Below are 56946 nucleotides of genomic sequence, written 5' to 3' on the forward strand. Positions count from 1 at the left end.
TTTGCATCCGTAGCTCAGCTGGATAGAGTACTCGGCTACGAACCGAGCGGTCGGAGGTTCGAATCCTCCCGGATGCACCATATTCTCCGAGATAACAGCTAAACTGTTGTTTCAAGGTCTGCGAGATAATCGCCAGCACCAGGGAGGATAGCGTTGCTTTAGCAACGACCCGCAGGGCGAGGCGCAGCCGAGTAATCCTCCCGGATGCACCATTCTTTGTTTTGCACGATACTTAGCTTTTCCGATGCATCCGTAGCTCAGCTGGATAGAGTACTCGGCTACGAACCGAGCGGTCGGAGGTTCGAATCCTCCCGGATGCACCATCTCATCGAAGTCGCCTACCTTTTTTTATTTTCCCCGAATTAGTCTTTTTAACTAAAAAATCTTCTTCACACTTTTCCCATTGGCAACTCATTCTTTCCTCTATAATTTATCCTTGTATACACCCTTATTCTGGTGACATGACTGCAAGGAGAGAAATCCATGAAATGGTTCAAAGCAACGTCTGCGTTTTGCGCTGCGCTTCTGATGGCTATCTCGCTGTCCGGCTGTGCTGGCTCGTCAACGAAAGAGAGCACCGGTGGTTACATTGACGATACTGTCATTACCACCAAGGTGAAAACGGCGCTGTTTAGCGACAAAGATATTAAGTCCAGCGAGATTAACGTGCAGACCTTTAAAGGCCGCGTGCAGTTGAGCGGCTTTGTGTCGTCGTCCGCTGATGCTAAGCGTGCCGTCGAGGTAACCCGTAAGGTGCAGGGCGTGCGCGTCGTTGAAAACGATATGCAAATAAAATAATCCGTGGCATGCGAATCATGATAAGGCGCTGAAAGGCGCCTTTGTTGTCTCTGCGGCTAACAGCGACAATCATCCCCATTTACGATAAAGTAACGTCACATTATCCGATGGGTGAGAAGACGATGTACGAACGCTACGCTGGATTGATTTTTGATATGGATGGCACCATCCTTGATACGGAACCGACGCACCGTAAGGCGTGGCGTGAGGTTTTGGGTCGCTACGGTATGCGTTTCGATGAACAGGCAATGGTGGCGCTTAACGGTTCGCCCACTTGGCGTATTGCGCAGGCGATCATTGAAAGTCATCAGGCCGATCTGGATCCCCATCTTCTGGCGCGTGAAAAAACCGATGCGGTGAAATCAATGCTGCTGGATTCGGTTACGCCGCTGCCGCTGATTGACGTCGTGAAAGAATGGCATGGCCGTCGACCGATGGCCGTCGGCACCGGTAGCGAAAGCGCGGTGGCCGAGGCGTTGCTCGCACATCTGGGCCTGCGCCACTATTTTGCGGTCGTTGTCGCCGCCGATCACGTTAAACTGCATAAACCCGCACCGGACACCTTCTTACTGTGCGCGGAGCGTATGGGCGTGGCGGCGGAACGTTGCGTGGTGTTTGAAGATGCCGATTTTGGCCTTCAGGCAGCCGCCGCTGCGGGAATGGATGCTGTCGACGTTCGACTGCTGTGAATGAACTTCTGGCGTTGGGGTCGCTGTTTGCGAGCAGCTTTCTCAGCGCAACGCTGCTGCCAGGCAACTCCGAAGCCGTGCTGATTGGCCTGCTGCTAGCGGGCGCAAGTAAGCCCTGGCTTCTGGTAGTAATAGCAACAATGGGTAATAGCCTTGGCGGGGCTACAAACGTTATTCTTGGTCGTTTTTTTCCATTACGCAAAACATCGCGTTGGCAGGAAAAAGCGGTGGGCTGGTTGCGGCGTTATGGCGCGGCCACGCTGCTGCTGAGCTGGATGCCCGTTATCGGTGATTTGCTGTGCCTGCTCGCAGGCTGGATGCGCATTTCCTGGGGACCGGTACTCTTTTTTTTATGCCTGGGTAAAGCGCTGCGCTATATCGCAGTCGCGGCGCTGACGCTGCAAGGCATGACGTGGTGGCACTAATTGGATGGCTTGTGGAAGAGTCCTCATCTCCACGATGACAATTATGCTTAATAAAATGAATTCGACAGGCGGGAGGTCAATTTGATCCCGGACGTATCACAGGCGCTGTCCTGGCTGGAAAAACACCCTCAGGCTCTTGAAGGGATCCAGCGCGGTCTTGAGCGCGAAACCCTACGCGTTAATGCAGATGGTTCTCTGGCAACAACCGGTCATCCGGAGGCGCTGGGCGCCACGCTGACCCATAAATGGATCACTACCGATTTCGCCGAAGCGCTGCTGGAGTTTATTACTCCGGTCGACGGCGACATCAACCATATGCTGACGTTTCTGCGCGATGTGCACCGTCACACTGCGCGTCAGCTCGGCGACGAGCGTATGTGGCCGCTGAGCATGCCATGCTACATCGCGCCGGGTCAGGATATTGAGCTGGCGCAGTATGGCACGTCGAACATTGGCCGCTTGAAAACGCTGTACCGTGAAGGGCTGAAAAACCGCTACGGCGCGCTGATGCAGACCATCTCCGGCGTTCACTACAACTTCTCTTTGCCGATGGCTTTCTGGCAGGCGAAGTGCGGTACAGAGGATAAAGAAGCGATTTCAGCCGGTTATTTCCGCCTGATTCGTAACTATTATCGCTTTGGCTGGGTGATTCCGTATCTGTTCGGCGCTTCGCCGGCGATCTGTTCTTCCTTCCTGCAGGGCAAACCGACGACGCTGCCGTTTGAGAAAACCGAATGCGGCATGTACTACCTGCCGTACGCCACCTCGCTGCGTCTGAGCGATCTGGGTTATACCAATAAATCGCAAAGCAATCTCGGAATTACGTTTAACGAATTGCACGAGTATGTGGCAGGATTGAAGCGCGCGATCAAAACGCCGTCGGAAGAGTATGCCCGCATTGGCCTGGAGAAAGATGGCAAGTATCTGCAGATCAATAGCAACATTCTGCAGATCGAAAACGAGCTGTATGCGCCGATTCGCCCTAAACGTGTGACCCGCGACGGCGAAACGCCGTCCGATGCGCTGCTGCGTGGCGGTATTGAATATATCGAAGTGCGCTCGCTGGACATCAACCCGTTCTCGCCAATTGGCGTCGATGAGCAACAGATTCGCTTCCTCGATCTGTTTATGGTCTGGTGCGTATTGGCCGATGCGCCGGAGATGAGCAGCGATGAGCTTCTGTGCACCCGTACTAACTGGAACCGCGTCATTCTGGAAGGGCGTAAGCCGGGGCTGACGCTGGGCATTGGCTGTGAAACCGCGCAGTTCCCGCTGACTAAAGTGGGCAAAGATTTGTTCCACGATCTGAAACGTGTGGCGCAGACGATGGATAGCATGAATGGCGATACCGCCTACCAGACGGTTTGCGATGAACTGGTGGCCAGCTTCGATAATCCGGAGTTAACCTTCTCCGCACGCATTCTGCGTTCTATGCTTGATCAGGGGATTGGCGGAACCGGCAAGGCCCTGGCGGAACAGTATCGGACAATGCTGCGTGAAGAGCCGCTGGAGATTCTCAGCGAAGAGGATTTTGCGAAGGAGCGGGATGCTTCCAGAGCGCGTCAGCGTCAGATTGAAGAGGCGGATAACGAATCGTTTGAAGCGCTGCTGGCGAGACACGCCTGATACAAAAGAAAAAGGCCACATCACTGTGGCCAAAATATACATCTCTGAATCAGGGATGATGATAACAAATGCGCGTCTTTCATATAGTAAGACTGGCATGGGAACAAAGAGTTCAGTTTATTTTTAAAAAAATCACATTATCCTGAAGCAGAACGTGGTGGGTTGCATAAAACATAGTTTATTCAATAAGTTAAATGTTTTTATCTTAATGAAAAAAATGCAGCGCCCGGGAGCAAGAAGGTGATATCGGAGGTTACGAAATGCCGTTGTTAGATAGCTTCACAGTCGATCATACCCGTATGGAAGCCCCAGCCGTTCGCGTGGCGAAGAAAATGAACACCCCGCACGGCGACGCGATCACGGTTTTTGACCTGCGTTTTTGCGTACCGAACAAAGAAGTGATGCCGGAAAGAGGGATCCACACTCTTGAGCACCTGTTTGCGGGCTTCATGCGAGATCATCTGAACGGTAATGGCGTTGAGATTATCGACATTTCCCCGATGGGCTGCCGTACCGGCTTCTACATGAGCCTGATTGGTACACCGGACGAGCAGCGCGTAGCGGATGCCTGGAAAGCGGCGATGGCCGACGTGCTGAAAGTGCAGGATCAAAACCAGATCCCGGAACTGAACGTGTACCAGTGTGGCACCTACGAGATGCATTCTCTGAGTGAAGCGCAGGAGATTGCGCGCCATATTATTGAACGTGATGTGCGCATCAACAGCAATGATGAACTGGCGCTGCCGAAAGAAAAACTGCAGGAACTGCACATCTAGTTGATAGGTGGATGTGGCGATAAATAAAACCCTGGGGCTAGCCTCGGGGTTTTTTATTTTCTTTCGCGGGTTGTAATGATTTGTTATTTGAATGAGTGAAAGTAATACATATCTTAAATAAACATTTCTGTTTTTATTTTGTGAGCTGTTAAACAAAATGATTTTGGATGCCGGCATTAACCCGTTTGTCGATCACATAAAATGAAAAACGTAATCGAATAGTCGAAAAACATAATGGAATCCCGCCCCGTAACTGTCAAAAATACCTCCAAAGAAACCGGTTTCATTACCAAAAATTAAAACGGGAGTGTATATGTCTACAGGGGATAGAATTTCTATTCGGGAGAAGATTGGCTATAGCCTTGGGGATGCCGCCAGTCATATTGTTTTTGACTCGTCAGTGGCTATTCTGGCCTATTTTTACACCGATATTTACGGCCTGCCGCCTGCGGTAATGGGCACTATGTTCCTGCTGGTCCGGCTGCTGGATGCTATAACCGATCCGATTATGGGGGCCATCGCCGATGCGACTTCTACGCGCTGGGGCCGCTTCCGTCCATGGCTGCTGGCGATTTGTGTGCCGTTTGCGGTCAGTTGCGTGCTGGTCTATTCCATCCCGTCTTTTTCGGATACCGGCAAAGTGGTTTACGCGGTCGCGGCGTATATCTTTATGACGCTGATGTACACCGCGATTAACATCCCTTACTGCTCGCTGGGCGCGGCGCTCACCTCCGACCCGCGCGAAAGCCTGTCTTTGCAGTCCTGGCGCTTTGCTATTACGCCGATTGGCGGCGCGCTGGGCACCGCGCTTATTCTTCCGCTGGCCGATTTCCTCTATCCGGGCGATCGGGCGACTGGGATCCAGGTTTCTATGGCTCTGTTTGGGGTGATTGGCTGCCTGATGTTTATCACCTGTTTCTTCACCACCAAAGAACGCGTTCAGCCGATCAAAGAAGAGAATCTCAATATTGCGCGCGACGTTAAAATTCTCTTCAAAAACGACCAGTGGCTGATTCTCTCCGTCTATAACTTCATGATGCTGGTTGCCGTGGTGCTGCGTGGCGGTGCGGTGGTGTATTACATCAATACGGTACTGAATAAAGGCGCTGATATTATTTCTCTGTTTATGCTTGGCGGGATGTTTGCTTCCATGGCGGGGTCCGTGCTGGCAAAACCGTTTGGTACCCGTTTTTGCAAGGTGAAGCTGTCATTCTGGATTAACCTGCTCACCGCCGCATTTGGCGTTATTTGTTTCTTCGTTCCTCCGCAGGCATGGATAGCGATATTTGTCATTCACATTATTATTTCTATTATTCAGGGCGGAAACGGTGCATTGCAGTGGTCGATGATCACCGATACAAATAATTACGGCGAATGGAAAACGCAGCGTCGCATTACCGGTATGAATGTTGCGGCCAATATATTCATTATTAAGCTGGGGGTTGCCGTCGGTGGCGCCATTTTAGGTTGGGTATTGGCTTATTTCCATTATGAATCTGGCGTGGCGGTGCAGTCTGCTTCAGCGGCGCAGGGCGTCATGCTGTTATTTACGATTGTTCCGGCGGTTTTTTATATTCTCACGGCGTTTGCCATTAAGTTCTACGGCTTAAACGAAGGTCGTATGAATAACGTGGTTGCGGATCTGAAAAACGGTACGTTCGCGAATACGTCGGCTCAGTAGTTCTGGGTAAAAAAAAGCCAGCTCGCTTGAGCTGGCTTTTTAACTAGTGAGCGCCTCCGCCCCCGCTGCCTGCGCCAAATGGCGGTCTGGCGAACCACACCAGCCCCAGCAGCACCAGGAAGATCCCCGCCGAAATCCAGAAGATTTCATTGGCTGAGACAATCAGCCCCTGGTTGGTAATCTGCTGGGCTATCCAGCCGGAAGCCTGCTGCTGCGTCATCCCCATGCCTTGCAGCTGATCGTACATCTGCTGGGCATTGGGGTTGAACGGCGTCACCGACTCGGTGAGCTGCGCGTGGTGCATCGCTTCACGGTTAGTCCACAGCGTGGTGGTAATCGACGTCCCGATGGAGCCTGCCAGCGTACGGGTAAAGTTCGACAGACTCGATGCGGCCGCCAGACGCTCAGGCGGTAGCCCGGAAAGCGTGATGGTGGTCAACGGCATGAAGAAGCACGCGACGGCGAAGCCCTGAATAAACTGCGGCCACGCCGAGGCGCCGAAGTCCATTCCCGGTTCGAAGGTGTAGGCGCGCCAGTAGAAGCACACGGCATACATAATAAAGCTGAAGGTCACCAGACGGCGCATATCCAGCTTATGGGCAAAGCGGCCGATAATCGGCGACAGCAGCACCGGAATGACGCCCACCGGCGCTGAAGCCAGACCGGCCCAGGTTGCGGTATAACCGTAGACCTCCTGCAATAGCTGCGGCAGCAAAACAATCGCGCCGAAGTAGAGCATATAGGCCAGGCTGATACACAGACAGCCGATGGTAAAGTTTCGCGACTTAAACAACGATAGATCGACTATCGGGTTATCGTCGGTCAACTCCCAGACGATCAGGAAGCTCAAGGACACCACCGCCACGATGGTCAGCACGATAATTTCCGTGGAGTTAAACCAGTCGAGCTCTTTCCCCTGGTCGAGCATCACCTGCAGGCTACCAATCCCCAGCACCAGCAGCGCCAGGCCAATGCCGTCGATACGCCTTTGCTCGGTACGGGTCTCACGCCCGCGCAGGGTCTGGAGGCTTAACAGCACCACTATCGCGCCAATCGGCACGTTGATAAAGAAGATCCAGCCCCAGTGGTAGTTATCGCTGATGTAGCCGCCGAGGATTGGCCCGCAGATTGGGGCCACGATCACCGTCATCGACCACAGCGCCAGCGCGATTGAGCGTTTGGCGGGAGGATAGTTGCTGAGCAGCAGACTCTGCGACAGCGGGATCAACGGCCCGGCAACGATCCCCTGAATTACGCGGAAGAAGATCAGCATGCTCAGGCTGTTGGACATCCCGCACGCCCAGGACGCAATGACAAAGGCGACGGTCGACCACAGGAACAGCTTCACCTCACCGACGCGCTTCGCCAGCCAGCCGGTAATCGGAATGGAGATGGCGTTCGCGACCCCGAATGAGGTGATAACCCACGTCCCCTGGCTCAGCGATGAGCCAAGGTTACCGGCGATGGTGGGGATAGCCACGTTCGCGATGGTGGAGTCCAGCACCTGCATAAAGGTGGCCAGCGACAGCGCAATGGTCATAATGACCAGCTGCGCGCCTTCCAGCGGTTTTTGCTGTTGCATTACGCGCACCCCAGCATTAGTTGGCGTTGGCCTGGACGATGTCGTTAATCAGCTTGTTCACCGGATCGAGGCTGATTTCACGCGCATTGCTCTCGTAAACCGGGCTGGTACGAATCTGGTTAGCCAGCATCTGACCGTCGCGGTTGGAGGTATCAACCTTCACCAACGTAGAGAGACCGATACGCAGCGGGTGTTTCGCCAGCTGATCGGCATCCAGTTCAATACGCACCGGCAGACGCTGCACGACTTTGATCCAGTTACCGGTGGCGTTCTGTGCCGGCAGCAGCGAGAAGGCGCTGCCGGTACCCATATCGAGACCGACTACTTTCCCGGTGTACTTGACGTCGTCGCCGTAGATATCACTGATGACCGTCACCGGCTGGCCGATACGCATGTGCGCCAGCTGCGTCTCTTTAAAGTTCGCGTCTACCCACAGGTTGCTGGCCGGTACTACGGCCATCAGCGGGGTGGTTGGGCTAATCTGCGCGCCCGGCTGGACGGAACGGCGGGAAACATAGCCGCTCATCGGACTGACAATTTTGGTACGTTGCAGGGCAAGCCAGGCGTTACGAACGTCGGTTGCGGCCTGGCGAACCGTTGGCTGATCTTCCAGTTTGGTACCCAGAATCATCGCCTGGTTAGCGTTGTACTGCTGTACCGCCACATCGAGAGCCGCCTGAGCGCTGGTCACCGCATCTTTCGCGTGCTGCAGCTCTTCACGGCCAATCAGATTAGCGCTGCCCAGCGGAATACGACGGTTGAGGTCGGTTTGCGCCTGAGCCAGCGTGGTTTTGCGAATATCGATATTCGCCTGCAGCTGCTTGTTGTTGATCATCAACTGGCGCATCTGACGCACGCTGGAGGCCAGCTGGGTCTGCGCTTTTTCAAACGCCTGCTGGGCGTCGGTCTGGTCAAGCGTGACCAGCACGTCACCCTGCTGGATGTAGTCGGTGTTGTCGGCCCAGACTTTCGTCACGCTGCCGGACACCTGCGCCATGATTTGTACCTGGTTCCCTGCCACGTAAGCGTCATCGGTTTCTTCGAAGTGACGCAGAACCAAAAACCAGTAGGCCCCATAGGCCACGGCAATAATAACAAAGAGCAAGGTCAACAAGATGAGGGCGCGTTTACGTTTGCCTTTCTTGTTGGCGGGTTGCTGCGGGGTTTGAGTCTCCGCATTTGCGCTCATGTGATTCTCCACATTTCTTATTATTGATATCGGCAACGCCGACCTGTTTACCAGAAAGGCCAGCAGGGGTTATCTGCTGGCCTGTTTGTTTTCCTTGCGATCGCGGTAGTATCAGCGCAGGGCGTCGAGTACTGAGCCATCCTCTTCCATCTGATCCAGACGGGTAAGAAGTTTGCGGGTGATATGCTCAAGCTGATCTTTCTCAGCCGCGCTGAGAGACGACCAGAGCTGATGCAGGCAGTGATGCTGCGGAGGCAGAACCTCGTTCAGGAATTCGCGACCTTTGTCGGTGAGCTGCAGATGCAGGCAGCGGCGGTCATTGTCGCTTTCACGACGTTCAATCCAGCCGCGTTTTTCCAGTTCATCGGCGATGCGGGTGGCGTTGGTACGCGATGACCCGAGCGCGCAGCTGAGTTCGGAGGGCTGAATGCTGTGATTTTCTTGAGACTCCAGCGTGATTAGCGCCATAAACAACGTCTCGTTAATCCCTTGAGCTTTCAGCATTTTATTGCGGTTATCCAGCAGCTTACCCTGCATGTGCATGCACAGGCGAGTCAGGAGAATTTCCTGGAAAGGGAACTCTTCGCAGCGGCTGGCGCGAAATTTCAGCATTTGTTCAATGGGCGTAAACGAACTATCCATCTGGGCATTACCTCATTAGTTACAGCCGATATAGTAACGACAGTGACAAATAAAGTAAATGAATTATTGCCAGTAATTTATGTGATTGGTCTATGGCATAGGGGTGATGAATACGTATGCTCATCACCCCCTGGTCACTACTCGGCTGCCTGCCGATGGTAGCCCCACCACCAGACCAACAGGTTGGCGACGGATATCGCCGCGCCAGCCGCACAGACACCGAGCCAGCCGGCATGCTGCCAGGCCCAGGCCGACAACAGCGACCCTGCCGCACCACCGATAAAGTAGCTGGTCATGTAGCCTGCGGTGAGTCGGTTACGGGCGTCCGGCTGCACGCGATAAATCACCGTCTGATTGGTGATATGCACGCCCTGAACCGTCAGATCGAGCACCAGAATACCGATAATCAGCGCAATGGCGGAGGTCTGGCCGTACCCAATCGCCACCCAGGAAAGCAGCAGCAACACCAGGCCCCAGGTGGTTGTCAGGTGCGCTTTGCCTTTATCCGCCAGCCCGCCGACAGGACGTGCGCCCAGCGCGCCTGCCGCGCCCGCCAGACCAAACAGGCCGATCGTGCCTTCCGAGTAGTTGAACGGTGCGCCCGAGAGCAGAAACGCCATTGAGGTCCACAGAATGCTAAAGTTGGCAAACGTCAGGCAACCGAGCAGCGCGCGGGTGCGCAGCAGCTTATCGTGCGCAAAGAGGCTAAAGATGGAGCCGAGCAGCTGTGGGTAGTTGAGGTGCGTCTCCTGCTTGAGTTTCGGTAGGCCACGCCACAGGGCGAAGGCCAGTACCAACATCAGCACGCTGGCGACCCAGTAAACGGTACGCCAGCCGCCGAGGCTTGCCAGCAGTCCGGCGACGGTTCGCGCCAGCAGAATACCCAACAGCAATCCGCTCATCACGGTTCCGACCACCTTGCCGCGCTTTTCCGGTGAGGCGAGGGTGGCCGCCATCGGCACCAGAAGCTGCGCGACGACGGAGAAGAGTCCCGTAAGGGCGGTACCGAGGATCATCATGCCCAGCGAACTGCTGCTGGCGGTGATCAACATGCCTCCCGCGGCGAGCAGCGTCATGGTGACAATCAGCGCGCGACGTTCAAACATATCGCCCAGCGGTACGAGAAACAGCAGCCCGGCGGCGTAGCCTAACTGGGCGGCGGTAACGATAAAGCCCGCCTGTCCGGCGCTCAGTGAGAAATTACGGGCGATGGTCTCCAGCAGTGGCTGCGCATAGTAGTTACTGGCAACGGCGAGACCAGTGGCGATGGACATTAAGGCGATTAACGCTGGGCTAAGCCCGTGAGCAGGTTTAGTCATGGTATTAAGAATGTGAGGAAGAATAGGGACGATAATAACGAAAGGCAGGGAGATGCGGGAACATGTCGCGTAGCGGAACGTGCTTTTTGATGGCGGGCTGGCCTCGTACAGGCCGGATAAGACAAAGCCGCCATCCGGCGAACGGTGGCGGCTTTGTCCGATACAGCTACGCTTATCAGGCCTTATTCTGCGCGGCCAGCGCTTCTTTTACCCAGCCGTCAAATACCTGCTGGTGGGCTTTAATCCAGCCATCCACCTGGCCCTGAACGTCGGCTTCGGATGCCTTACCGGCATGCATCATGGAGTTCTGCGCGTTAATGTCAGACAGCGGCAGTTTCATAATGGCGAACAGTTTCGCGGCCGCCGGGTTTTTCTCAGCCCAGGCTTTGTTGGCGACGATGTGGATGGTGCTTACCGGGAAGCCGTAGTTAGCGCCGTTAGGCAGCTTGGTGTCGGCATCTTTCGGTACGCCCGGCAGGGAAGAGAACGGCACCTGCAGCCACACCACGTCTTTACCCGGTTTCAGCACATCGCTCACCCAGTACGGCGTCCAGGTGTAGTAGAAGATTGGTTTGCCTTCTTTAAAACGGGTAATGGTGTCGGCCATCATCGCCGCGTAGTTACCCTGATTATGATCGACGGTTTTGTTCAGGTCGTAAGCGTCCAGCTGGTGATTGATGGCCGCTTCACAGCCCCAGCCTGGCGTACAGCCAGTCAGGTCGGCTTTGCCGTTACCGTTGGTGTCGAACAGTTTGGCGATCTTTGGATCTTTCAGCTGAGCAATATTAGTGATGTGGTATTGATCGGCGGTTTTCTTATCGATCAAATAACCCTGTGCCGCGCCGCCAACCAGCGTCCCTTCACGATAGAACTTCTTATCCCCGCCCGCCGCGGCGTACATGTCGTTATGCAGCGGGATCCAGTTGACGGCAGTGAACGTCGCATCGCCGGCGGCGATCGAGGTGTAGCCGACGTTGTAATCGACTTCGTTCGGTTTACTGACGGTGTAGCCCAGTTTTTCCAGCGCGCGGCTCACCAGCAGCGTCTGGAAGGTCTCTTCTGACAGGGTGCTCTGCACCGGCTGAACGGTAATGCCTTTCCCTGGAAGGTCGGCAGCAAACGCGCTGGTGGAGACCAGCGTGGTAAAAGCAGTGGCTAAGACAAATGAGTGTCGCATCGTTGTTCCTTTAATAGTGATAGTCGTGGAGCGTTGGCCCGGCAGCGCGGGCCAACACGATGGTTACTTAGTGAAAGGGCGAAGCAGCAGACCCAACGGACCGGTGCTGTACCAGCGGCGGTTGCCACGGCTGCGGGAATCCCGGCCTACGGCCTGCGTCAGGCGGTCGAGGATAATGGCGAGGATAACGATCCCCACGCCGCCAACCGTCGCCAGGCCCATATCGAGACGGCCAATACCGCGCAGCACCATCTGGCCCAGACCGCCGACGGCGATCATCGAGGCGATAACCACCATCGACAGGGCCAGCATCAGCGTCTGGTTCACGCCCGCCATAATGGTCGGCATGGCCAGCGGCAGCTGTACTTTGAACAGCATCTGACGCGGGCTGGCGCCGAAGGAGCGCGAAGCTTCAATCAGGTCCGCCGGTACCTGGTTAATCCCCAGAATGGTCAGACGCACAATCGGCGGCAGGGCGAAGATAATGGTTACCACCACGCCTGGCACGTTACCGATACCGAACAGCATGACGATCGGCACCAGGTAGACAAACGCCGGAGTTGTCTGCATCGCATCAAGCAGTGGGCGAATAATCTTTGCCGCCCGCGGGCTACGCGCCAGCCAGATCCCTAGCGGCAGGCCTATCACCACGCAGAACAGCAGGGCGGTGAGCACCAGCGCCAGAGTGATCATCGCCTGCGACCAGGCACCGATAGCGCCGATGGCGATCAGCGAAATAAAGGTCGCGATGCCCATCCCAACGCTGGAAATCTGCCAGGCAATCAGGGCGAACAGCACGATCGCCACCGGCGCAGGCATCCCCAGCAGCAGCTGCTGGAAGGCGCTCAGGATGTAATCGACAGGAACGCGAATGCCCTGGAACAGCGGACGGAAGTGCGTAACCACCCAGTCGATACCGTGCGTCACCCAGCTATCGAGCGGGATCAGCGTCTTATGGAACGGGTCCATAATGTCGAAGTGTTCAGGCTGCGGCGCGGGCGCGCTGTGCAGCCAGTCGGCGTTGCCGCCGGACGGTGCCGAAGCCGGTGAACCCCAGGCATCGGCGGAGTTAGCCGCGCTATCGGCGGCCGGAGTGGTATCCCACGGGTTAGATTGATCAGCCATTGTTGTTTGCCCCCTCGCGATCTAATGCCTGTAGCAGCATTCTTTTTGAAATAACGCCGACGTACTGCTGCTCTTCTCCAACAACCGGTACGGCGCAGGGGGCATGGCCCACATGAGAGAGCAATTCGCTGAGTGGCGTTTGCGCATCGACGGCCAGTGGCTCATCAAGAAGCGCCGCGTCAATTCCCTGGTTGGCTTTTAACGCCTCTTTCAGGGAATCAATGGAGACAATACCGACAAACTTATTCCCGCGTTCGATGACGTAGCCGTATTCACGGTCATCATCCTGCAGTAATTTGAGGGCTGAGCGCGGACCAAAGCCCGGAGTTTTACGGATCAGACCATCCGGATTACGGCGCGCAATATCCTTGGCGCTAAATACCTGGCTAATATCCACACCGCGGAAGAAGGTGCGGACATAATCATTTGCCGGATTATTCAGAATTTCATCCGGGGTACCGATCTGCACCACTTCGCCATTTTGCATAATGGCAATGCGATCGCCAATTCGCATAGCTTCATCAAGGTCGTGGGAAATAAATACCACGGTCCGCTGATGTTTGGCCTGTAATTTGACTAACTCATCCTGCATCTCGGTACGAATTAACGGATCGAGCGCCGAGAAGGCTTCATCCATTAACAGGATATCAGGGTTAATGGCCAGCGCGCGGGCTAAACCGACGCGTTGACGCATCCCGCCGGAGAGTTCGTCAGGATAAGCGTGCGCATAGTTTTCAAGGCCCACCTGGCGTAGCGCGTCCAACGCTTTCTCCTGGCGCTCTTTCACCGGCACACCGGCCAGATCCATGCCAAACGCGGTGTTATCCAGTACGCTCATGTGCGGCATGAGGGCGAATGACTGGAAGACCATTGCAATTTTTTTACGGCGGACATCGCGAAGCTCGGCGTCGGATATTTTGGCAATATCCACGCCGTCAATCAGCACCTGTCCACGAGTCGGTTCAATCAGACGATTGAGAAGGCGTACCATGGTGGATTTGCCGGAGCCGGATAACCCCATGATGACAAATATCTCGCCTTCTTCAATGGCCAGACTGGCATCTTTGACGCCAAGCGATAACCCTGTTTTCTCCAGAATTTGCTCTTTGCTGAAACCTTTGTCGATATATTTAAATGCTCGCTGTGGATGCTCGCCGAATATTTTATAAAGATTCTTAATTTCTAATTTAACTGCCATGCAATATGAAATTTCCTGTTTTTAGTTTATGTCGATATGCTACCTGATGAAAATAATGACCTGTATATACCCTAGCATACTGAGACGATGTGACAACCCTCAATCTGTTTTCATCCGAAATAGCCGGTAGGGTGATATCGCTCTCATTTCCCATGATATAAGGGCTGAGCGCAAATTCGCGGTAGTTGATTTTTTTATAATTTAAGTCAGGAAATTTGGTCGAGATCTAAAAAATGCACTGAATATTTTCTGAAAAAATGGCGGCGATTATTTGTATGATGATGACGTTCTTTTAGGAAATATCCGGGTGGAAAATAAGGACGTGTTTTGCTGAATTAACGCGAAATATTCGAGGTAAAATAATGCCCGTGCATGGCGATGATTCACGGGCACTTCAGGACTACATCCGCATACCAACGGCCAGGCGGTTAAAGGCATTCATCAGGCTGATGGCAAAGGTCATGTCGCTGATCTGCTCGGCGCTGAAGTAGGCCAGTAGGGGTTGATAGACGCTGTCTTCAGCGTGCGTTTCGGCGACGTACGTCAGATCTTCGGCCCAGGCCAGGGCGGCGCACTCCGCGTCGCTGAAGTGATTACTCACTCTCCATCCAGCCAGCGCATCTAATTTGGCTTGTTCAACACCAGATTTACGCAGCGCTTTGCTGTGCATTTCCAGGCAGAACGCGCAGCCGTTGATTTGCGATACGCGTAAATACAGCAGTTCCAGCAGCGTACGCTCCAGCGAGCTTTTTTCCAGCGCGATACTGGCCTGTACCAGCCCGGCATAGACGTTGGGGCTGAGTTCACTATAGGGTTGGCGTAATGCAGTCATTGTCTTTCTCCTCGTTCAAGATGCGACAAAAATAGCACTATAATGGTCTTAGAAAGATGACCATATTAAGAGTAAAAAATAAGACCATGAAGCAGAAGAGCGAACCGCGTTACCGGCAAATAGCTCGCCAGCTGAAGACGGCGATTGAACAAGGAGAGCTGGCGGCAGGCAGGCGTCTGCCATCGAGCCGTCTCTATGCTCAGGAGCTTGGCGTTTCAAGGGTGACGGTGGAGAACGCCTACGGCGAACTGGTGGCACAAGGGTGGCTTGAGCGACGCGGACAGGCCGGTACGTATGTAAGCGATCACTTAACATTGGAGGCCGCGCCAGTCGAGCCACTTGGTTTTGGTGGCGAACAGTTTCAGCCGCAACCGTTTCAACTGGGACTACCCGCGCTGGATCTCTTTCCACGTGGAATATGGTCCCGTGTGATGGGGCGTCGGCTGCGTACGCAAACGCGTTTTGATTTAGCGCTTGGCGACGTTTGTGGCGAAATGGCGTTACGCCAGGCAATTGTTGAATACCTGCGATTGTCGCGAAGTATTGAATGTGAAGCTGAGCAGGTGTTTATCACCTCGGGCTATGCGACCGCGATGAGCCTGACCTTACAAGCTCTGTCGGGGCGTGGTGAGGGGATGTGGGTTGAGGACCCTGGTTTTCCGCTGATTCGCCCCATCATCGAGCAGGAAGGCGTGACGCTGCATCCTGTGCCGGTCGATGGCGAAGGGATGGACGTTGACTGGGCGCTCAAACATGCCGCCAATGCGCGTTTTGCGCTGCTGACACCCGCGCATCAAAGCCCGACGGGCGTGGCGCTATCGTTGCCGCGGCGACGGCAACTGCTCGACTGGGCAGCTCATCACCAGGCGTGGGTGATTGAAGACGATTACGACAGCGAGTTTCGCTATCACGGCAAGCCGCTGCCGCCGCTGAAAAGCCTGGATGCACCGCAGCGGGTTATTTACATCGGTACATTCAGCAAAGCGCTATTTCCGGCGTTGCGTACCGCTTGGCTGGTGGTGCCGATGCCGCTGGTGGCGGCGTTCCGCCGCCAGGCCCAACGCGTGGCCTGCCCGGTACCGCTGCTCTGGCAGCAAACGCTGGCGGACTTCCTGCGCGAAGGTCACTTCTGGCGGCATCTGAAGAAAATGCGTCTTCACTACGCTCAGCGTCGGCGCTGGCTTGAAACGGCCCTTGTGGCGCATGGTTTTCAGGTGGTGGAACAGCTGGGGGGCATCCAGTTGGTGGTATCGGTCGACGGGGATGATCGAATGATGGCTCGCCGGGCGCGAGAGGCGGGCCTGGCGGTGCAGGCGATAACCGACTGGCGCATGGCTCATCCTGGAGATGCCGGGTTGATTATGAGTTTTACTAATATAGTCTCGCCGGTAATGGCAAATGAACAGGTCGCGGCGCTGAGGCGAGCGATAAAATAAAAACCCCGGAGCATCAAAGATACTCCGGGGTAGACGCGTTTTTATTATCAACATCGTTATGGTTATATTATCGGCGCGATCCCAATAATACGCCAATAAAAATCCCCACTGCCGCGGCAGCGCTCACACTTTGCCACGGTTTATCGCGAACATAGCTGTCTGCGGTGTCGGCAACATCGCAGGCGCTCTGTTGTAAACGGCTGCGACCATGAATACGAGCGCGGGTTTCACTCAGCAACGCTTTGGCCTTGCGTCGTGCAGTTTCCACTTCATCTTTATTCTCGCTGGCCCAGCTCTTGAGAATATCCTCCAGGCTATCGGCTAATTGGCTGACATCGTTATGAATATCCTGAGCTTCATCTTCTGCTTCATTGCGGTTAAATAATTTGGGCATAACGTCCTCCACGAAATTTGCTGGAGCGTTAAGTGTAGGTCATCCGCTATAAATTGCCGTGATTTAACGTGTTTATGGATTTATCTGAAAGCGAGGCGAATACTGATTCATGTAAGGTGGCGATGCAGTAAAAGATGACGAGGAAAAAATATGTATCTACGACCTGATGAGGTGGCGCGCGTTCTTGAAAAAGCGGGCTTTACCATGGATGCGGTAACCGCCAAAGCCTACGGCTATCGCCGGGGGGAAAATTATGTTTACGTCAACCGCGAAGCGCGGATGGGGCGTACGGCGCTGATCATTCACCCGGCGCTCAAAGACCGTAGCTTTAAATTTGCCGAACCGGCATCTGATATTAAAGCGTGCGATCACTACGAACAGTTTCCGTTGTACCTTGGCGGCGATGTTGAGCAGCATTACGGTATTCCGCACGGCTTTAGTTCAAGAATGGCTTTAGAACGTTTCTTAGATGGGCTTTTTGGCGAGAATATCTAAATAAGAGACTGGCATGGCCAGTCTCTTATTACCCTGCTATCAGGCTTTCGCTTGGGTGTATTGCTCGACGCGGAACAAGCGACGGCAGAAATCGAGGAAGTAGCCGTAAGCGGCACCCATCACCAGCGATATCACCGCGTTTGAGCTAACCGCAGCGATAATCTGATGCCAATCGGCACCCACGCTCAGCAGAATTAAGACGTATACCGGCGACTGGAAGGTCACGTACGCTAGCGGATCTGCCACTCTTTTCATCCAGCCAGCCGGGCTGATTCGCGCGGCCTGGCGCATGATGAAGTCACGGTAGATACCGTATGGCCATGCAATAATAATGTTCACCGGAATCGCCACCAGTCGAGACGAAAGTGACTGCTCGAAGGTCATTCCCGAGAGAAAAATTTCAATCATCATGTTCACGACGGAACAGTAGACCACCATGGCGAAAGTGTCTGCTGCCGCATGACGCAGGCGTGACTGCGCAGAGAACATCGGTATGCTCCTCGAAAATAAACATTAAAACTGAGAGAAAACGTGTTTTTTGGCGTTTTGGGTTGGTTTGTTCAACGCGTATAGGTTATCCATCTACAATAAAACAAACAACTAGTGAAATATTTTTATTTAATGCGTTTTTATCAATAAAATACTCTGTTTTTGGTTGTTTTTTAATCTGCGCGCTATTTTTGTTTTCTATTCTAATTTTTATCTTAAAAATCATTCAATTAAGCTTTGTTATCGAACGGTTAATTGTATTGGGAGCGCAGGTCTTTTTTGCTGTCAGCGTGCTAATGCTGATTTTATTGTGATTGTCGTCACTAATGGTGTTTTTATCTGACTGGAAGGTGTTTTTTTAGCATTAAACGCTGATGTTGTGTGTGGGGGGATATGCGTGATTTATGGGTAAACATTCAGTTTCGTGAGAAGGGGCGGTGAGGCTGGCTCACCGCGGTGGGGGTCTTAGCAAACGCCAAAGTCGCCTTCTTCACGATACGGGGCGACGTCATCGTTTTTCAGCGTGTATTGCTTACCGTGCTCATCGCTGGCCTGGACGGCCACGATGCTGTCTTCGTGTGCTTCAATAACCTTTAATTTCGGTCCGCCCATTTTCGGCTGAACCAGATCGCCAGGTGCAAACATCAACGTGCTCCTTTGTTATCTCTTGTCTTCATTAACGTTGCCGCAGCAGCGATAGCGCTTATCGCCTGTTCCACGGCATCACGGCTAGCAGGCGCGCCATACCGCAAAATCCGGTCATCCCGGCCAGGGTTAAGCCTGCGCCCACAAATGCACTCAGCAAGAAGAAGGCGCTGGATACGCTATAACCCAGTACGACGCCCAGTAAAATTAGCACGCCCGCGGCGATCTGTACCTGGCGCATAAGGGGTAGCGGCTGTGTTTTATCCTCGACCATCGGCAGACCCGCCTTTCGCCAGGCGTCGATCCCTCCGTCAACGATTTTGACTTCTGCTGGCGCGGCTGCGGCAACCAGTCGCGCCTCGTTGTTACGCGTGCGGTTGCCGGACTGGCAGTGAAAAATCACGACGCCACCGTCGGAAGAGGGTAGCGTTTGCCCTTTTTCGATAGCGCTGAGCGGGAAGGGGCGGGCCATGGGAATGTGTTCACGCACATACTCATCGGCATCGCGTATGTCGATGAGGGTGGCACCCTGCTCAATGAGCGTAAGCGCGGCTTGTGGGGAAAGATATTCAACGGTCATGTTCAGGTGTTCCTCAAGGGCAGAAAAGCGTTTTTAAGGTAGCGACGATCTGCCTCACCGCGTCGTTTTTAATCGAGTAGTGGATGCGTTGGGCAGCGCGCTGGCTGTCAATCAGCCCCTCCTCGCGCATGCGAGCGAGATGTTGAGACGTGGCTGACGGGCTTAAGCCGGTGACTCGCGCGAGCTCGCCGGCACTAGTTCCGGGGGCATCGCACAGCATGCAAAGGATCAGTAGCCTGTGGGGGTTGCTCATCGCTTTCAGTAGCGTGGCAGCTTCACCGGCACGAGCCTGCAAAAAATCGATTTCGTTCATATCTTACTTTAGTGTTTTCTTAATTAAGAGAATGCTAAATCAAAGTTGTTCCAATGACAAGTCCTGTTGTTCGAAGATGCTCTTAATGCTTAGCGTGATTATTATCAGAATTTAAAAAGTTCAGAGGGTTATGGTGTTCGGATTATTCTTACTTTGATTCATGTTCAGCATTTTTTGTTACGCAGATAATCTGATGTCATGCCTTGTGGTGTTAATTTCGTTAAATTTTAAAAGGTGGTGTTAATAATTGTTGGCCGTGCATTTGACACCGACACGTTGATAATCCTTTGTGGATAACATTTAGTGATAATTATCTATTTCTGCGAGTAAATAGAAGGTTCTTTTACGATATTTTTACGTAATTCTTTGTTGCAATGGTTTTTAATGTGGATATGATTAATGTCGTATTTCTAATGCACTTAATGAATTAGTGGTTAGTCTTAACTTAAAAATAAAAATACTCTCCGTCTTTATAAAGGCGCGGAGTGCGATTACTTGTTTAATACCCTGTGGATGGAATCGAAGATTAATAATCATGGAGGGCTTTACGGCGAGGCGCGGATAAATCGTTTTTACCCGGCAACCGTCAGCATCAATGTATATCAATCAGAGATGAAGAATGAAAACACAATTTCGTATTATGGCAAGTGTCATCGGCTTAGTGGTATCGGGTGCGGTAGCCGCTGCTGGTGTGACCACTAACCCTGGTTCAACAGCGGGGACGCAGGGTACAGGCGGGCAGGTTGAATTCACCGGCTCCATTACGGATGTTTCCTGTAACGTCACCAGCAAAAGCGCCAATCAGCAGGTCGATCTTGGCAAATGGGCAAAATCCTATTTCACCGGGAGCGGCATTGAGACGACCAAAACTGCCTTCCATATTAATGTCGAAGATTGCCCAAGTTCGGTAACTCAGGTTGCCGTACTGTTTGATGGTAATAAAGACAAAACCGACTCGTCTCTGCTTGCAATTAACACGGGTACCGGTAACGCCACGGGTATCGGCATCAAGCTGTATGAAGAAAATCAAAGTAAACAGGTGGCTTTAGGAGCGGTAACGGATAAGCATCCGGTTACTGCGGGGACATCTGGCACCGGCTCTGCCGATCTCACCTTCTACGCCGACTATAAGTCTACGGGCACTGCCGTCACTACCGGGAATGCAAACGGTGTCGCTGACTTTAACATGGTTTACAACTAATTAAAGCTCTGAGCAGAAGGTGCCTTCTGCTCAATCTCTCTGTTATTTTCTAACTCTGGTTTTCCAATGAATCGTTTTATCGCGAGCCTGGCTATTTCTTTATTCATAATCTCATCTGGCGCTCAGGCGGGGATCGTTATGGGCGGTACCCGCGTTATTTATGAAGAAGGTAAGCGTGAGGCATCTATTTCAGTGACGAATGCCGATAGCGCTACACCTTATTTGGTCCAGTCGTGGGTGGAAAATTATCTGACTACGGATAAGGGGCAGCCACCGTTTATTGTGACTCCTCCGCTCTTTCGTCTGGAGCCTGAGCAGAAAAATGTGCTGCGAATTAATTACACCGGCGCGCAATTACCTGCTGACCGTGAGTCCGTGTTCTGGTTGAACGTAAAAAGTATTGCCCCGACGCAAAAAGACGATGCCAATAAACTGCAGGTCAATATTAAATCGAAGTTTAAGATCTTTTATCGACCGAAAAATTTAGCCGGTGAGGCGGAAAGCGCCTGGCAGGCGCTAACATTCCGTTCGACCGGGAGCCGTCTGGTTGCTCATAACCCCACAGCCTATTTTGTCTCCTTCTTTTCACTGTCCGTTGGCGGGCAAGAACTGGAGTCGCCAGGCATGATTGCTCCCTTCAGCGATCAATCGTGGCCGGTTAATCGTTCAGGCGTCGTGAAGTGGCGAGCGATTAACGACTTTGGCGGTATTACCGACTACGCGCAGCAGTAACCTGACTGGCTCTCATTGTGAAAAAGTTAACCTCCGACAACGTGTTTGATGAGGCTAGCGTTGGCCGTCATCCGCTGATGGCCTGCGTACCAGCGGCGCTGTTGCTGCTGTGCTACCAAAATACCACGCGGGCAGAGGACTATTTTGACCCTTCGGCGTTAGAGCTTTCCGACCCACAACAGAAAATGGCCGACTTGCACTATTTCGCGAAACCGGGTGGCCAGCAACCGGGGCGTTATCCGGTGGATGTGTGGGTCAATAACCAGCAGATGGGCCATGAAACCATTGAATTTGTCGATGTTAATGGCAGGCTGCAGCCACTTTTAACGCCAGCGCAGCTGGCCGAGTATGGCGTAAACGTTAGCGCCTTTTCGGCATTTGACTCGCTGCATGAAGGGGAAACTTTCAGCCTGATTGGCAAGTTCATTCCCGATGCTTCCAGCACGTTTGATTTCACCGAACAGCGACTCAAACTGAGCATTCCGCAGGCGGCGATGAATCTGCAAAGCCATGGTTATGTCGACCCTTCCCGCTGGGATGATGGCATTCCCGCCGCATTTGTCGACTATAACCTGACCGGTGCGCAGACGCAGCAAAGTGGCGGTGACTTTCGCTCCAGCTATTTAAACTTGCGCAGCGGTATTAACCTGGGCGGCTGGCGGTTGCGCAATATTGCCGCCATGCAGTACGACAAGACTCGCCGCTGGCGCTCGCAAAGCACCTATCTACAACATGACGTGCGCGCTTTACAGAGTCAGCTGCGCATGGGCGACACCTATACCAGCGGTGATATTTTCGACAGCGTGCAGTTTCGTGGCATTCAACTGATGTCCAACGAAGAGATGCTTCCGGACAGCCTGCGCGGCTTTGCGCCGACAATTCGCGGCATGGCTCACAGTAACGCCAAAGTGACGGTCTCTCAGCATGGCTATGTCATCTACGAAACCTTTGTCGCGCCGGGCGCATTTGTCATTAACGATCTGTACCCGACTTCGCAGAGCGGCGATCTGGACGTGACGGTCAAAGAGAGCGATGGCTCAGAGCGTCAATTTACCCAACCGTTTTCAGCGGTGCCGTTTATGCTGCGTCAGGGGCGCATAAAATACAGCGTCAGTGCGGGACGTTTTTATTCGGCGCAGGCGCAGACACGCCGTCCGCAGTTTATGCAATCCACTTTGTTCTACGGTCTACCTGCTGGCGTGACGCTCTACGGCGGCGCGCAGATTGCGGAGGATTACCAATCCTGGTCGGCCGGCGCGGGGCGCGGATTTGGCGTACTGGGCTCGCTGGGCGCTGATTACACCAGCGCGGTCACCCGCACGCCGTCAAAACAGCGCTATAACGGGCATTCGGCGCGGCTACAGTATCAAAAAGACTTCGTGACTACCGGCACGACATTGAGCCTGGCGAGCTACCGCTACTCTTCCAGCGGTTACTACGATTTTAGCGAGGCCAACGCCCTCGAGGGGCGCTATGGCGAAACGGACAACAAGCGGAATCGTGAAGAGATCTCACTGTCGCAAACCTTAGGGAGCGCAGGTAGCCTGTCCGCTTCTGCCTGGACGCAAACGTACTGGCATTCCCCGCGCCACGATCAGACCGTTCATGTGGGATTCTATAGCGCATGGCACAGCGTTTCCTGGGGTGTGGGCTATTACTATACGCAGTCGTCGCAAAGCAATAAAAACGATCGTTCGCTCTCTTTCAACCTCAATATTCCGTTAGGCCCGGTACTGCCGGGTGCCTCCGTTAGCTACAGCACCAGCTCCGATAACAACGGTTATACCTCACAGCAGGCTTCGCTGTATGGCTCAGCGCTGGAGAAGAATAATCTCTATTACACCGTGCAGCAGGGCTATGGCAATAATGGCCAGGGTAGCAACAGCGGTGTATCGCTGGACTATCGCGGCGGCTATGGCGAAGCGCAGCTTGGCTACCAGCGCGATAAAACCTCCCGCCAGATTAACTGGGGAGCGTCTGGCTCCATAGTGGCGCATCCTCACGGCATTACCTTCGGCCAGTATACCGGCGACAGTTTTGCCATCGTTCGCGCTCCTGGCGCGGACAATGTGGCGATTCAAAATGGCACCGATCTGCACACCGACTGGCGCGGCTATGCCATCGTGCCGACGCTCACGGCGTATCGTAAAAACGATATTAGCCTGGATACCGAATCCATGGCGGATGACACCGAGGTTGAACTGGAAGGCCAAACGGTGATCCCCGGCGGCGGCGCGATCGTAGAGGCTGATTATCAGACACATATTGGTCAGCGCGTCTTGTTTACGCTTCGAGGCAAAAACGGCCCGCTGCCGTTTGGTGCTAGCGCAACGCTTTCTGGCGTGGACGGCGCGGCATCGGGGATCGTGGCAGAGCAAGGCCAGGTGTATCTTAGCGGCGTTCCGGATGACGGCACCCTGGCTGTGCGCTGGGATGTCGGCCATGTCTCGCAAAGCTGCGCGGTCCATTTCCATCTTCCCAACAACCAACAGCGTAATCCGGTTAAAACGGTTAACGCGGTCTGTTTATAAAAAGGCTTGAGTATGTACATCGGGTTACGGCGTATTTGCGTTTTTATACTGTTCATCGCGGGGCTGAATAGCTCGCAAGCCTGGGCGGAAAACTGCAGTAATACCATCGGCGATATGACGGTGAATACGCAGAACATCAAATACCTGCCTTCGCTGCCGATCAATTCGCAGATGTCCGGTTCAATGGCCGATAATAGTAGCGGTATACGCTTTACCTGCGACTTAACGGTTCCCGCCGCGGGTTGGAAGCGCGTGGTATATCAGCAGATGGATACCCAGGGGGCGGCGATCGCCGTGAATGGCGTGCATATTTTTGCCAGCAAGCTAAACGGTCTGGGTTACTCGCTTGGGTTCCAGTGCAATGGCGGTCCGGTGCATTATATTGACGGGAGCTCGTCTCCGGCGGGGAGCGAGTCGGCGACCATTTGCGATAGCGCCGATATGCCTACGCTGCTTGGCATGAAAGAGGTGATCATTAAGGTGTATATCACTTTCTACAAAACCGGCGAGGTGAACCTCTCCGGGGGCAATCATACCAACGTTGATGCGCAGCCGCAGGTGGGGAAGCTGTTTATGGAACTGCAGCCGGCATCGGGGCAAACCATGACCAGTACGTCGCCAACTTTCCTCGGGCTGTCGGCGCTTAACGTCGATATCGGCGCCAGCGGTAGCTGCCAGGTCACCACGTCCACGATTCATGTGGCGTTAGGCTCCGTCAATAAATCTGAATTTAAAGGCATTGGGACGACCGGTGGGCGTGCCCAGACGTTTGCTATTCCCGTTTACTGCTCGCAGCCGACGGAGGTACGGATGGGGTTCTTTGGCGTGGAGGATACGTCCGGGCAGCCGAATATTCTGGCGCTCACAAAGACCAGCGCGGCGGCTAGCGGCGTTGGTGTGGCGCTGAACTATGGTAACAACGGCGCATCAGCGCCTGCAGAAGGAACGGCGGTGAGTATTAATGAAGCCACGAACCTTCCGGTACTTAAGACGATTACGGCAAGCAATGCCGCCAGCGCCGAGCGGATTAATTTCTCTGCCCATTACGTGCAGACTGGCGCGGTGGTCAACGCCGGGACGGCGAACAGTATGGCGACGTTTACGCTGGTTTATAATTAATGGGGAAGGGCGAGATACTTGAATTGATCTGCCGTCTTAAAAGGGGCCTGACCGATGTAAAAAAAGCCGCTGATGCGGCTTTTTTGTATGAACGTCAGGTTACTCGCTGACTTTTTTCTCAAGTTCTGCGGCGCCGTCTTTGGTTTTATCCCAGCCTTCCTGAGCGCCTTTTTTGGTGGCGTCCCAGCCTTTCTGGCTGACTTGCTTGGTTTTATCCCAGCCTTTCTGCGCGCCTTCTTTGGTGGCATCCCACCCTTTTTCCGTTCCTTCCTTGGTTTTATGCCAGGTTTTCTGGGCACCCTCGCTAACCTGGCTGCCGACGCTGTCACTTTTCCCTTCGGCGGCATGTTTCGATTTCAGCTTCAGCTCTTCACCCTGATTCTGCGCCTGATGCAGCTTTTCCTTCGCTGTGTTGGCGTTTTCCTGTGCTGCGGCTACGGTGTCGTCAGTTGCGTGAGTCGTTGCGGCAAAAACCGGTGATGCCAGCATAAGTACTGATAATGCAATCATTGTCTTTTTCATAATATCCTCATCTAACGATCTCAGTGTTATGAGCATGAACAAGGTTGGCATACCAGAGATTATGCGTCTCCAGGAATAAACTGTAAGTGAATCATCTGGGTCTTGAATGAATGTTATGATCGTTGGGGGCAAAGGTGAGCTTCGTTCACGGCAGTTTGTATCGTAAGCGACTGGGCGGTTTACGCACTAAAAGTATGGATTTTCCCTCGGTAGCGTCCTATCCTGAGAGCAAATATACGAGGTTATCATTATGAAAGATGTTGTTGATAAGTGCAGTACCAAGGGATGTGCAATCGATATTGGTACAATTATTGAAAATGACGATTGTACCTTTCAAATCGAGCGAATTTTTCCAACGGAAAATGAAGCGGAGCTAGCGGTCGCTAAAATGCAGAAACTGGCTTCTGCTGCGGCATCGGATGGGAATCCAGAGGTTGAGTATCAGATTCTGAACGTCGATAACGAGGTGAAACTGGACGCTTCTGTCACTTTCTCTTGTCAGGCAGAAAAGATCATTTTTGAATTATCACTACGTTCGGCATTCTGAGTGTAAGCACGCCTGCCGGGACGTTCAGTTGATGAACGGCGGCAGGCCTGTTAAACGCCATCTTGTAGGCTCTGCCGGGAAAATGTGTTTATCCACGTCGGTTGCCATTGCGCTATATCGAGCTTTCTTGTCCTTTATTATCTTGCTCGTACCTATCAGCCGGAGGCTGCATAGGTGCATTTGCTTGTCTGAAGCTGATAATAATGCAACTGCCAGAGCTTACTACTACGGGACTTTATTAACAAAGTAAGCCCGTCACCGTGCGTTTAGACCTAACGAAAAAGTAGAGCTTTTCGTTGGGCCTATTAATGGGCCTAAAAGGTTCGGATTTAATGAGTTCTCTTCGGATTTCGCAGGAAATTGAGGGCACAAAAAAGCCCGCAGGGCTTGCGCCGTGCGGGCTCTCAGGACTTCATCGGATGACTCTGGTAATCACCGATGGAGAATTTTGGTGGCTGGCGGAGTCTGAATTGGTTTTATAAATATTTGTTTTATATGTGATAATAATCAATTCAATTTTCATTTTGGTCCCATTGTTGGTCCTAAAAGAAAATGTCATGTTTTTTGCAGGGGAGGGGAGGTTACAGCAGAGGTCTCTTTGTCTACGAGATTAGCATTTTGCTTTCCTTTAGTCTGCTCTGTATTTAAGCGTTTATTTCACGTCAGTTTTTAACAAGCCGGTAGAGCGTCTTGCTCGCAAAATATCCACTACGGAAAGATACGGAGTTTGTTCTTGCCACGAAAATCCTTTCCGATCGATACGGACAAGCCCGTATTTTTCTACCAGAAAGTTCACTGCATCACTGAGCGATATTCCAGCATCAATATGTTCCTGGATGGTGGAGTCATTGCTGAATGGTGTGTCATTCAGTGTCAGGCCATAGTGCTGCAATAACAGATAAGTTAGCAGCCGCTGCCAGATTTCAACAGGTGACAGGCAGGGCTGAGTCGCCCGTGTCGGGTGTGATGATATGGTTTGCATGATGTTTACTCTGTGATGTTAAGGTAATAAGCGGGGGTTATTGCGGCTCAGTCTGCTCAGGATAGATAGCAATGTAGACATAGCCACAGGAGCCGAGTGTGTCGGCTTCGCAGATGAGGCCGTTGTGGTATAGCGTAACGCAGTGTTGGTGGCGAGGGTTAAGTTCTCCACTGGTCAGCATCAGCTCAAGTTGTTTCATCATGAGCGGAAATGCCTGGTCAAGGCGCATTGCAACATCATCGGTGAACGCCCCGCTAAATTCTGCTCGGTCAGCCAGATAGTGCAGTCGGTTGCTTTCCTGAACCAGACGAGCCCCAAAACAAGGTGTTATATCGCGCTTCAGTCCCCACAACTGGCGGGCGGGACTCTCCGGCTTAGTACTGGATTCTGAGTGATTGTTCATTATTTTTCCTGATTAAAGGGAAGGATTAATTGAGAGTGACACTTCGAAGAATGACATAGGGACCATGGCGGTCCTGACGACGTTCAGCAAACACGGCCAGAACGCCGCGTATGTACTGAACTTCCCGGCCAGCATAATGGCATATACTGCCTGTCCATTTACATTTGCCGGTACAGAAGCGAAAAAGCCGGGAGTCTGGATGCTGTCGGTACAAGGCCATGGCCTGGCGTTTACTGATGGTTTTCATATCCAGCCTCGTTCTGCAAACGACACAATGCCATCCAGGCCGACAACCAGGTGATCGAGCGTCTTCACATCGACTAGTCCCAGCACCTCCTTTAGCCTGTCCGTCAACTGGCGATCGGCTTTGCTGGGCTCCGGATCGCCGGAGGGATGGTTATGCGCCAGCACGACAGCTGCAGCATTGAAACGAAGCGCCGACTTCACCACCTCACGGGAATGAACCTGCACATGGTTTACCGAACCGGCAAACAGCGTTTCACTCTCCAGTAAACGATGCTGATTATCGAGATAGAGCACCATAAACACTTCCCGCTCCTGTCTGGCCAGCTGTAACCGGAGCCAGTCACGGGCAGCAGTACTTGAGGTAAAGGCTATACCGGGCTGACGCAGATATTTATCCAGCAGGTTGATAGCGCGGCGAATGGTCCGCTGGGCGTATGGTGTCAGTCCGGAAGTCGTAGGGAGTAAACAGCCATGCTGAGCCATGACCGACACCGGCAAGAGTTCAGGCTGCGATAACAGTGGGGATATTGCGGTACTCATGTTCGGCTTTCCTCAGTCAATGAGATGCATAATGGCGGTGCACTCTGGATGGCTCAGCGCGAAGTCTCGTAAGCGATAATAATGCTCAGTCATCGCATCGCATTCGGTACGGCAGGCGTGATGGCTGTATGCTATCAGGCAAGCGACTATCCCCGCAGCTTCGTCAGTAAGTTCCGCACCGTTGCCGTTCATACTGTTGAACAATGTCCACTTCTCATCGTGCTCTGCCTCAGGAACCATAAAAGCGCCACCGTTACTGAGCGTCGAGAAGTTCCAGATACCACCGTGATAATCGGTATATAGTCGATCCATCCAGGCAAAGTTTTGGGGCTCAAGGGTTATCCACTGTGGGATGGAGCCAAAGTGCTTCGGCCAGAAGCCTATACGTAAGTCGTCAGGGACCACTGAGGCCGCAATAGCTGTCTGCTCAGCGAGCTGAATGTTTTGTGTATTCATTAAACTTTCTCCTTATGCCGGAACGGTTGTTTAACGCCCGAAAAACTCGAGCATGTTTTCTGCCATAACCCACAGGGCGCGGTTGAGCTTCATATAGCCATCAATACCGGTAACAGCCCGGGTGCGGCTGCTTTTCCCCTGTGCGGTTCGCCCTGACAGACCACCTTTCATCAGGTTCTCCTGCACGCGCTGATAAACGGTCCACAGGTCATCGCTGTAGTCCTCCCGACGACGCGGGGTCAGCAACTGCGATACCGTGACCGGCTGGTGGTCCTCACCAAAGCGATACTTCAGTGCGGCATTCGCCATTGCGTGTTGGGCTGGTGTAGGCAGCGCCAGTGACTGCATTGCATCGCGTTTCTCATCCACCCGGTCAAAGACCCCGAGCACTTCGTAAGCCCCTTCAATTACCTTCTCGACGACATTACCTTTATGCGGTACCCGCACTTCCCCGAATGACTGGCCACAGACCAGACCATTAGTACAGACGCCACGAAACAGTCCCGGTAGCATCTGGTAGCTCGACGAACCGTCATGGCTGTTGAGAAGAATGATTTCCGGCACCTGATGCCCGGTAAGTTGTCCGGCTCGACGCAGACGCAACATATGCTTGGTGTGCTCCCGCTTGCTCTGGTCGCGAACCTTCGTCTGGCAGGCAAAGAACGGCTCAAAGCCTTCCCGCTGCAGGCTTTCGAGGATGTTGATGGTCGGGATGTAGGTGTAACGGTCTGAACGAGATTCATGCTTGTCACTCCCGAAAACGCTTGGGACATGACTCATCAGCTCTTCGTGGGTCAGAGGTCGGTCTCGGCGTATCTGGTTTATACGGCCAAAGCGGCTGGCTAATCTCATGGGTATCTCCTTTGAATGGGCATAAAAAACCACTCCGAAGAGTGGTTCTGGATTGATGGAAAGTATTCAGTGCTGGGGCGGGGTTTGTTCCTGCTGTCCTGCTGCTTTATCGTCAGGTAACGCAGGCGAATTGTCGCTGTAGGCCCGAAGACGCTGTATTCGCCTCAGAATCATGGGCTTGCCGTACTGGAGGTATCGAAGACACCATTCGCACGTAGCGATCCTCTGGATGGGCAGCGGTAAGTGCCGGTAGACTTTGCTGCACACTGATAACACAAAGACATCATCATTGAGTGTGTCCTCTGCAACGGCGCAGAGTCCGTTGATAGCAGCGCGTTGCAGCCAGCCTCGATATTTCTTCAGCGATTGAGTTTTAGGCGCAGATATAGACCGCTTTCCTGACAACGAATTTTTCAGGCAAGGGTGGCGAGTTTTTTTATAAGGCGTATCAGGCTGAGTGTGGTCAGCGTGGCCCCGAGCGTCTGGCATACAACCGATTTGCTTCGCAGCAGCGTGAGTCCGGTGACACTGAAAACAACGGGCCAGGTCAGATCCAGCGGTTGCTCTTCTGGCACGGTATCGTCCGGCGATTTTGCGTTTTTCATTGGTAAGTCCATAAGATGTCCGGCATCGCAGGAAGCGTATACCGGACAGGGTGAGTGATTAGGGAAGATCTGCGGAGGCTATTTCCTGAGAAGCGTTAGTGGGGCCACTGTAAACGCCGACGTATTCATTTTGGGTAAAGATGATGACTGCATTGGTCTTTGGATCAAACGTGCACCCATTGAGTCCTGCAATTACAGCGCTTTTCCCTGAGCTTGTGTTTTTCACAATGAGCTTGCTGTCGGCGCAGTTACTGGATTTAACAAAATTCACCACATAACCGTCCTGCTCTGCGACGGTTTCCGCAGGCGTTGGTTTTGGCTCAGGATAACGTTCTTTCTGTCCACCTACGCGCTCGCGGCTGTAAGGAACATATTGCACCGAGTCATTACGCAAGGTTGGCGGGTCGTTGTTCATGCTCAGGTAAACAGGGCAATCAGCAGCGCCCACGACACAGCTCTTACTGAAAATAGTGCGAGACGGCCAGCCTTTAGTGCCAATGTAGGCCGCACCGGTTTCATCCAGGCAGTAGGTTTCCTCCCATGCATAATTTTTATTCTGGCCCGGCATGGTGCGGGTGGTGATGAGGCAAGTCAGGGCTTTTACAGGCTTTCCGTCGTAGCGGATAAAGTTCTGTTCAAGCGGTGAGGCGGCATACAGCAAGGGAGATATATTTGCCGCCGCAGCCATATTTTGCGCCTCAGCGTTGAAACCGGCTTTATTGTTGAGTTTGACGCTGACTGCCTCATTGTTCATATCACGCAGCATTTCACCGCCGTTTTCCGTCAGAAAGAAGGTGTACCGCTCAGGGTGAATATGCCCCTGGATAGTGATGGCAAAGCTAAGTGCCGGGAACAAAAGGATCGGGAGTAAAACCAGGCGTGAGAGTAATGTCGACATAAAGACATCCTTATTCATTATTGTTAACGATACGGGTGAATTTGTAGTTGGAGAGGGGATTAATGGCTAATGCAGTCTTCCCAGGTCAGGTCCTGCAACGCGTCATGCAGCCCAAGTGCTTTAAAGGGGTGAGATGACGGCTCGTTCATCTGGGTGACTTCAATTTGACCATCATCATTTGTATTTTTAAGCGCCATAAAGGCCGCCTCGCCAGGCTGGTAATGCACTGCGTTGATATTCAGTCCCACCGTTTTTTGTCCGTCGTCGGGAAATTCCGCATGAGCTTTATCTGGTGCGCTGTAACCCACGACCAGCTGATTGTCTCGGCAGGTCAGAGTCAGGCGTTCACCTGCGCTGTTGTCGGTGTTAATTTCAAACTCCATCACATTGATAGTGCCAAACCAGCTACCCCAATGTTGCTCCCGGCCCATGGCGTCCGAAGCGGTGCTGAACAGCGTGGCACTCAAGAACAGTGCAGAGGTTATCTTCAACATAAAAAATCCTTACTGAGTGTTTTATAAGATAAAAATGGACTTTGAGCTTTGTCTGAGGCTATCCAATCGTATGCATTTGGCAGGGGATGGGATAATCGTTAATACAGATCGGTTTTATGAAATTGATCGCTATTATCTATTATAAAAACGATCAATAGAATGTAATTGATAGTTTTTAGCTATCATGATTTGAGTATCGATCGGTGCCACAGATCAACAAGATACAAGCCGGAAACGAATATCTGTTGCGGTTCGTTTGAGTGATATAGGTGTGAAATTTTTTGGGATACGTTCTAATCAAGATATTTAGAATCAACAACTTTAATATAGGTTTGTATTAGTTGTTTTAAAGGTACTAACTTCGGAGTAATTACTGGATATATTATGTAGGTTAATTGACGTTTTTAGATGTTTCCTTCTTCTATTGCAATTTTAACATGCAGGAGAATATTTGTGGCTGATTGGTATTATAATAATAAAGAAGTACTGTATTTAGTATCATGACAATCTATATCACTCTCCTATGGCAATAATTTTGAATATAAAAATAGTAGTTATTTACATATCCAGAAAATGATATTGAGATGATTAATATCAGGAGTTAAAAGTGAAAATATTCATCAGTCCCTTCGGGATAAGTAATCAGCATCATATGGATCGTATTCGTGAAACACTTGATAAGTCTTTACAGGAATACCCAAGGACGTTTGTGTTAAATATCATCTTGAGATTACCTGATGAGAACTATGAGTATTACAAGGCAGATCCTAAATTAATAACAAAATTTATTGAATCTTTAAAATCCCAGATTGAGCATACACAGAAACGTAAAGCCGCACAGGGAAAACGTATTCGCTCCTGTAATGTTCGATATGTCTGGTCAAGAGAGTTTGGTGAGGAAAAAGGCAAGAAGCATTACCATGTGGCATTGATGCTGAATAATGATGTTTACTGTAATGCGGGTACCTATTATCCCATAGAAGGACTTTATATCCATAACCTGGCATTAATGATTATGGAGGCCTGGATGAGAACGCTGAGTCTCAATGTCACGCCTGACTATCAGAGGCATTATCAACTTGTGCATTTTGTTAAGGAGGGAGATTTCAGACTGGATAAAAATGGTGAGAAGTTTGAATACTATTACGGTCAACTGGGACGCAGTTTGTCGTATTTGACTAAACTCGCCACCAAAGACGGTTCTGATGGCATGCGTAATTTTGGTTGTAGTCAGTCCTGATTATTCACTGGTATGGATATATTGCGATTTTAAAGAGGCTGTAGCAGCGTTGTAGCGGTTTTATTCTTAGCAAAACGTTAACATGCGTACGCTGTAATCTGTTGTAGCAGGCCTGTAGCGATTGAAATGTCATAGCCAGTGATGGATGATAATTGATCAATTTGATCTATTTCCACTGCGGATATCTTTCAAAATACCGCTACAGCTCGCTACTGTAGCGATGGTAGCAGAGCTAAAACAGATACCTGAAACTTTTTCAAAAGAAAAGGCTCGTTGATACTTGAGTATCACGAGCCTTTGAATACGGGTTATTGATAACAATTATGCATCATTGCGAAAAAATTAAAATTAGTGTCAGCAGTACATTTGAGAACGGCTAGCTAATGGGGTTATCATCTTGTTTTGGTGGTGAGTATTTATTTGCGTTGTGTTCTGCAATAGGGGCGAAGTATCCATTAGGCATACGCCAGGTAATATACACCGCCGAATGAGGAGGGGCTTTGTGGATGTAGGCAAATATACCAGTGCTCATAATGTAGTCCAAAAGTGGCTCCAGTATATCACTCCGGCGAAACCTGTACGGACCATATTTGATGACGTAATTCTTTTTGAACGGCAAACCATTGTTGGATGCGAATTTATTATGAATCCATTTGGTGAGCTCCTGAACGTCTTGCTGGAATTTGTATTGTGGAGTGAACTGATAAAACCACTCTGCAGTATGACTGAGATACCATTCCATGATAGCCGCTGCTCGATGAAGAGAATCCAGAGAAATAGTCTCATCGTCCTGATTAACGAAGTAGTGAAGCGATGCAGCGATGCGCAAAGTATTCCCACTTGCTTTCATTACCATCGACTTAATGAATGACCATGACGATTCAGTCATTGCTCTTGAAATCCACTCATCGTGTTTACCTTCCCAATATGCAACCGCATCAGGTGAGAGTTTGAGTGTTTTCTTCTTTACTTCCGCGGACCAAATAAGTTCTTTTTGTTTTGCCAGCAATGCAGTAATCCGGGTATGAAAAGCGCATAAAGCTTCCTCATCACGGGAAAACGTATCCTGGCGGTAGCGATAGCTCATGCCTCCGGAAGGATAATTATTGTTGGATGGAATGCTGGCAAACAGGAAGCGAGACAAGAAACCACTGTCTAATGCTTCAGCTCCATGTTTTTTCATATAACTGAGAAAAAGAGATGGCTGCAACATGAGCGATACCGTCAGTGTTGGTTTGAAACTACAGGGCTCGCGATTGCTGCGCTTATAATCATAAACCCCTCCATCCCAGGCCTCGTTATAGAATGCCTGCTGAGCGATAGTGCAATGCTCGAAAAAGCGACTTCCTTCTTCAGACCGTAAAAAAGCGCTCGGATTTATGCTCAACCCATCAAGCAGAGCCGCAAGCGAGGTGTCGTTGTATACAAGGATTGGCATAATCGGTTGAATGGGTTTGCGAGCGATATGTTGCTGTAACCTCGCCTGGATGTCCTCAGGATTGTCATCCTTTTTGATTGCGGTGCGGAGTTTGCTTTCCAGAGCCTGCAATTCTGGTTTCCAGACGGCAAAATCACGTCCATAGGTGGCCAGTCTTTCCAGGTATTCCTGCGCCAGTTCAGCCTTCAATGCATCATAGGGTTTCATAACCAGTTTGCTGAGGGTCGTTTTTCCTGAACCCGATTCACCAAGTGTCATAAAGTAAAGTGCTGTCGGCTCTGATGAGCCGTGATTGTTATTGAAAACCTCAATCAGTGACTGGCAGCTGTTTGAGACGGCAGCTAATACCGTGCTGGCTGCTAACACGGCTGAATATTTACTGCCATCCTGAAGATAGCGAATAACATCTTGTAAGATTTGCGGGAAGGCTGTGATGGGAAGGGACGATTCCTCTGACTGGCTTACCAGCTGAGAGAGAGTCGTAATTGGGTTGTAAGTCATATTACCTATCCTGAGTTTATGTCATGAAACGCAACTGATGCGCCTTATCCCGTAGGATAAGGGCATACAGTTGAGGTTGATTACGGGGGCGTGGGTGAAAACACCTCGCCTTGTGAAACGAGGGGCGGGGCTTATGCAGCTCTGCGCTGGAGAACCCATTCATCCAGCTCGGACTCGAGCCAGCCAACAGATTGCTTGCCGAGAGGGTAAGGCTTCGGGAACGCTGGATCGTGACGTGGGGATTTGGCATTAAGCCAGTCGTAGATGGTGGAACGAGCGATGCCGAGTTTGGCCGCAACTGCTCGCATGCGCAGGATTTTTACCGTCTGGGTGTAGGTGGTCATCTTTCTACCTCATTGAACTGTATGGATGTAAGTTATTTGTTGAATAACGGCTCTCCGTTATTCAATACCTGAGCCGACTGGCTGGTACACGATGGATGGTAATGAAGTCGAATAGTGTCTAAAATTGGCAATTACTACTTACTTTTTTTGACACTAACTTATGCCAGCCACAACATCCGTACAGAAAGCCGCTTTTGATGCTATCGACAGTCTTCACTTCAGCCAGGTGATGATGAGTCTCATATGCGCAGACCCCGTTGCAGAAGAGTGGTATGGCCGTATTTTTGGCAGAATCAACAGCATACTTCAGAGGGAAGGGATAACCGGAAAACAGGCTCAGATAGCCAAGCATTATTTGCTGGGGGCTCTTGAAATCTACTTGTCGATTGATAGCAACTATTTTGCGGGCTCAGTTGAGCATAATAAAGGTGTTGATGGTGGTGCACCTTATAACAGAGAACTTCTCGAGCAATTTGTTGAACACAACCGAAATTATAGTATCGCTTTACTTTGCAATATTGCTGATTTTAATGGTGTCGACAGAGAGTTCTTTTTTCAGGCAACGGAAGAGTTATTTAATGATAAGATATTATCTGCCATGCCGCGTTTTATCAGATATCGTCTTACCGAATGTTGCTATGCGCTTGAATATCCTGATGCTCCTCTCTTTTTTTATCGGGAGTTGGTGAGTCTGGGTATTGTTTTGTGTGGGAAATACTCACGTCATCGTGACCAATTTGTGAAGAAGTCTGATTCAGAATTATCACTTTTGTTCATTCGCGCAGGCTTACTTTTTGAGTTTAAGATGCTGCAAAGAGCAGTGCAGGTGATAACCTCCCTCAATAAAAATGGTACTCTTGTTTTACCCGTTGCAGATCTCCGAATGTCCTTTACAGAGCGAAAGAACATTGCTGATTACTATAAAAGACTTGCTGATGTTTGGTTGCTGGAAAATAACCATAGTTCCTTTGTGGTTTTTCAGTGTAAAAGCGATGTTTCGGATTTAGATGTTAAAATACTTCTTAAAAATATGAGCAGATTTTATTTTCATAAACGTATGTTTGATGGTACGCAGGGAAGCTGGCTGGGAACGCTGGGAGCATTTGATATTGAGGTTAGCCGTTGGGTTGAACCAGAGTTGGCGATTTATTACGAGGGTGATAATAGTCTTACAATTTCAGAAAAAATTAGATCTAAGTTTATGGGGTTTGGTTTTAGTGTATCAGCTAGAAATTTGTATTTGCGGCATAAAACGATAAGAAAAAATAGTTACTCTAAAATTCGATATTATTATGTCCTTTTATTGAATCAGCCATGCATCTTCCCTTGGTATCTTAATGACAATAGTTGTTACGACATGGCTCTGGGGTTTGATGATATTTAAATAAGGTGATGAATCCAATTAGTAGAAAATATGTTTTCAATGAATGTCCCGACGCGTTTTAGCCGTTTATATATGAAGTGCTACTTGGAACTGTGTTTGATTTTTTCACGGTGAGTGTAGGGATTCCATATATAAGCTATCTGATTTTTAAAGATGAAATCCACACCCATTTCGAAACCGGTAACTCTCAACCTTCAAGGCTATGTGTTAGATCAAGTGGTGACTAATACATTTAGGCCTCAGAAACTACCTCGTAACCATTTCGCTCTACAAATTGATCCCACTTTTTCTGATACATAGTTGATCTCATTAATACTGCATCATCTGTATGCTCTTGTGTACCAGATACTCCGAAACCATGACCAGTAATGATCCCCCCATGCTCGGTCAAGATGCATCGGTTATGAAAAACATCAGCATCGCCTCTCTCCCTGAGCTCATAAACCTGCACCTGTAGATTCGACAAATCACCTGTTAATCCCTCTAGAATCTGATTCCTAACGTGATCAGCAGATGGACTACCTCTACCACCATTATCGCTACCCCGTTTTTCCTTGTAAAACAGAATTATTGCTGGAAAATTACCACTAACTCGATTGCGAGGGATGGATTGAAGCATAAATCGGATAAAACTCACTGACTCCGCTGTCCAACCGTAAGGATCAATAATGACAATTTTGTTTTCAGCAAGAGATACTAAATTTGAGATGATAGAGAAGAGACCTGCATTCGTGCGGGAAACAACCAACTGATCAGGATGATTCCAGATACTATCATGCGAATACATTGAATGTGGAGTTATGTTATTATCCTCTGCAATCGCCATTGATGACAAAATAACGCCAAAAGGAATTCTGTTATTTTCAATAACAGCGTTTTCCTGCCAATTGACTACCTCAGGTTCCTGAATCTCCCGGATAACTAATGAATCCACGAGTTTGACAACCATTTCGGTATATCTCTGAGCAGCTAATGATTGGCTTACCTCAGGACAAAACGTGAGCAAGTAGCTACGAAGTTTAGATTTTTTTTTCTTGGGGAAACTACTGATAATGCGAGGAGTGCCCAAGCCGTATTCCCTTAGAAACTCGGCGTAGTCACGCTCATTTGACGCCCATGTAGATAAAACGACAGGATCAAGTGCATATTCGTATATCATTACAAAAGCTCCTCTCGACGTTCAACAAAGAAGCCTTGAGGCCAACGTTCAACAAATTCGCCATCTTCATCTACACGAATTCGCTTCGTCACTACACCGTTTTCTGTAGGCTCCAAGTAAACGATTGAAATATCTTCTCCATGAACAGGCTTAGAATCATCAGGTAGCTTATTATCTGTGGTCTGTCTTATTCTTTTTAAAAGCCGAAGAATTAAGTGTTCGCTGTGCGTCTCAATCAAAAACGAGTGTTTATCTTTTGTCTGGAGAAAGACATCTGCTATCTCTACTTGAAAGCGAGGATGTACGTGCAGCTCCGGCTGCTCAACACTTATAAGTGCAATGCCATCATGATTTGCCGCAACAACTATAGGAAGAACTTGAGAAATACCCGTGCCTAGTTGATTTGCTGACAGCAGAATATTGCTACGCAGCTCTCTAAAGAAAACATGCCTCTTTCTGAGCAACCCCATATGTTCATCATTACTATCGACATTTGCTATCTCAGCGATCGACTTGTTGATGATCTCATAACCTGCATTGAGTTTGTTGCTAGATGCAAACCAGTCACTCGTGTTTCTGATGAGCTTTTCGATGGAAACACTACTGTTTGGGTCTTTGTAAAGTAAATCCCAAGCAGCTGAACCATCTACCCAGTCAATTTGCTCGGGATGAGGATTCGGCACATAATCGTTATCTGGCACCAGACGAAGTGGGCCAATCTGAACGCTTTTATCCAAATATTCCAGTAGTTTATCCAGAGGTAAGACGAAAGCCTGACTCAGCACTTCCTGCACGACCAGAAAGTTAAAGTGCTCCTCTAACTCATCAAAATCTTGCCCAAGCAAATTGGTCATAACAGGGACTCCAAGCAAAGGAACCGCACCACTTCTACAAGCCAAAGCAACAGGAGCAATACGATTAACAAAGTCAGCTCCTGAATTGTCTTTATCCGCTATAGAAGCTGTAGCCGCCGGATTCGGATTCAATTGATTCAGGACTTGTTCAAATTCCGTATGATAATCGTCCAGCTCAAGGGGCTCTCTTTGTTCTACTTCCCCATATTCCCTCTCAAGCCAATCATCATTGTTGTAGGGGATGAGCAAAGGATGTTGGGTATTGACCTCGCGAATCACGCTGTTTCTTTCATCTTCAGAAGAACTAATACAACCAACATAGATATCGTTAGTCCAGACACGGTAATTCTTTACATACGCCCGCTTAAAACGCTCTGACCACGCAATCTCAAACTCTATCGATCCAGATTCGGTGCTGCCACCAAAGTCATTCATCAAAACGTAGCTGACACTTTCAACATGGTTTGTCATTTCATCGACATTAGCACCATAGTAGACAAACGGCGTTTTATCTGGAGAATAGTCCAGTCGAATTCTAATTGTATTTTTTAAATCTTGTCCATAAACAAGTGCACGGAAACCACCTATCGTTTTACTACCCAAGGAATCTAGCTTTTGGGGATTACAGTGGCCGTGTTTCAAAATTTGCTGCACATAAGCAAGAGCCATTAGCACAGAGCTCTTACCGACACTATTCGGGCCAAATAAAAATGTCACCGGTGCAATATCGATTGTTTGCGTGTGTTTAAACGAGCGGAAATTCGTCAGTGATATTTTAGTTATTCTCATTGTGCCGCTTCCAATTTTGATTCAATAACAACAGACTGGTCAACAAAGTGAACATCCAGTTCTTCGATGACTGCACCAGTCATCATATTGTAATGGCCACCCTGACCTGCTTTACTGAAAATGGCGCGAAACACACGAAGATACGCTTCATTAGTTTGCTCACCATGATTAATATAAAGGTCATCATGAATCGAGTGCGAACCATCGTTGACCCAAGAAAAAAGAGACTGACAAATCAACTTGTCGCGCCCGTCAAATAAGGTACAGATTTCGTCTTTGCTCATTCCGCCCCACATTGTGAAGTAGTTTTCGAGTATTCGGCGTAATGTATTTTGCAGGCAGATGCTGGAAATATTTTCTGATTTAACATCTTCCCATAGCAGTTCATAGGCTGATCGGATTGGATTTTTGTCACAGCGCTCGACAACCGACCCATGTTGTAGTTTTTTTACCAGCCAGAAACTTTCCTCACTGAGAACACCATCAGCAGATCTTCTTCTGTTGAAGCTTATCTCTTTATGAAAATAGACATTATGTGTCAATATAAATATCTGTTTTATATTTGAGTTCTGGCTTGTCGTCTCTTCCATTAAAACTTTAATAAGACTACTGACAATGTAGAGAATATCGCTATCTAAAGAAGATATTGGGTCATCAAACACGACCACCCGATTCGCTGTGATTCCTGAAGAGGATTGGGCTCCTTTAATCAGGTAATAAAAATACAAGAAAGTGATAAAAGTTTTTTCACCTTCACTCAGTGAACAACTAGCATCTTCACCATTCGCGCGGATTATTCGATAGTGACGACCTCCATCGGTTTGACTGATGGAGAAGGAATTAAAACCGAATTTCTGCAGCAGGTCATTAATAGCTGTAACAGTTGGTTGAATAGATGTTGTTTGCCTTTCCAAATCTTTAATTTGATCTTTGAGACTGTTGAGTCTCGTATTTTTATCTGTCAACGCCTTCTCCATACCATTAATGGTGCTTGTATGGCGATTTTTATTTTGCTGATAGAGTAGCAAGTCATCTGCTAATTCATTTAATACATAGCGCCATACTTGTGAAGTTAATGTCTGCTTCTCAGTGGCAATATTAGCCACGGTTTGGTTATGAAGTGTTGTTGCTTCATTTGCCTCTAACACTAAGTTTTGCAGCTGCGAAATAAGAGGTTGAATTGACTCCATTTCCACTTTTCGACTTGGTTCATCAATCTTATTTGCCAATTTAGTTTGATTGTTTTTTACACGTTCCACAAGAGTCAAGGCTGCAGCATTAAATAGATTAATATTCAGGAATGGGTTATTAATGTCCACATTACGCTGTATGGCTGCTGTCAGTTGATCGCTTGCAATTTGATACTCTGATTGCAATTCTCTTAACAATTGGATATCGGTGTCGTAGGCATCACTAAAGAATGCTGCAAGATTATTAGCGAAATTATCATCCGTAGGCTGTTGGCAGAAAGGACATGTCTGAGGATTCTGCTCGTGATACTTACGGCCTTGTTTTACCCAGTCGCTGTTACCCAGGTGGTTTATGAGGGCTGCGATATCAACATCTTGATTACCGACAATCACTTTTTGCAGTAATACATTTGCCTCGATAGCGATAAGATCATCGGCTGGCATGTTTCCAAGTACCGTTGCACGCTCAATATTACTTGAAAAAACAGTCTGTGCTTTGAGTTTCAGCTCTTCCAGTGTGAGTAAATCAGCCGTATTTGATGTGTGCTCAGTTAACAACTTGGCTTTAAAATTTTCGGCATTATTTCTCACGCCACTAAATGCAGCCTGAAAATAGGTGTCATGAAGTTGTTTCTGCTTCCAACACTTTTCCCGCAGTCCTGGTTCGAGATCTTGAAGTTCTTGACGTTTGCCTATTTGTTGTTCTGAACCATCTAATTGGATATTTATGCTTGATATTTGATCATTTATTTTATTTATTTCAGGCTGTAAACGAGCAATTTCCCGCTCGGCTTCAACCTGATTCTCACCTAAGGTAAAAACACCCTGCAGGGGTCCGTCCTGATTAAAGTTCCGATCAACGAAATCCCGGTTATACACCATCCGTTCAAGCTCAGAGCCACCGTGCCATACTAGTGAACACTGACTATGTCCTTGTAATTGGGCAATGACACGGCTTATGGTCGTTTTACCTGTACCATTTGCACCAAAAATATAATTGATACGACGAAGATCGCTGAGTCTTGCCGAGTTCAGATAGGTGGCCACAGGTGCATTTATTTGGATTTCGCTGATCATATTCTCTCCTTAGAGCTCTTCTGAAAAAGATTTTTGGCTTAAAGATGAAAATAACTCCAAAGTATTTCTATTGTGACATCCGGTTTTTTTCAATAACAATTCTATTTTTATAGCTATGTCAAGGTATTTTGATTGAGAGACTTCATCGGGTATCAATATTGGAGTCTTTGAAATTTGGGTACCATTTAGGGTTGGTTGGCCAACAGTCCTAGATTGCATGTCGAAATATTTTTGAACAAATGGAGACTGAAGATAACGGTAGACATAATGCCTACTAACCTCTTTATTCAGCCTTACCCTAGTGACGGCTCTCACAGTATTAAATCCTTTTAAGGATGAGTCTGCTAAAGCTACCTTTCCAATGGTTGCACCGACACAAGTGATTAATATTTCATCTCCATGCAATCTTGATTTTTTATGTTTTTCATCAATTTCCGGAGACACGCATTTAAGATTGCTTTTATCAATCAGCCCATTATGGAAGTCACCCACCCGAACTATTGGGACTCCACCATCGACATGATCTCCAGGCTGAACAATTCCATAATTTATTCGGTCATTTTCAGCAATGAGTTCACCTAACTCTCTTATTTTCCATCCCTTCACATTCGTGACCGGGTCGCCAAACAGTTCCAGAAATACGGCATGGAGGAAGTCGTCTGCGAGCTGGATGGTTAGCTGGCGTTTGCGGCGGATGGCATCGGCTTTGTCGAGAATGGCGGCGATACGTTTTTGTTCGATTAGAGGAGGAAGAGGAATTTTGCTTTCTTTTATTATTTTATCGGACACAGCTGGATAGGTCGCCCCTGTAGCCTTTTCAACCATGTCAGTTACAAAGGCTCTCGTCTGAACCCAGAAATATAAATATTTGCTATCCAGACGATTGCCATTAGGTCTCAGCACACAATAGCCTGTTGAGGCAGTTGCTCCGTCAAATTCATCAGGTACTAATGCTACACCATTTAGATTAGGTCTAACGGTTGCAACTAATACATCGTTTGATTTTACGATTTGCCTAGCCCTGCTGGGCGCTTCGCTTGGCAATACCTCAGAAACACTGCTTTGAACCACTATCTTTTTGTCTTTATCAACTGAGCTCAAGTCTATATAGAAAAATGGCTCTCGGCTTTCAGACTTTAATGGATTCCAACCCTTGACCTTTTCAAGACAGTCACCTATACATACTAGAGGCCAACTCACAGCATCCCCTCCAACTCATCCAGATCCGCCATAATCTCGCTTTCCAACATTTTTAACTTTTTCAGGATTTTTTTCGGATCCTCAAAATTTGCTTCTTCATACTCTATTTCTTTATAGCGATTGATGGAGAGGTCGAATTTGTTGACGGCAATATCTTTAGCATCTACCACAAACGCTTTTTGGGTTTTATCACCAAAGTGTTTGTGGATTACTTCTGCAGAGGCATTCTTCTGAACCAAGACAAAATATTGCTTCCACTTAGCGATAGCATCGGGCAGATCATTACTGCCTTCACCTTTCAGTGGGGTACGCTTATCATCCAATGAATAACCATCAGCTTGCACGTCATAGAACCAGACCCGCTCGGTGCTGCCACCTTTAGTGAACATTAAAACCGCTGTGCTGACACCGGCATACGGCTTAAAGACCCCACTAGGTAAGCTAATAATACCCTCAAGTTGGTTATTTTCGATTAACTCCTGACGTAACTGTTGGTGGGCATTAGACGAGCCGAACAGCACGCCATCCGGCACAATAACGGCGGCACGACCACCGAGCTTAAGTGCACGCAGAATATGGGCAACAAATAGTAACTCTGTCTTTTTAGTTTTAACTAAACCTAACACATCAGGATTAGTGTTAGTCTCGTCCAGACTTCCTTTGAAAGGCGGGTTAGCGAGGATGACATCGAAGAAGTTTTCTTCCTGTTGCGGGTAGTTTTCTTTAATGGTTTTACTCAGGCTGTCCTGATAGAGAATATTGGCTCCATTCACCCCGTGTAAAGCCATGTTCATACTGCTAACACGCAGCATAGTTGTGTCAAAATCGAAACCCCAGAACATATATTTGTTGATATGGTTGCGGTAAGGTTCTAACAGGTCGCCAGAGTAATATTTGTTACCTTCCTCATCCTCAAAAATACCAGCCTTACTGGAATGAACACGGTTTAGGTACTCCATGGTGCGAGTAAGGAATCCGGCGGTGCCGCAGGCAGGGTCACAGACAGTTTCAGTGGGCTGGGGATCGACCAGTTCGATCATGGCATCGATAATATGTCGCGGGGTGCGAAACTGGCCATTGATACCAGCGGTGGTAAGTTTGCTGAGCAGATATTCATAAATATCGCCTTTTACGTCGCTGTTGGTCATAGGCAGTCTATCCACCATCTCCACAGCGCTGACCAGTACCGATTCATTTTTAATTTCAAGGTCGGCATCCTGCATGTATTCGCCGATATGACCTAAGGCCTCGATGGCACTACCGTCATTACCCAAACCATCATGCTCGTCGGACTTCTTGCCTAGTTTTGCGAAGAAAGGGAAAACATTTTGCTTTAGATGCTGGTGCAGTTCTTTACCACTAAGGTTTTTAAAATTTTTCCAGCGTAGTAGTTGCCCTGCAGGTGTATTAGGGAAAAGTCGATCGAAATTTCTGCCCGTGCGGTTTGCTTTACGCTCAGCCATATCCTCTTGCATATCGAGCATACGGGCAAACATCAGGTAGCTGATCTGCTCTATAACTGTTAGAGGGTTAGTGATACCACCAGTCCAGAATTTTTCCCAGAGTTTATCGATATCGTTGCGTATTTGACCAGTTAGCATGTTTTTCTCTGTTCTTTAACAAGTGTCAGATAAGCTGCTGCGCCGCTTATCCAATCCAAAAATACTTTCCGAATAACGATACATTTATCGTTTTCATTCATTAACTAAATTGTGGGAATCTTCCTGTTTCAAATACGGCTCCAATACAGCAATCAGCTCGCCAACGTCATCGGGGGTAAATATACCATCAACTCCCTCGTGCGAGACTGAGATGAAAGGCTTGTCATATAGAGTGTCGACCACGATAGAACCGTGCTGGGCGATGTAGTTTTTCAGTAAGTTCATAAAGCTGACCTGTTTTGCTGTAAGTGTAGGATGGGTATGCAAAAAGCCTTTGAAGTGGTCTTCGATGGCTTGAGGGTCCAATCCTATTATTTCACGCAGAGTCAGGTGAAGTTGGTTAGCTGTGCGACCATAGAATTCATTAAGCACTTCCAAACTCACACCGGGATTGCTGGTGAGAATGGTAGAGGTCAAAGTTTTCAATTCTAACTCGGTAATAGATTCGCCAATACGGATTTTCTGCAAAGTGGGGTTGACCGAGATCATCTGATCCAGAATATTTTTGAGCCTGCGACGGTAGAGCATAGCCTCGTTGGCACCTGCGATTATTATCTCGCGTTCTTTATCTTGTAGGCCAGAGTCACCTGTTTTTGTTGTTGGCATGGAATACACACCACCACTATTAGTTTGTCGATACTTCATAATGCCGCGCAGTTCTCTGCGAGCCTTTTCCAACTTATCAATAGTGGAGTTTTGCCAGAAGTCTGCACTGCGCACTTCGGCTATGATGGCATCTTTATGGCGTACGGCCTGAATGTTAACAGCCAGTGTATCAAGTTCAGCTAACAGCTGATCTCGACCATCGTCAAAACCGCTCGCTTGCTCAACCAGGTTACGCTCTATGGTGGCTATGAGCTTATCCAGTTGAGTAGCGTGTTTGTCGCGTAATACCCTGGATGACATTAATGGAGCGATATTATTGACCATCAAATGTTGGGTTTTAGCGTCAAAGCGCTTTAGTAAATCGGTTTGCTGTAACTGGTGTACAATTCGCAATTCACGTTTTACTGCAATACTTGTATCAGGCAGGTCGTTAATATCTGCACGCAATAACTCAATAGCGGCATCAAAGGCTGCTGCATGATTTTGTCGTAAGGCTGCCTGTGCAAGTTCAAACCGGGCTTCGAATGTGGTTTGCAGTAAGGATTTGCCACCGGTGTCTTCAGGCTCTTGGTATTCTTCTTCAAAGAAATCGAAGTTGCCGTAATGGTCAAAAATCAGAAATTCGGTTTTGTGCTTGCCTGGCCCGAAAAGATTAGGCCTCAGGCGAGTGCCTCGGCCAATCATCTGCCAGAACTTCACCCAACTTTTAACAGGCTTGGCAAATACCAGGTTAACCACTTCGGGTACATCGATGCCCGTATCGAGCATGTCGACCGAAATAGCGATTCGAAATTCATTGTCTGCCTTTTTGAATTCCTTGATTAGGCTTCCGACATGGGGAATGTCATTGTGGATGACCTTGCATACTTTGGTACCGTACTGTGGGTACAACTCGCAGAAGATTTTTTCAAGGTGCTCAGCGTGTTCCTGACGTTGTGCAAAGATGATGGTTTTACCGATCAGAGAACCGGTTTCATCTTTAATGCCATTGTTGATCAGATTTTCCAGAATAATACGGTCAGTATCTTCACTGAAGATCTTGCGGCCAATGTCTTTACCCGCAATGGTGGTGTTACGGGCTTCTTCCTTACCTAAGTCTTCTTCGAGTTGGAGTTTCTGTGTTTCAGTAAGGTCATTGTAGTGAATACCATCACGCAGAAAGTCGGTTGTAAGATCTTTTACCCGAAACGGTACCAAGTATGATGGCTCATTGTTAATCGCTGCGTCTAGCCCAAATTCAAATGTAGGGTCAGTTGTTTCGCAGTCGAATATATCAAACGTATTGCGACTGATAAATTTCACAGGAGTCGCTGTCAGGCCCACTTGAAGGGAATCGAAGTATTCAAACAGGTCGCGGTATTTGTTGTAGATCGTGCGATGAGACTCATCAGCGATGATCAGGTCAAAGAAGCCCACATCCAATTGAGCGAAACGGTTCATCATGCCGGGATAAGTAGCAATATAGATACGTGCACTTTGATCAATCTTATTGGTTTCACCGATCACACATCGTGGCTCAGATGGTAGATTTTGCTTAAACGCATCATCGGCCTGTACCCGCAGCTCTTTGCGGTCACACAAAAAAAGAGCGCGTTTGGCCCAACCAGTGCGAAGCAGTAATTCAGCTAGTGCAATGGCAACGCGGGTTTTCCCTGTACCGGTAGCCTGAATAATCAATGCTTTGCGGCGCTGGTTTTGGAAATGGGCCGCAACCGTTTTGATGGCTTCAATCTGGTAAGGGCGATCAGCAATACTAAGTTCTGGGTTGAATTTTTCCAATTCAGCGGCACGGTAATGGCGTTGATAGATCAGATAGTCCAGGCTGTCTTTACTGTAGAAGCCATACACCGGACGATAGGTGTTGTATTGGTGATCGTCCCAAATGAAAGTTTCGTAGCCGTTGGAATAAAAAATAACCGGGCGCTGATAACCCATATGCTCAAAGGCATCGGCATAAAAGCGAGCCTGCTCACGACCTGCTTGAAGATTAGTATTACCAGATTTTTTCGCTTCGATAACGGCCAGCGGCTGACCGTTATCGCCCCATAGAACATAATCCACCCGGCCTTTACCTGAGGGATTATTGGGAAAGAGAACTTCAAATTCCTGACCAACCTGATCGGGGTTCTTAGTATCCCAACCGGCTTGCAACAGCATGGCATCGACCAACAATGCACGGGTTTTAGCTTCGTTCCATTGCAGGCTATCAGCCACTTTTTGGCTCTGTTGCTGGCGTTTATGTTGATCGGACTTGACGATAGGCTCAAGCTTATCGACATTTAGAGTTCGTTCAAGCTCCACCTGTGCCATCACTCTTTCGAGCTCTTCCTGCTGTTTTTGCAGTTCTTTTTCGTAGCTAGAAACTGATTTTTGAAGTTGATTCAGAGTTGCCGTTGGGTCTTTTACATCGACAAAAGAGGGAATTTGATCCTTTTTTTTGTTGTAGTACTTAATTCCCATGTACATGGCCAACTGATGTGCAGTCTCCAGTGCCATTTGTGCATTACGCAATTCGCCTTCGGCTCCATGCGCTGTATCGTTACCTTGTATACGCAAAAAATTGATCTGATGAACCAGCGATTTGCTTACGCAGTCTTTAAAAACCGGGCTTTTGATCAGCTCATATAAGCTGGATTGTGGCATGCGTGGCAGCAGTTCGTGCTTGTAAATAGCCTTGGTTAGTTCTTCAGCAAAACTACGCAAGCGGGTGAGGGCGCTGCCTGGATCAACATGCAGTACTGCTTCGGCCAAACCACCGAGGTTGGCGAGCAAATTATTCTCAGGTCGTAAGAATTCAAAGTTAAATGATTTCATAATAATTTTATACCCCAACCGGCCCACGTCCCACATAAGCAAGTTTCAGCAATGACCATGCCAACTTTATGTAACCACTAGAGAATACTGTATTTTTCCATCCAATTGTTCAGCGCCTGGTAGTTTTTCAGCCCCTGTAGCTTTGCTGCCTTGGTTTTGTTCTGGCCGCTATCCAAAGCCCCGAGTTCAATCTTTAATGTCGTTTCCTTGTACATTAACGTTACGCTATTACGGCTAAGACCGGTTTGACGCAAAACGTCAGAGATCTTCATTTTTCACTCTCCCATCCTGCGAGCGAGATGGCAACGTATCATGGTCGGGCTCTACGATCGATTCAATTGAGTCAGATAATAACCCTTAAATATGAGAAAAATTAAAGATAAACAGAAATATTTTTTGCGTAATGATGAATAGCTGCTGACTAAACTATCAAGTTTAACAACAAGCTAGGTCAAAGAAGATACCGTGCAGAGAGCCCCCTCATCGAGGGGAGCACTTATCATCGAGTTTCAGCTAACCGACTAACCTGAGACCTTTTACTCCACTATCAATTACATTCCCACGATCCGCATTTATCACAAAATCAGCCCACCACTGCATCATCGGACGACGCTGCTCAAGGTAATCGCTTCGGTTGTAAGCACGTCGTACCTCATTTTTGTCCACATGAGCTAATGCTGCTTCAATAGCATCCGGTGGAAATCCTTGCTCATTGAGAGCTGTACTGGCGATAGAACGCAAACCATGGGAGACAAGAACGCCTCCTAATCCAGCACGCTTGAGCGCTGCGTTCACAGTCTGGCTGTTCATTGGCTGGGTTGGTTTGATGCGACTGGGAAAGATAAACTCTCGGCCACCACTGAGTGACTTCATCATTTCCAGAATAGAAAGAGCCACATCCGATAGTGGAACCGTATGGTCTCGGTTCATCTTCATACGAGCTGCTGGAATTTTCCATTCTTTAGCACTGAAATCGATCTCATCCCATCGTGCCTCAGCGGCTTCGGCAGGGCGGGTAATGGTGAGAAGCTGCCACATGAACAAGCACCGCGTTGACATACTGATACTTGCTGTACGCATTGTTTGCATTAACTGTGGAAGCTGATCCGGACGGATACTCGGCATGTTTTTCTTTTGCGGTTTCTCGAACGCTTTTCCGATATTTACACTGGGAACTGCATCAATCAGGCCTGTGTTCTGCGCATAAATCATGACTTCGTTAATACGCTGACAAAGGCGGCGAACAGTCTCTAATGCACCTCTGGCCTGAACCGGCTGAACAGCTTTAACCAGAGTATGAGCCTTAATCTCAGTGACGCTGATATCACCGATTGCTGGGAAAACATCTCTCTCAAGCGAGCGCCAGATATCGTCGGCATAGTCCTCTGTTACGCTGGCTTTCTTCACATTCCACCAACGCTCGGCAACTAACAAGAAGGTGTTGGTTTTGGCCTCTTGAGAATTCCTCACCTGTTCTTTCTGGTGTTCCTGAGGATCAATATCTTTTGCCAACAAAACTCGAGATTCAGCTCTGAGTTTACGCGCATCAGAAAGGGAGACAGCAGGGTAGGCACCGAAGCTCTGTTTGGTTCGCTGTTTGGTTAGAGGCCGATAGTAACGGAACTGCCAGAGCTTACTACCGCTGGACTTTATTAACAGGGTCAGCCCATCACCATCATAAAGCTGGTAATCGGCATCTTTAGGTTTGGCGGCTTTGATTTCCGTATCGGTTAACGGCTTGGTTTTTCTTGCCATGGGGAGTCTCCATGCGTTTAGGCCCAACGAAAACAATAGAGCTTTTCGTTGGGCCTATCAATGGGCCTAAAAGGTTCGGATTTAATTAGTTCTCTTCGGACTTCGCGGGACAAATTGAAGGCACAAAAAAGCCCGCAGGGCTTGCGCCATGCGGGCTCTTAGGACTTCATCGGATGACTCTGGTAATCACCGATGGAGAATTTTGGTGGAGCTGGCGGGAGTTGAACCCGCGTCCGAAATTCCTACATCCTCGGCACTACATGCTTAGTCAGTCTTTACATTCGCCTGGCACCTGCGGACAGACACGCCACTACCAAACTAGCCTGATTAGTTTTAACGCTTCAACCCCAGGCAGGGCTTCCACGCGATCTCTTTTGGGTTTGACCTCTCTTTGATCCCCGTCTTAAGAGCGGAAGCTAGGGAGAGAGGGCTCAGAGCAGGTTATTAAGCTGCTAAAGCGTAGTTTTCGTCGTTTGCGACTATTTTTTGCGGCTTTTTACGAGGCCAACCGCCCCTCGGCATGCACCTTGGGTTTCGCAAATCCCGTCGAATCCAGAATCAGCCCCAATAGTGTTGCAGCGAGTATAACAGAGATGCGGAAGGTGTTGCCAGCAAAAAACGTGTCTCAACAAGCTGTTGGCTGTGCGTTTCTTGTGCAGTTGGCGGTGTTCAGGAGGGATAACGGGCTGATACTAAAAAATATCCCCCATAGGTTGGGGGATATTTGTTGTGGCTGGACAGGTATCTGGCTTAGCGCCCTGCATGTTTCATAATACGCGCTTTATCGAGCTGCCATTCACGATCTTTCAGGTCGGAGCGTTTGTCGTGCTGCTTCTTACCTTTGGCGACGCCGATCTTCACCTTACACCAGGCGTTTTTCCAATACAGCGACAGCGCGACTACGGTGTAACCTTCGCGGTTGATACGCCCGTACAGAGAATCCAGTTCACGCTGGTTGAGCAGCAGTTTACGCGTGCGGGTAGGATCGCAAACGTAATGCGTAGATGCCACGGCCATCGGGGTAAAGTTGGCGCCGAACAGGAACGCTTCACCGTCTTTCAGGATAACGTAGCTGTCGCCGATGTTGGCTTTACCTGCGCGCAGGGATTTCACTTCCCAGCCCTGGAGCGCCAGGCCCGCCTCAAACTCTTCTTCGATAAAGTATTCGTGGCGGGCGCGTTTATTCAGCGCAATCGTGGCCGATCCAGGTTTGTGTGCTTTTTTCTTTGTCATAATATCCTGAAATTATCGCTAATCTGATAAACCTAGCCTCAAGCTCCCGCGAGGCGTAATGCGTTATCTTAGCACGATATAGCCTGTGTCCGTTTTTTTTAACCGTAGATAAATGATACTATTTACGCCGTGTTCGATCATGGAAATTGCTATGCCTCAGATTAGCCGTACTGCGCTGGTTCCCTACAGCGCGGAGCAAATGTATCAACTGGTGAATGATGTGAATGCCTACCCGGATTTTCTTCCCGGTTGTACGGGCAGCCGCGTTCTGGAGTCTGGACCGACGCAAATGACGGCGGCGGTCGATGTCGCAAAAGCGGGTATCAGTAAGACCTTTACCACGCGTAATACCTTAACCGATAACCAGAGCATTTTGATGCATCTGGTCGATGGGCCGTTTAAAAAGCTGATTGGCGGCTGGAAGTTTACGCCGTTAAGCCAGGACGCTTGTAAGATTGAATTCCATCTTGATTTTGAGTTTACCAATAAGCTTATTGAACTGGCGTTTGGTCGTATCTTTAAAGAGCTGGCGCTGAATATGGTGCAGGCATTCACGATGCGTGCCAGAGAGGTTTACCGTGTCGGGTAAGATTGCCGTGGAAGTGGCTTACGCGCTGCCGCAAAAGCAGTACGTGCAGCGTGTCACCCTGGAGGAAGGGGCCACGATCGAGCAGGCGATTCAGGCAAGCGGGTTGTTGGCGCTGCGTGATGATATTGACCTGAGCAAAAATAAGGTCGGTATTTATAGCCGTCCTGCTAAATTGCAGGATGAAGTTCGCGACGGCGACCGGGTTGAGATTTATCGTCCCCTGATTGCCGATCCGAAAGAGCTTCGCCGTCAGCGGGCGGAGAAGTCGGCGCAGAAAAAGGGATAGCGCCTTACCGTGATTTACAGACAATAAAAAAGCGCTCAATGAGCGCTTTTTTTGTCACCGCTGACTTATTTGGTCAGCGCTGGTTTGTTATCGATGTTGGTCAGCACACCGCTGCTGTTGAAGGTTAACGTCAGCGTTTGTTGGGTTGCTTTTTCATGCCCAGGCTGCTGGCGGAAAACATAGAACCAGGTGTTGGTGCCGAACGGATCGGTCATCATCGGGGTACCTAAGGTGTAGGCGACCTGTTGTTGGGTCATGCCTGGACGAATTTTCGCTACATCGTTAGGTGCCAGGTAGTTCCCCTGACTAATATCAGGACGGTAAACCACTCGCTCCAGAGTGGAACAGCCTGCAGTCATCATCAGAAGAACCGCTGCGGCAGCAGTCAGCGTTTTACAGCGCATAGTGATTTGATTCCTTTTCGGGCCCGAGCAGTACGCGGCTCATATGTCATGTGCCGATGATAATAGACCTGAGGTAAGTTGGAAACCTTTGATATCAGGTCTTACGGCGTTTTTATTGTGAACTCAGACTCTAAGAAATCAAAAAAGTTTATGCGGCCAGCAACTCTTTCGCATTCGCCAGCGTATTACGGGTGACTTCACTGCCCCCCAGCAGCCGCGCCAGCTCTTGCAGGCGAGCGCGTTTGTCCAGGGGTTGCATATGGGTTTCGGTCATTGCGCCGTCGGTCTCTTTGCTGACGTAGAAGTGGTGGTGCCCACAGCCTGCAACTTGCGGTAGGTGGGTCACACACATCACCTGGGTCGATTCACCCAGTTGGCGCAGCAGCTTACCGACGACTGCCGCCGTTGGGCCGCTAATCCCGACGTCCACTTCATCGAAAATCAGCGCGGGTGTTTCCATCTTGCGTGCGGTAATCACCTGAATGGCCAGCGCGATACGCGACAGTTCACCGCCTGAGGCAACCTTGGCAATCGCCTGTAACGGCTGCCCCGGGTTAGTGGTGACGCGAAACTCAATACGATCTGCACCTTCGGCAGTCAGATGCTGTTCTTCAAAGCTGACGTCAATATCAAACAGGCCGTGCGGCATCGAGAGCATATGCATGCTGTCGGTAATCAGCTGCGCCAGCTCCTGTGCGCTGGCCTGACGCTGAGCGTGCAGCTGGCGCGCGGTGTCCAGGGCCAGTTGGTGATAGCGAGAAACCGCCAGTTTGAGCGTTTCGAGTGAGTCGCTCTGGTCGTCGAGCAACTGCTGTTCGTCCAACAGCGACTGGTAGTATTCAGGCAGCGCTTCCGGCGAGATTTGATGCTTCCGCGCCAGGGAAATCTGTTTTGACAGACGCTGTTCCAGCTCGAACAGACGGTTTGGATCGAGATCCATGCGATCGCAATAATGGCGCAGCTCGTCGCTGGCCTCGCTGAGCTGAATGGCCGCTTCTTCCAGCATATCCAGCACGCCGGAGAGTTTGCTGTCCATGCTCACCAGTTCACCGGCCAACTGACGGGCTGTGTAGAGCTGGCTTTGCAGGTTTACGTCGTCGCCGTCGGCCAGGATAGCCAGCGCGTGCTGGCTCGTGGAGAGTAACTGGCCGCTATTTGCAAGGCGCTTGTACTCTTCATCGATTTGTTCATATTCACCGGGCTGCGGATTGAACTCGATCAGCTCTTTCAGCTGGTATTGCAGCAGTTCGGCTCGCGCGGCACGTTCCTGGCTTTGCTGCTGGTGAGCCGCCAGATCGCGGCAGCTTTGGTGCCAGAGACGGTAATTTTCCGCCATTTGATGCGTGAGAGTCGATTCTCCTGCGTAGGCATCAAGCAGCGTTTTCTGGTGTTCGGATTTGACTAACTGCTGGTGTGCGTGCTGCCCGTGGATCTGAATAAGCAACTGGCCCAGCTCTCGCAGTTGGGAAAGCGGTACGGCCGTGCCGTTAATAAAGCCACGAGAACGACCATCGCTGCTGATGACGCGGCGCAGCAGGCACTCGCGGCCATCCTCCAGCTGGTTTTCCTCAAGCCAGCGCAAGGCCGCAGGCGTGTCCTTCAGCGCAAAGCGCGCGCAGAGGTCGGCGCGAGTGGCGCCAACGCGGACCATGTCGGCTTCCGCTCGACCGCCCAGGCACAGCCCGAGGGCATCAATTGCAATAGATTTACCCGCACCGGTTTCCCCGGTGATGGCCGTCATGCCGCTGTTGAAGTCGATTTCAAGTTCACGAACGATTGCAAAATTGCTGATGGTCAGTTGTGCCAACATAGCCGCTTTCCTGTATGAAAACCCATAACTGTGTTTTCATACAGTATAGACTGGTTTTTTATCCAGTAAAGAGGCGGCGATAAAATTAGAACAATTTTTTTGACCAGCCAAGTTTTGTGCTTAATGTATTGAAATAGCTGTAGTCTTTAGGGTGAATGAGATTCAGGTGATAGTCGCTGCGGCGGATCAATACGTCTTCGCCTTCCTGGATGGGCAGGGCAATCTGGCTATCACAGCTGATTTCCAGGTCGCTGCGACGGTGCGAAAAACGCAGGCGGATGGTGCTGTTGCTGTTAATCACCAGCGGGCGCGCGGAGAGCGTATGCGGGAACATTGGCACCAGAGTAATCGCATCTAATGATGGGGTGAGAATCGGCCCCCCGGCGGAAAGTGAGTAGGCGGTGGAGCCGGTTGGGGTGGAGATAATCAGGCCATCGGAACGCTGGGAGAAGGCGAAGGTCTCGTCGATATACACTTCAAACTCAATCATGTGCGCCACTTTGCCCGGGTGCAGCACGACTTCGTTGATGGCGGTGCTGATCCGCTTCTGGCAGTTCTGCTGGCATACCTGAGCCTCCAGTAAGAAGCGCTTTTCAGCAATGTAATTGCCGTCCAGCACGTCGGCAAGCTGCTGATGGGCGTTGTCGGGGTCAAGGTCGGTCAGGAAGCCGAGGTTGCCGCGGTTAATGCCAATGACGCTGATGTCGTAGCGTGCGAGAGTACGCGCCGCGCCGAGCATATTGCCGTCGCCGCCAACCACCACCGCGAGATCCGCTTTTTGACCAATTTCGGCCAGCGTGCCGGTTTTCACATTATCGAGCTTCAGCTCCTGGGCTATCTGGCGCTCAACAATGACATCGAGGCCTTTGGTGCACAGCCAGCGATAGAGCATTTCATGTGTCGTCAGGGCCGTCGGGTGACGAGGGTGTCCTACAATACCGATACACTTGAAATGATTGTTCATTTTCTGAATGTCCTTGTGCCGAAGATTGGTGACAATGTGAGAGCTTCCCTTGAAACCCGAAATCTTATCCCCATAATAAGCCAAGTTAGCGAGATGATTGCGAAAAAACGCGGAGAAATTCATGAGTAGTAAAGAACAGAAAACGCCTGAGGGGCAATCCCCGGAAGAAATTATCATGGATCAGCACGAAGAAGTTGAGGCGGTTGAACCAGACGCTTCTGCTGAGCAGGTGGATCCGCGCGACGAAAAAATTGCGAACCTTGAATCGCAGTTGGCGGAAGCCGAAACTCGCGAGCGCGAAAGCGTACTGCGTGTAAAGGCCGAGATGGAAAACCTGCGTCGTCGCACTGAAATTGACGTTGAGAAGGCGCACAAGTTTGCGCTGGAAAAATTCGTCAACGAACTGCTGCCGGTGCTGGACAGCCTGGACCGTGCGCTGGAAGTGGCCAACAAAGACGGCGACGCGATGGCGGCGATGATCGAAGGTATTGAACTGACGCGTAAGTCGATGCTGGACGTGGTCGCGAAATTTGGCGTGCAGGTTGTCGCCGATATCGACGTGCCGATGGATCCGAACGTTCACCAGGCGATTGCGATGGTGGAGTCTGACGAAGTGGCCGCTGGCAACGTGCTGATGGTGATGCAGAAGGGTTACACCCTGAACGGTCGTACTATTCGCGCGGCGATGGTGTCTGTTGCGAAAGCGAAGGCATAATCTTCGCGTTCCCCTCTCCCCTGCCGGGGAGAGGGGATATCTTTAATCCTTCACGCTTTCCCGCAGCGGTTTCACCGGGTTCACCTGCACCTGCTTAATCACGTTATCCTGCACCTCGAGAATATCGATATCATACTGGGCAATGCGAACGCGCGTGCCTGCAGCCGGAATCTCTTCCAGTGCTTCAACAATCATCCCGTTCATGGTGCGCGCTTCGTCTTCCGGCAGGTGCCAGTTGAAGGCTTTATTCAGTTCGCGCACGTTGGCGCCGCCGTCGATAATGACAGAGCCATCATTTTGCGGGTTAACTTCTTCGGCAAGCGATGGTGACATAGAGGTGGTGAAGTCGCCGACGATCTCTTCCAGAATGTCTTCCACCGTCACCAGACCCTGAATATCGCCATATTCGTCAACCACCAGTCCCACTTTCTTCTTATTGCGCTGGAATTTCACCAACTGGGTGCTGAGCGGCGTTCCCTCTGGCACGAAGTAAATCTCATCGGCGGCGCGCAGCATCACCTCTTTGGTAAACTCTTTTTTCTCGGTCATCAGACGATAGGCTTCGCGCACGCGCAGCATACTGATGGCATCGTCGAGACTATCGCGGTACAGCACGATGCGACCATGCGGCGAGTGGGTAAGTTGGCGGACGATAGACTTCCAGTCGTCGTTGATGTTGATGCCGACGATTTCGTTGCGCGGCACCATAATGTCATCGACGCTAACTTTTTCCAGATCCAGCACCGACAGCAGCATGTCCTGATTGCGGCGTGAAATCTGCGAGCGGGATTCATTCACGATGGTGCGCAGCTCATCTTTGCTGAGCGCGCTGCTGATAGTGATGTCGGTTTTAATGCCCATCATGCGCATCAGGATGCGGGTGATGAGGTTAAGCAGCCAGACCAGCGGCATCATCAGAACTTGCAGCGGCGCGAGCAGGAAGCTGCTGGGATAGGCGACCTTTTCCGGGTAGAGCGCGGCGATGGTTTTGGGCAGCACTTCAGCGAACACCAGTACCACAAAGGTCAGCACGCCGGTAGCGATGGCGACGCCCAGATCGCCATACAGGCGCATGCCGACAATGGTACCGAGCGCGGAAGCCAGGATGTTGACCAGGTTGTTGCCAATCAACACCAGGCTGATGAGACGGTCAGGCTTTTTCAGCAGCTTTTCAACTCGCCGCGCGGATTTGTCGCCCTGCTTCGCCAGATGACGTAGTCGATAGCGATTGAGCGTCATCATGCCGGTTTCAGAACCGGAGAAATAGGCGGAGATGACCACCATGATGATCAGCGTCACGATCAGCGTGGTGGTAGAGATATGTTCCAAGAGAATTCCTTAGTACTTAGCCCACGAATTGTTGAATCACGCGGCTACCAAAGTAGGCGAGCGTC

The 56946-nt window shown here is 49.9% G+C and carries 57 protein-coding genes, 2 tRNA genes and 1 other RNA gene (1 of these 60 only partly in view); 20 read left to right on the plus strand and 40 right to left on the minus strand.

All coding sequences use genetic code 11. The annotated features are described in order from the left end of the window. Positions 1 to 3 precede the first annotated feature (3 nt). The 8 genes from GY169_RS05310 to GY169_RS05345 all read left to right on the plus strand — a co-directional run bounded on the left by GY169_RS05310 (position 4) and on the right by GY169_RS05345 (position 5995). Positions 4 to 80 (plus strand) — tRNA-Arg (locus tag GY169_RS05310). A 166-nt stretch (positions 81 to 246) separates the two neighbouring features. After that, a tRNA-Arg gene (locus GY169_RS05315) sits at positions 247 to 323 on the plus strand. Between the two features lie 160 nt (positions 324 to 483). Next, on the plus strand, positions 484 to 798 hold the full coding sequence (locus GY169_RS05320; protein WP_064543215.1) for a BON domain-containing protein: 315 nt from the start codon (positions 484 to 486) through the stop codon (positions 796 to 798). 122 nt (positions 799 to 920) lie between these two features. Beyond that, positions 921 to 1487 carry a fructose-1-phosphate/6-phosphogluconate phosphatase gene (yqaB, locus tag GY169_RS05325; RefSeq protein ID WP_167575171.1) on the plus strand — a complete coding sequence of 189 codons (567 nt, stop codon included), beginning with the start codon at positions 921 to 923 and terminating at the stop codon, positions 1485 to 1487. Then, a complete protein-coding gene (locus tag GY169_RS05330; RefSeq protein ID WP_064543219.1) occupies positions 1484 to 1912 on the plus strand; it encodes a YqaA family protein in 429 nt (142 codons plus the stop codon). Before yqaB ends, GY169_RS05330 begins: the two co-directional genes overlap by 4 nt. A gap of 81 nt (positions 1913 to 1993) precedes the next feature. Next, positions 1994 to 3538, plus strand: coding sequence for a glutamate--cysteine ligase (gshA, locus tag GY169_RS05335; RefSeq protein WP_163446254.1), 1545 nt, complete (start codon positions 1994 to 1996; stop codon positions 3536 to 3538). Positions 3539 to 3798: 260 nt separating this feature from the next. Beyond that, positions 3799 to 4314, plus strand: a complete 516-nt coding sequence (luxS, locus tag GY169_RS05340) for an S-ribosylhomocysteine lyase (protein WP_064543222.1) — start codon at positions 3799 to 3801, stop codon at positions 4312 to 4314. Positions 4315 to 4627: 313 nt separating this feature from the next. Beyond that, positions 4628 to 5995 carry a glycoside-pentoside-hexuronide (GPH):cation symporter gene (locus GY169_RS05345; protein ID WP_167575172.1) on the plus strand — a complete coding sequence of 456 codons (1368 nt, stop codon included), beginning with the start codon at positions 4628 to 4630 and terminating at the stop codon, positions 5993 to 5995. A gap of 43 nt (positions 5996 to 6038) precedes the next feature. On the opposite strand, the gene emrB is transcribed toward GY169_RS05345, so the two are convergent. The 8 genes from emrB to GY169_RS05390 form a co-directional block, all read right to left on the minus strand. Continuing rightward, positions 6039 to 7577 carry a multidrug efflux MFS transporter permease subunit EmrB gene (gene emrB / locus GY169_RS05350; RefSeq protein WP_163446252.1) on the minus strand — a complete coding sequence of 513 codons (1539 nt, stop codon included), beginning with the start codon at positions 7575 to 7577 and terminating at the stop codon, positions 6039 to 6041. Positions 7578 to 7593: 16 nt separating this feature from the next. Continuing rightward, on the minus strand, positions 7594 to 8766 hold the full coding sequence (gene emrA / locus GY169_RS05355) for a multidrug efflux MFS transporter periplasmic adaptor subunit EmrA (RefSeq protein WP_064543230.1): 1173 nt from the start codon (positions 8764 to 8766) through the stop codon (positions 7594 to 7596). Positions 8767 to 8877: 111 nt separating this feature from the next. Beyond that, entirely contained in the window at positions 8878 to 9408 is a 531-nt protein-coding gene (gene mprA / locus GY169_RS05360) for a transcriptional repressor MprA (protein WP_163446251.1), read from the minus strand. A 137-nt stretch (positions 9409 to 9545) separates the two neighbouring features. Next, positions 9546 to 10727 carry an MFS transporter gene (locus GY169_RS05370; protein WP_167575174.1) on the minus strand — a complete coding sequence of 394 codons (1182 nt, stop codon included), beginning with the start codon at positions 10725 to 10727 and terminating at the stop codon, positions 9546 to 9548. Positions 10728 to 10902: 175 nt separating this feature from the next. Continuing rightward, the gene (gene proX / locus GY169_RS05375) at positions 10903 to 11904 is read right to left on the minus strand and encodes a glycine betaine/L-proline ABC transporter substrate-binding protein ProX (protein ID WP_163446249.1); all 1002 of its coding nucleotides are present in this window, start codon (positions 11902 to 11904) and stop codon (positions 10903 to 10905) included. 63 nt (positions 11905 to 11967) lie between these two features. After that, positions 11968 to 13029 (minus strand): glycine betaine/L-proline ABC transporter permease ProW, encoded by a 1062-nt coding sequence (gene proW / locus GY169_RS05380; RefSeq protein WP_064543237.1) that lies wholly within the window; start codon positions 13027 to 13029, stop codon positions 11968 to 11970. Continuing rightward, on the minus strand, positions 13022 to 14227 hold the full coding sequence (proV, locus tag GY169_RS05385) for a glycine betaine/L-proline ABC transporter ATP-binding protein ProV (protein ID WP_064543239.1): 1206 nt from the start codon (positions 14225 to 14227) through the stop codon (positions 13022 to 13024). The genes proW and proV overlap by 8 nt, the downstream gene beginning before the upstream one ends. 400 nt (positions 14228 to 14627) lie before the next feature. Continuing rightward, the gene (locus GY169_RS05390) at positions 14628 to 15059 is read right to left on the minus strand and encodes a carboxymuconolactone decarboxylase family protein (RefSeq protein ID WP_163446247.1); all 432 of its coding nucleotides are present in this window, start codon (positions 15057 to 15059) and stop codon (positions 14628 to 14630) included. A gap of 86 nt (positions 15060 to 15145) precedes the next feature. Here GY169_RS05390 and GY169_RS05395 point away from each other — a divergent pair, with 86 nt between their 5' ends. Then, positions 15146 to 16495: a PLP-dependent aminotransferase family protein gene (locus GY169_RS05395; RefSeq protein ID WP_223882143.1), complete on the plus strand. Its 1350-nt coding sequence runs from the start codon at positions 15146 to 15148 to the stop codon at positions 16493 to 16495. 67 nt (positions 16496 to 16562) lie between these two features. Here GY169_RS05395 and GY169_RS05400 read toward each other — a convergent pair whose 3' ends face one another. After that, positions 16563 to 16889, minus strand: coding sequence for a DUF883 family protein (locus tag GY169_RS05400; RefSeq protein ID WP_064543245.1), 327 nt, complete (start codon positions 16887 to 16889; stop codon positions 16563 to 16565). Between the two features lie 150 nt (positions 16890 to 17039). Here GY169_RS05400 and GY169_RS05405 point away from each other — a divergent pair, with 150 nt between their 5' ends. Further along, positions 17040 to 17384 (plus strand): DUF2002 family protein, encoded by a 345-nt coding sequence (locus tag GY169_RS05405; RefSeq protein ID WP_064543247.1) that lies wholly within the window; start codon positions 17040 to 17042, stop codon positions 17382 to 17384. 39 nt (positions 17385 to 17423) lie between these two features. Here the strand turns inward: GY169_RS05405 and GY169_RS05410 are convergent, their stop codons facing one another. The 4 genes from GY169_RS05410 to GY169_RS05425 form a co-directional block, all read right to left on the minus strand. Further along, positions 17424 to 17873 (minus strand): L-alanine exporter AlaE, encoded by a 450-nt coding sequence (locus GY169_RS05410; RefSeq protein WP_163446245.1) that lies wholly within the window; start codon positions 17871 to 17873, stop codon positions 17424 to 17426. Positions 17874 to 18338: 465 nt separating this feature from the next. Next, complete coding sequence (locus GY169_RS05415) at positions 18339 to 18518, minus strand: hypothetical protein (protein WP_064543251.1); 180 nt, start codon at positions 18516 to 18518, stop codon at positions 18339 to 18341. A 58-nt stretch (positions 18519 to 18576) separates the two neighbouring features. Continuing rightward, the gene (locus GY169_RS05420) at positions 18577 to 19098 is read right to left on the minus strand and encodes a rhodanese family protein (protein ID WP_167575177.1); all 522 of its coding nucleotides are present in this window, start codon (positions 19096 to 19098) and stop codon (positions 18577 to 18579) included. A 13-nt stretch (positions 19099 to 19111) separates the two neighbouring features. Further along, positions 19112 to 19411: an ArsR/SmtB family transcription factor gene (locus GY169_RS05425; protein ID WP_163446243.1), complete on the minus strand. Its 300-nt coding sequence runs from the start codon at positions 19409 to 19411 to the stop codon at positions 19112 to 19114. 619 nt (positions 19412 to 20030) lie between these two features. Here GY169_RS05425 and GY169_RS05430 point away from each other — a divergent pair. The 4 genes from GY169_RS05430 (at position 20031) to GY169_RS05445 (ending at position 24994) form a co-directional block, all read left to right on the plus strand. Then, the gene (locus tag GY169_RS05430; protein ID WP_167575178.1) at positions 20031 to 20612 is read left to right on the plus strand and encodes a fimbrial protein; all 582 of its coding nucleotides are present in this window, start codon (positions 20031 to 20033) and stop codon (positions 20610 to 20612) included. Between the two features lie 66 nt (positions 20613 to 20678). Beyond that, positions 20679 to 21344, plus strand: a complete 666-nt coding sequence (locus tag GY169_RS05435; RefSeq protein ID WP_167575180.1) for a molecular chaperone — start codon at positions 20679 to 20681, stop codon at positions 21342 to 21344. Positions 21345 to 21421: 77 nt separating this feature from the next. Beyond that, on the plus strand, positions 21422 to 23875 hold the full coding sequence (locus GY169_RS05440) for a fimbria/pilus outer membrane usher protein (RefSeq protein WP_167577246.1): 2454 nt from the start codon (positions 21422 to 21424) through the stop codon (positions 23873 to 23875). Between the two features lie 12 nt (positions 23876 to 23887). After that, complete coding sequence (locus GY169_RS05445; protein ID WP_167575181.1) at positions 23888 to 24994, plus strand: fimbrial protein; 1107 nt, start codon at positions 23888 to 23890, stop codon at positions 24992 to 24994. A 99-nt stretch (positions 24995 to 25093) separates the two neighbouring features. Here the strand turns inward: GY169_RS05445 and GY169_RS05450 are convergent, their stop codons facing one another. After that, complete coding sequence (locus tag GY169_RS05450) at positions 25094 to 25516, minus strand: hypothetical protein (protein WP_167575182.1); 423 nt, start codon at positions 25514 to 25516, stop codon at positions 25094 to 25096. 250 nt (positions 25517 to 25766) lie between these two features. Here GY169_RS05450 and GY169_RS05455 point away from each other — a divergent pair, with 250 nt between their 5' ends. Continuing rightward, positions 25767 to 26063, plus strand: a complete 297-nt coding sequence (locus tag GY169_RS05455; protein WP_167575184.1) for a DUF406 domain-containing protein — start codon at positions 25767 to 25769, stop codon at positions 26061 to 26063. Positions 26064 to 26715: 652 nt separating this feature from the next. Here GY169_RS05455 and GY169_RS05460 read toward each other — a convergent pair. From GY169_RS05460 to GY169_RS05500, 9 genes are all read right to left on the minus strand, one after another. Continuing rightward, the gene (locus GY169_RS05460) at positions 26716 to 27045 is read right to left on the minus strand and encodes a TA system toxin CbtA family protein (RefSeq protein ID WP_166717688.1); all 330 of its coding nucleotides are present in this window, start codon (positions 27043 to 27045) and stop codon (positions 26716 to 26718) included. A 37-nt stretch (positions 27046 to 27082) separates the two neighbouring features. Next, positions 27083 to 27448, minus strand: a complete 366-nt coding sequence (locus GY169_RS05465; RefSeq protein ID WP_167575185.1) for a type IV toxin-antitoxin system YeeU family antitoxin — start codon at positions 27446 to 27448, stop codon at positions 27083 to 27085. A 25-nt stretch (positions 27449 to 27473) separates the two neighbouring features. After that, on the minus strand, positions 27474 to 27695 hold the full coding sequence (locus GY169_RS05470) for a DUF987 family protein (RefSeq protein WP_167575187.1): 222 nt from the start codon (positions 27693 to 27695) through the stop codon (positions 27474 to 27476). Next, positions 27692 to 28234, minus strand: coding sequence for a RadC family protein (gene radC, locus GY169_RS05475; protein ID WP_045616550.1), 543 nt, complete (start codon positions 28232 to 28234; stop codon positions 27692 to 27694). Before radC ends, GY169_RS05470 begins: the two co-directional genes overlap by 4 nt. Before the next feature lie 12 nt (positions 28235 to 28246). Next, positions 28247 to 28690, minus strand: a complete 444-nt coding sequence (locus GY169_RS05480) for an antirestriction protein (protein ID WP_167575188.1) — start codon at positions 28688 to 28690, stop codon at positions 28247 to 28249. A gap of 30 nt (positions 28691 to 28720) precedes the next feature. After that, on the minus strand, positions 28721 to 29542 hold the full coding sequence (locus tag GY169_RS05485; protein WP_167575190.1) for a DUF932 domain-containing protein: 822 nt from the start codon (positions 29540 to 29542) through the stop codon (positions 28721 to 28723). 413 nt (positions 29543 to 29955) lie between these two features. Beyond that, entirely contained in the window at positions 29956 to 30147 is a 192-nt protein-coding gene (locus tag GY169_RS05490) for a hypothetical protein (protein ID WP_041412185.1), read from the minus strand. Positions 30148 to 30205: 58 nt separating this feature from the next. Continuing rightward, on the minus strand, positions 30206 to 31045 hold the full coding sequence (locus GY169_RS05495) for a hypothetical protein (protein ID WP_167575191.1): 840 nt from the start codon (positions 31043 to 31045) through the stop codon (positions 30206 to 30208). A gap of 59 nt (positions 31046 to 31104) precedes the next feature. Next, positions 31105 to 31539 carry a hypothetical protein gene (locus GY169_RS05500; RefSeq protein WP_167575193.1) on the minus strand — a complete coding sequence of 145 codons (435 nt, stop codon included), beginning with the start codon at positions 31537 to 31539 and terminating at the stop codon, positions 31105 to 31107. A 607-nt stretch (positions 31540 to 32146) separates the two neighbouring features. Between GY169_RS05500 and GY169_RS05505 the strand changes: the two genes are divergently transcribed. Further along, entirely contained in the window at positions 32147 to 32779 is a 633-nt protein-coding gene (locus tag GY169_RS05505; protein WP_223882144.1) for an inovirus Gp2 family protein, read from the plus strand. A gap of 376 nt (positions 32780 to 33155) precedes the next feature. Here the strand turns inward: GY169_RS05505 and GY169_RS05510 are convergent, their stop codons facing one another. Together GY169_RS05510 and GY169_RS05515 are read right to left on the minus strand one after the other, a co-directional pair. Beyond that, entirely contained in the window at positions 33156 to 34718 is a 1563-nt protein-coding gene (locus tag GY169_RS05510; RefSeq protein ID WP_167575195.1) for a YfjI family protein, read from the minus strand. Positions 34719 to 34849: 131 nt separating this feature from the next. Beyond that, positions 34850 to 35062 carry a helix-turn-helix transcriptional regulator gene (locus GY169_RS05515; RefSeq protein ID WP_021539885.1) on the minus strand — a complete coding sequence of 71 codons (213 nt, stop codon included), beginning with the start codon at positions 35060 to 35062 and terminating at the stop codon, positions 34850 to 34852. A gap of 160 nt (positions 35063 to 35222) precedes the next feature. On the opposite strand from GY169_RS05515, the gene GY169_RS05520 reads away from it, so the two are divergent. Next, entirely contained in the window at positions 35223 to 36446 is a 1224-nt protein-coding gene (locus GY169_RS05520; protein ID WP_167575196.1) for a hypothetical protein, read from the plus strand. A gap of 232 nt (positions 36447 to 36678) precedes the next feature. Here GY169_RS05520 and GY169_RS05525 read toward each other — a convergent pair whose 3' ends face one another. The 10 genes from GY169_RS05525 to smpB form a co-directional block, all read right to left on the minus strand. Continuing rightward, a complete protein-coding gene (locus GY169_RS05525; RefSeq protein ID WP_167575197.1) occupies positions 36679 to 37605 on the minus strand; it encodes a hypothetical protein in 927 nt (308 codons plus the stop codon). After that, the gene (locus tag GY169_RS05530; protein ID WP_167575198.1) at positions 37605 to 39248 is read right to left on the minus strand and encodes an AAA family ATPase; all 1644 of its coding nucleotides are present in this window, start codon (positions 39246 to 39248) and stop codon (positions 37605 to 37607) included. Before GY169_RS05530 ends, GY169_RS05525 begins: the two co-directional genes overlap by 1 nt. Then, complete coding sequence (locus GY169_RS05535; protein ID WP_167575199.1) at positions 39245 to 41515, minus strand: AAA family ATPase; 2271 nt, start codon at positions 41513 to 41515, stop codon at positions 39245 to 39247. Before GY169_RS05535 ends, GY169_RS05530 begins: the two co-directional genes overlap by 4 nt. A gap of 9 nt (positions 41516 to 41524) precedes the next feature. Then, positions 41525 to 42715, minus strand: a complete 1191-nt coding sequence (locus GY169_RS05540; protein ID WP_167575200.1) for a restriction endonuclease subunit S — start codon at positions 42713 to 42715, stop codon at positions 41525 to 41527. Beyond that, positions 42712 to 44316 (minus strand): class I SAM-dependent DNA methyltransferase, encoded by a 1605-nt coding sequence (locus GY169_RS05545; protein WP_167575201.1) that lies wholly within the window; start codon positions 44314 to 44316, stop codon positions 42712 to 42714. The genes GY169_RS05540 and GY169_RS05545 overlap by 4 nt, the downstream gene beginning before the upstream one ends. 93 nt (positions 44317 to 44409) lie before the next feature. Next, the gene (locus GY169_RS05550) at positions 44410 to 47796 is read right to left on the minus strand and encodes a DEAD/DEAH box helicase family protein (protein WP_167575202.1); all 3387 of its coding nucleotides are present in this window, start codon (positions 47794 to 47796) and stop codon (positions 44410 to 44412) included. Positions 47797 to 47873: 77 nt separating this feature from the next. Further along, the gene (locus tag GY169_RS23390; protein ID WP_167575203.1) at positions 47874 to 48068 is read right to left on the minus strand and encodes a hypothetical protein; all 195 of its coding nucleotides are present in this window, start codon (positions 48066 to 48068) and stop codon (positions 47874 to 47876) included. A 241-nt stretch (positions 48069 to 48309) separates the two neighbouring features. Beyond that, positions 48310 to 49551, minus strand: coding sequence for an integrase (locus GY169_RS05560; protein ID WP_167575204.1), 1242 nt, complete (start codon positions 49549 to 49551; stop codon positions 48310 to 48312). Positions 49552 to 49754: 203 nt separating this feature from the next. Continuing rightward, positions 49755 to 50117: a transfer-messenger RNA gene (gene ssrA / locus GY169_RS05565) on the minus strand. Positions 50118 to 50301: 184 nt separating this feature from the next. Further along, positions 50302 to 50784, minus strand: a complete 483-nt coding sequence (gene smpB, locus GY169_RS05570; protein WP_064543348.1) for an SsrA-binding protein SmpB — start codon at positions 50782 to 50784, stop codon at positions 50302 to 50304. Positions 50785 to 50935: 151 nt separating this feature from the next. Between smpB and GY169_RS05575 the strand changes: the two genes are divergently transcribed. Both GY169_RS05575 and GY169_RS05580 read left to right on the plus strand, forming a co-directional pair. Next, entirely contained in the window at positions 50936 to 51373 is a 438-nt protein-coding gene (locus GY169_RS05575) for a type II toxin-antitoxin system RatA family toxin (RefSeq protein ID WP_064543350.1), read from the plus strand. Continuing rightward, positions 51363 to 51659, plus strand: coding sequence for an RnfH family protein (locus GY169_RS05580; RefSeq protein WP_167575205.1), 297 nt, complete (start codon positions 51363 to 51365; stop codon positions 51657 to 51659). The genes GY169_RS05575 and GY169_RS05580 overlap by 11 nt, the downstream gene beginning before the upstream one ends. A gap of 65 nt (positions 51660 to 51724) precedes the next feature. Here GY169_RS05580 and bamE read toward each other — a convergent pair whose 3' ends face one another. The 3 genes from bamE to nadK all read right to left on the minus strand — a co-directional run bounded on the left by bamE (position 51725) and on the right by nadK (position 54837). Then, positions 51725 to 52063 (minus strand): outer membrane protein assembly factor BamE, encoded by a 339-nt coding sequence (bamE, locus tag GY169_RS05585; protein ID WP_064543353.1) that lies wholly within the window; start codon positions 52061 to 52063, stop codon positions 51725 to 51727. 148 nt (positions 52064 to 52211) lie between these two features. Continuing rightward, positions 52212 to 53873, minus strand: a complete 1662-nt coding sequence (gene recN / locus GY169_RS05590) for a DNA repair protein RecN (RefSeq protein WP_163448349.1) — start codon at positions 53871 to 53873, stop codon at positions 52212 to 52214. Between the two features lie 85 nt (positions 53874 to 53958). Further along, the gene (gene nadK / locus GY169_RS05595; protein ID WP_064543386.1) at positions 53959 to 54837 is read right to left on the minus strand and encodes an NAD(+) kinase; all 879 of its coding nucleotides are present in this window, start codon (positions 54835 to 54837) and stop codon (positions 53959 to 53961) included. A gap of 121 nt (positions 54838 to 54958) precedes the next feature. Between nadK and grpE the strand changes: the two genes are divergently transcribed. Then, a complete protein-coding gene (grpE, locus tag GY169_RS05600) occupies positions 54959 to 55552 on the plus strand; it encodes a nucleotide exchange factor GrpE (RefSeq protein ID WP_167575206.1) in 594 nt (197 codons plus the stop codon). A 42-nt stretch (positions 55553 to 55594) separates the two neighbouring features. Here grpE and GY169_RS05605 read toward each other — a convergent pair whose 3' ends face one another. Further along, positions 55595 to 56881 carry an HlyC/CorC family transporter gene (locus GY169_RS05605; protein WP_163448353.1) on the minus strand — a complete coding sequence of 429 codons (1287 nt, stop codon included), beginning with the start codon at positions 56879 to 56881 and terminating at the stop codon, positions 55595 to 55597. A 16-nt stretch (positions 56882 to 56897) separates the two neighbouring features. Continuing rightward, positions 56898 to 56946, minus strand: the 3' portion of a protein-coding gene (locus GY169_RS05610) for an inner membrane protein YpjD (RefSeq protein WP_163448355.1). The gene runs 743 nt beyond the window's last position; the window shows 49 of its 792 coding nt (coding positions 744-792); its start codon lies off the right edge, out of view; its stop codon occupies positions 56898 to 56900.

The organism is Kluyvera genomosp. 3 (genome assembly GCF_011765685.1).
GTDB classification, from domain to species: domain Bacteria; phylum Pseudomonadota; class Gammaproteobacteria; order Enterobacterales; family Enterobacteriaceae; genus Kluyvera; species Kluyvera georgiana_A.

Coding starts and splice junctions, on each gene's coding strand:
- GY169_RS05320 (WP_064543215.1), top strand. CDS start 484: ATGAAATGGTTCAAAGCAACGTCTGCGTTTTGCGCTGCGCTTCTGATG.
- yqaB (WP_167575171.1), top strand. CDS start 921: ATGTACGAACGCTACGCTGGATTGATTTTTGATATGGATGGCACCATC.
- luxS (WP_064543222.1), top strand. CDS start 3,799: ATGCCGTTGTTAGATAGCTTCACAGTCGATCATACCCGTATGGAAGCC.
- GY169_RS05345 (WP_167575172.1), top strand. CDS start 4,628: ATGTCTACAGGGGATAGAATTTCTATTCGGGAGAAGATTGGCTATAGC.
- emrB (WP_163446252.1), bottom strand. CDS start 7,577: ATGCAACAGCAAAAACCGCTGGAAGGCGCGCAGCTGGTCATTATGACC.
- emrA (WP_064543230.1), bottom strand. CDS start 8,766: ATGAGCGCAAATGCGGAGACTCAAACCCCGCAGCAACCCGCCAACAAG.
- mprA (WP_163446251.1), bottom strand. CDS start 9,408: ATGGATAGTTCGTTTACGCCCATTGAACAAATGCTGAAATTTCGCGCC.
- GY169_RS05370 (WP_167575174.1), bottom strand. CDS start 10,727: ATGACTAAACCTGCTCACGGGCTTAGCCCAGCGTTAATCGCCTTAATG.
- proX (WP_163446249.1), bottom strand. CDS start 11,904: ATGCGACACTCATTTGTCTTAGCCACTGCTTTTACCACGCTGGTCTCC.
- proW (WP_064543237.1), bottom strand. CDS start 13,029: ATGGCTGATCAATCTAACCCGTGGGATACCACTCCGGCCGCCGATAGC.
- proV (WP_064543239.1), bottom strand. CDS start 14,227: ATGGCAGTTAAATTAGAAATTAAGAATCTTTATAAAATATTCGGCGAG.
- GY169_RS05390 (WP_163446247.1), bottom strand. CDS start 15,059: ATGACTGCATTACGCCAACCCTATAGTGAACTCAGCCCCAACGTCTAT.
- GY169_RS05395 (WP_223882143.1), top strand. CDS start 15,146: ATGAAGCAGAAGAGCGAACCGCGTTACCGGCAAATAGCTCGCCAGCTG.
- GY169_RS05400 (WP_064543245.1), bottom strand. CDS start 16,889: ATGCCCAAATTATTTAACCGCAATGAAGCAGAAGATGAAGCTCAGGAT.
- GY169_RS05405 (WP_064543247.1), top strand. CDS start 17,040: ATGTATCTACGACCTGATGAGGTGGCGCGCGTTCTTGAAAAAGCGGGC.
- GY169_RS05410 (WP_163446245.1), bottom strand. CDS start 17,873: ATGTTCTCTGCGCAGTCACGCCTGCGTCATGCGGCAGCAGACACTTTC.
- GY169_RS05415 (WP_064543251.1), bottom strand. CDS start 18,518: ATGTTTGCACCTGGCGATCTGGTTCAGCCGAAAATGGGCGGACCGAAA.
- GY169_RS05420 (WP_167575177.1), bottom strand. CDS start 19,098: ATGACCGTTGAATATCTTTCCCCACAAGCCGCGCTTACGCTCATTGAG.
- GY169_RS05425 (WP_163446243.1), bottom strand. CDS start 19,411: ATGAACGAAATCGATTTTTTGCAGGCTCGTGCCGGTGAAGCTGCCACG.
- GY169_RS05430 (WP_167575178.1), top strand. CDS start 20,031: ATGAAAACACAATTTCGTATTATGGCAAGTGTCATCGGCTTAGTGGTA.
- GY169_RS05435 (WP_167575180.1), top strand. CDS start 20,679: ATGAATCGTTTTATCGCGAGCCTGGCTATTTCTTTATTCATAATCTCA.
- GY169_RS05440 (WP_167577246.1), top strand. CDS start 21,422: ATGGCCTGCGTACCAGCGGCGCTGTTGCTGCTGTGCTACCAAAATACC.
- GY169_RS05445 (WP_167575181.1), top strand. CDS start 23,888: ATGTACATCGGGTTACGGCGTATTTGCGTTTTTATACTGTTCATCGCG.
- GY169_RS05450 (WP_167575182.1), bottom strand. CDS start 25,516: ATGAAAAAGACAATGATTGCATTATCAGTACTTATGCTGGCATCACCG.
- GY169_RS05455 (WP_167575184.1), top strand. CDS start 25,767: ATGAAAGATGTTGTTGATAAGTGCAGTACCAAGGGATGTGCAATCGAT.
- GY169_RS05460 (WP_166717688.1), bottom strand. CDS start 27,045: ATGCAAACCATATCATCACACCCGACACGGGCGACTCAGCCCTGCCTG.
- GY169_RS05465 (WP_167575185.1), bottom strand. CDS start 27,448: ATGAACAATCACTCAGAATCCAGTACTAAGCCGGAGAGTCCCGCCCGC.
- GY169_RS05470 (WP_167575187.1), bottom strand. CDS start 27,695: ATGAAAACCATCAGTAAACGCCAGGCCATGGCCTTGTACCGACAGCAT.
- radC (WP_045616550.1), bottom strand. CDS start 28,234: ATGAGTACCGCAATATCCCCACTGTTATCGCAGCCTGAACTCTTGCCG.
- GY169_RS05480 (WP_167575188.1), bottom strand. CDS start 28,690: ATGAATACACAAAACATTCAGCTCGCTGAGCAGACAGCTATTGCGGCC.
- GY169_RS05485 (WP_167575190.1), bottom strand. CDS start 29,542: ATGAGATTAGCCAGCCGCTTTGGCCGTATAAACCAGATACGCCGAGAC.
- GY169_RS05490 (WP_041412185.1), bottom strand. CDS start 30,147: ATGAAAAACGCAAAATCGCCGGACGATACCGTGCCAGAAGAGCAACCG.
- GY169_RS05495 (WP_167575191.1), bottom strand. CDS start 31,045: ATGTCGACATTACTCTCACGCCTGGTTTTACTCCCGATCCTTTTGTTC.
- GY169_RS05500 (WP_167575193.1), bottom strand. CDS start 31,539: ATGTTGAAGATAACCTCTGCACTGTTCTTGAGTGCCACGCTGTTCAGC.
- GY169_RS05510 (WP_167575195.1), bottom strand. CDS start 34,718: ATGACTTACAACCCAATTACGACTCTCTCTCAGCTGGTAAGCCAGTCA.
- GY169_RS05515 (WP_021539885.1), bottom strand. CDS start 35,062: ATGACCACCTACACCCAGACGGTAAAAATCCTGCGCATGCGAGCAGTT.
- GY169_RS05520 (WP_167575196.1), top strand. CDS start 35,223: ATGCCAGCCACAACATCCGTACAGAAAGCCGCTTTTGATGCTATCGAC.
- GY169_RS05525 (WP_167575197.1), bottom strand. CDS start 37,605: ATGATATACGAATATGCACTTGATCCTGTCGTTTTATCTACATGGGCG.
- GY169_RS05530 (WP_167575198.1), bottom strand. CDS start 39,248: ATGAGAATAACTAAAATATCACTGACGAATTTCCGCTCGTTTAAACAC.
- GY169_RS05535 (WP_167575199.1), bottom strand. CDS start 41,515: ATGATCAGCGAAATCCAAATAAATGCACCTGTGGCCACCTATCTGAAC.
- GY169_RS05545 (WP_167575201.1), bottom strand. CDS start 44,316: ATGCTAACTGGTCAAATACGCAACGATATCGATAAACTCTGGGAAAAA.
- GY169_RS05550 (WP_167575202.1), bottom strand. CDS start 47,796: ATGAAATCATTTAACTTTGAATTCTTACGACCTGAGAATAATTTGCTC.
- GY169_RS23390 (WP_167575203.1), bottom strand. CDS start 48,068: ATGAAGATCTCTGACGTTTTGCGTCAAACCGGTCTTAGCCGTAATAGC.
- GY169_RS05560 (WP_167575204.1), bottom strand. CDS start 49,551: ATGGCAAGAAAAACCAAGCCGTTAACCGATACGGAAATCAAAGCCGCC.
- smpB (WP_064543348.1), bottom strand. CDS start 50,784: ATGACAAAGAAAAAAGCACACAAACCTGGATCGGCCACGATTGCGCTG.
- GY169_RS05575 (WP_064543350.1), top strand. CDS start 50,936: ATGCCTCAGATTAGCCGTACTGCGCTGGTTCCCTACAGCGCGGAGCAA.
- bamE (WP_064543353.1), bottom strand. CDS start 52,063: ATGCGCTGTAAAACGCTGACTGCTGCCGCAGCGGTTCTTCTGATGATG.
- recN (WP_163448349.1), bottom strand. CDS start 53,873: ATGTTGGCACAACTGACCATCAGCAATTTTGCAATCGTTCGTGAACTT.
- nadK (WP_064543386.1), bottom strand. CDS start 54,837: ATGAACAATCATTTCAAGTGTATCGGTATTGTAGGACACCCTCGTCAC.
- grpE (WP_167575206.1), top strand. CDS start 54,959: ATGAGTAGTAAAGAACAGAAAACGCCTGAGGGGCAATCCCCGGAAGAA.